Origin of the sequence: Pedobacter suwonensis, from assembly GCF_044762335.1 — a bacterium.
GTDB lineage: Bacteria > Bacteroidota > Bacteroidia > Sphingobacteriales > Sphingobacteriaceae > Pedobacter.
This window is the reverse complement of sequence record NZ_JBIWEB010000001.1, coordinates 486,542-544,212: the sequence shown is the minus strand read 5'-3', so window position 1 is coordinate 544,212 and position 57,671 is coordinate 486,542. Positions and strand designations below refer to the sequence as shown.

Here is a 57,671-nt window from a genome sequence, read left to right as displayed (position 1 = left end):
CCTCCATTCTTCTTTTCTGATCACTTCGTCATCGTATTTTTTGTTGCGTTTTAAATGATGTAACTCATCGCGCTGAATTTGAATTAAGGCCAGCACGATTTCCCGGTAAGCTTTTAAATCTTCTTTATCAATTTCGCCTCTTCTATAAGCGTGGATATTATCTCTTTTTTCTTTTAAAGCGTGTTGTAACTCTGCTTTTAGGTTAACCATTAACTCATTGTGGGTGCATTGGTGCTGATAATCGGCATTTAATTTATCTAAGGAAAGATCAATCAATTTTAGTTTAATCTGATTTGTCTGCTCCTGTTCCGTTAATTTGCTCTTAGGCTCCGGAATTTTGAGCCATTTGATTACCAGGGGAAGGGTAAGTCCCTGCAAAACCAACGTAATGAAAATGACCACAAAAGTGATGAATAAAATCAGGTTCCTTAAAGGAAAAGCCACCGAATCAGAAATCATAACCGGAATAGAAAGTGCCGCGGCTAAAGATACCACACCTCTCATCCCCGCGTAAATGATCACTACATATGAATGCCAGGTCATATCCCGATAACGTATTCGTGTTTTTTTATTAAAGAGCAGTGTAATCTGAGCGGTTGAAATCAACCATACCATGCGGACAAACAGTGCCAGTATGCTAATCCCGAATCCGTAACCGATAGCTTTGGTTATCGGATAATCAGGTCCTAAGCCATTTACTATATCCGGTAGGGCCAGGCCAATTAATATAAATACAACACCGTTGAGCATAAATATTAATGATGACCATACGTTAACCGTTTTTATTCTGGAACTTGAGGTTAAGATGATGTGTGATTGACTGGAGAGTAACAAGCCACCTGATACAACTGCCATTACGCCAGACGCTTCAAAATGCTCGGCAGTGATGTACATAAAGTAAGGTGTAAGTAAGGTAAGTACGGTATCAATATTATCGGTTGTTGGTAACCAACGGTGGATCACATAAAATATGCCGCCAATAGCAAGGCCAATTAAAATACCCAGGCCAGCAACAGTAACGAAGCTTACCGCGGCATCCTGCATTACAAATGTGCCGCTAACTATAGTAGCTAATGCAAATTTAAACACAATTAAACTGGAAGCATCATTTACCAAACTCTCTCCTTCCAGTAAAGTACTTACAACCTTTGGAATCTTCATGCCTTTTAATACCGCTGCTGCGGCAACGGCATCGGGTGGAGAAACAATACCGCCCAGTAAAAAGCCGAGTGCAAGGGTAAAACCAGGTATAAATGCTACAGATGCATAAGCAACAGCCATTGAGGTAATAAAAACCAAACCTACGGCCATTAAAAATATACCACCCTTATATTCCCAAAAGTCTTTCCATGAGGTAAACCAGGCAGCTTCATAAAGTAAGGGTGGTAAAAAAAGTAAAAAAACAATATCCGGATCGATTTTGATATGCGGAATACCAGGGATAAAGCCAATAAGTAAGCCGGCCAATACCAAAAAAATAGGATAGGAGATTTTGATCTTCTGGCCAATCATCACCAACAGGGTTACACCTAAGAGTAAAACCAAAATGAGAATCAGATTATCGTGAAGCATTTAAGATGTTTTTAGGTAATCAACTTACGAATATACCAACGTTTGATTAAGAAAATGAAGAACAAATACAACAGCGTATATTTATGCTTTTATTTTGGGCGTGATTTTACTTGCGTGCCGGAATATCAACAGATAAATTAAAATCTAGGGAGCTGTTGAAGCCATTTTTAAATATTTTTAAAAGTTGAATGAGGGCATTGGCATCCTTGTTTAAAAATAAAAGTTCAGATTCCATTTTAATTTTGTCTTTCCCTGTGCTTTTGGCTTTGATTTTCAGTTGACTAAAAGTGCCAAATTTATCTGCAATCAAGGGTATTGATGTTTGCTTAATCAACTTTCTAAAGTCCAATTTAAAATAAAAAAAATCAGGAGATGAAGTCCTTTTTAAATCAGGTTTAGCATCTCTGACTGTAGTTAATAAAACATTTCCATTATTCCCTTTAAAGTAAGTCTGGTATAATGGAATCATTAAACTGCTAATCTTTCCGGTAGATTGATCTAATGCACCAAGCGATTTAAGATAAGTACTTACTGCCTTATCGTCGGCAGTTAGATTTATGGCAATCGAGGGAATCTTCCGGTCTTGAAGTATTTTTTTCTCTACCTGCTCAAAGTTTTCATTGTATTCGTAACCTACGATGGTATCTACCTGCGTAATGGTTTTTGTCCATTCAAAATCTATATAATCTTTATAAAACCTGAAAAAACTCTCTTTTGAAAGTATAGAAGGACTTATGTTGTTATTTTTTGTTATTAAATCCGGTTTAATTTTTCCGTTCAACCACATACTGATTGTGCTTTCGGGGTTTAACATCCGATGCGTGGGCTTTGCAGCAGGTTCTATCCATTTATTTTCGAATTCACTGGTAAAATCAATTCTTCCATCTCTAAAATTAATCTTGCTTAAATTTCCCGCATTTTGAAAAGAGAGGTGATCGGATAGGTTGGTTATTTGTGCAAACTTGCTGTCCTTAATTTTAACCATATTTTTCTGCTCAAGTAGCTCCTGCAGTATATTTCTTGCCGGCTCCTTTATCGAGGTAAATGCCATGCTTACCGTTTTTTTGTTAAACAGAAGGCAAAATGTTGAGTCTGCAGACTGAAAAAAATGGGCATCCTTTTTTATTAGTGCAAGCTTTTTTAGAATAAAGCTGTTAAATGCCAAGCTATCGGCTATTTCTAAACGGGTGAACAACGCGTTTTTAGCCTTTCCTTTCAAACTGTATATATAAATGTTTGCGGGTATGGTTAAACCTGTATTTAAGTCGGCTATTTTTTCTCTTATACTTTTTTTATCTGTTCCAGCATATTGACTGGGATGTTTCAGATAACTAACGGCCAGGGTTTTGTATAGTTCATCTATATTAATTTTAAACAAAGTCTCGGTGGCAGCCGGGATTACTACTTTGTTCGCCTGGATTTGTCGGTATTTAAAAAAGCCAAAATAAAAAACAAGCAGCAATATCACTATCACTGCTGTTATTTTTAAAAATTTCTTCATGAGAATGGTTAACTGTATAATTGGTTAACTGTGGCGTAGCCAACCGGAAATTATTAACTGCCAATTGCCAATTGAAAAACTACCAAATAGAAACTGCCAACTGTTAATTGTAAACTGCTCTACTTAGCTGCATTTTCGATTAACGAAAATAAATATTTCAACGCATTTTCATGTCCGTCCGGAATTTCTGCACTGATATCTGCTGATACCAGCTTCCCTTTGATCGGGTTAGATTTCATGTATACATTGCCCATTTTTTCCAAGGTACTATTGAATTTCTTAGCAGTTTCTTCGCCACCAATTTCAGAAGCCAGTACTTTACCCGCCAGGTTTTTGGCGTTAAATAAAAAGCTGAAATTATTTTTGCTCAATAATTGCTTGTGCATTTTACTTAATTTATAACTGCCATATTGATTGTTTTGAATGCCCTGCATTTCGGTTAAAGAATTGCCAAAAAACACGATACCATCTTTAATTTGTAAATAAACATCAATCGGACTTTTCTTTTCCATTATTTTGTAAATGGCTCCTTCCGCACTTACGAAGTTTTTATTTACTCCATATTTAATCAGTTTATTAATCAATCTGGTATCATCAGATGAGAACATGAAAAGGAAATCGGGTAAAGTTTCTTTTTTGGTCTTTGTTACTTCTTTCTGTTTGTAATCGTCATCATACTCATAAGTGGTATAGGTAACTTCCTTGGTATTTAATCCATTGATTATAAATAATGCGTCGCCCTTGATGACCTTGCTTACGGCTTCTTCGTCTAGCAATAGCGAAATCAGATCGGCACCCAGGTCCATTTCTTCGTCCATTTTAGCCCCCATAAAAGAACCATAGGTTTGTTTCAATAATTTGGGGAATTCTTCCAGGTATGCTTTGGTATCGATTGAATAGCTCATGAAACCAAGTGCTTTTTCGCTGTTCACATATTTCAGAAATTTTTTGTTTAACTTTCTGTTCAGGATTTTTTTATAGGAATCTGCTTGTTCCTGTGATAGTTCCAAGCCTGTGGAGATGCGAAAGCTCTTGTTGTCCATAAAAAGTTTTGCATTCAGGCTGCCGTAACCTTTCATAAAACCTGCTTTACCATAAGTACCAAAACCCGGCGCGATTATATTGTATGCATCTTGAAGGCTTGAAACCCAAAGTTCTGCAATGGCTTTGTTATCTAAACTTGCTGCGTACGATTTATTGTTTTCGATAGATTGATAATTTCCATTGAAAATTTGATCAGCTTGAGCGGTCATCCAAACTAGAGCGAGCCTTTTTTTCCTAGCATCCTGTTCTGCACGTTCTTGCTGATACGTATCATATTGTGCATCAATATTAGCTTTGGCGGTTGCAGTAGAATCAACAACTTCTTCGCTGGGATCTGCTTCCATTTCAAACTCGACGTTCTGCGTCCATGTTACTTTCTTTGGTTTAACAGCTTTTTTCTTTCCTGTTTTTTTCTTTATGCTTCTTTTTTTTGATGTTTTGCCAGGAGACGCTTTTTTCTGAACTTTTGCTTTTTCAATAATTGGGGGGGCAGATACCTCTACCATCGGTTCGGCTGTGGTGGTGTAAACAGTATCTGACACAACAACACTACTATCTGCAATGGCTACATCATCATAATTGTTCTGAAACCTGATTTCTTTTATTCCATAACGCGCAGATTTAGTAGAATCGGAAAAAAAAGAACTGTTAATGCTTCCTGCTACAAAATAGAGCATGTCGTTATTCCATTTAAGGATGCTCGTGCTATCAGGCAAAACCATTGTACGGATATCACCCTGCTGGATAAATTTTTTCTCTTTGTCTTGAATCAGGTTTTCAAATTTCCCGGCATCCTTTATCGGGATCAGAAAACAGTTGTAGGTAATACTATCGCTTAACTGGTTAAAGTAATACATGTTTTTCTCCACGTTAATTCCAAAATCTTCTATGCTGGTAAAATTTTGATCAAGTGACTTTGATGTTTCGGTCAGCAATTTCCTGCCCAGGAAAGATTCATTAAAGTCCTTAACAAACATGAGCTTAAAAACATTATCGCCTTTAATGGTAGCCACAGTGAAAGCATTTAAAGGGATTTTTTTAACCAGATCTTGTGCCCGGGTCACATTAAACGATAAAAAAAGGAAGATAGCAATTAGAATTTTTTTCATTTAGATAGATTTTAGAGATAAGCCCCATGCATTGCCCGTTCGACAAAATACAGGGGTAAGTTTATTTAGAAAGTTGGATAGTATTGGATACGTTAACTTTTCCATTTATTAAATCGGTAATGCTGCTTTTTAACATTACTGCTTTTTTAGATTTAGATACATTTGATGCCGGATTGCTGCTACTTGTTACAGCCGACTCGAAACGATAGATGCTGGTGTAGGTGGCGCCGTTAAAAACAGATTTGTCTTTTGCTTTTAACTTATTGAATGCTGTTTTAGCATTGCCGATGGCCTGGTATTTACGGCTAAAGGTTTTGCTGGCCTTATTATAGAGGTAAGATGAAGTATTGGTTGCCTTTATTTTTTGCCGCGCCAGAATGTTTTTGGTGATGTTGTTGATATTGGAAACATCTTTGAAAGAGAAACTAACGGTTGCAATGTAATTATTAAAATCGCTTGTGCTTTTTACGTTAGAAATACCTTCCGATTTTTTTAAATAAGCCACAGCCTCGTTTAGTTCCTGCTGTATTTTTTGTTTACTGGGTACTTTGTAACCCTGTACACTGTCTAACAGCATGACCGAAGCCACTTTGGTTTTACTTTGACTTAGGTTGATAGTCAGAATAACATCTCCGGTTCCATCGTTTTTTATCGAAATTTCTTCAATTACTTCAAAGCAAGAGCTTAAAAGCGGTATTAAAACAATAAAGAACAAAAGTTTATAAAACTGTTTCAGGTTCATATTAATCCGGTTAATGTTTTACGGTAAAATGCGCAAAGAAATGGTTATCTGAAAGGCCAAACTTAATAATTTCGATACAAACTTTTAAATGATTCCAAATATTCGTTTAGATTGATTATAAATACCAGACCCGGAAAAAATATTTAGTCTCAAAAATCAGCTGATTGTCAATATAAAGACAAGAAAAATGTAAAAGAATGCTGGCTAAGCCTATTTTTCTATCTTTGTTGCCAGTTTTTACAACCAGTATAACCATGAAAAAAAGTGCCATCATTGGATTGATTACCATTGCAATTTCTGTAGGAATTTTATTTAGCTTAAATGCGAATACTGATACCTATTCTAATTTTAAACAGGCAGCCCTTTCTGAAAAAGAAGAGCACGTGATGGGCTATTGGGTAAAATCGATGGGTACGCATTATGATGCAGTACAAGATGCGAACCGCTTTTCTTTCCATATGAAAGATGAGAAAGGAGAGGTGAGGGAGGTTATTTACGCAGGTACCAAACCGCAGGATTTCGAAAAATCAGAAAAATTGGTGCTTATCGGTAAAATGGATAAGGACAAATTCTACGCTTCAAAAATTTTAATGAAATGCCCTTCTAAGTATAATGATAATCTGGTAGAGATTAATAAAGATGGCAAAGTAGACACTGTTGGTAAGTACGGCGAGAAAAAATATAACTAAATTTAATGGATATTCAATTTGTAGGCGAACACCTGTTACCAGGTAAAATCGGACAGTTTTTTATTGTACTGGCTTTTAGTGCATCATTACTATCAACTATATCGTACTTTTTTGCCAGTCGCGATAAAAACTTAACAGAAAAATCCTGGCGTAACTTAGGCCGGATAGGATATCTGATTAATTTTGCCAGTATTATCTGCATCGGTGCCGTGTTATTCTACCTGGTACTCGGTCATTATTTTGAATACTATTATGTTCAATCCCATTCTTCGAAACAACTTCCGGTTTACTATATCATATCTGCCTTTTGGGAAGGGCAGGAAGGTAGTTTTTGGCTTTGGGCTTTCTGGCAATCCTTTTTAGGTACATTATTGATCTGGAAGGCTAAATCATGGGAAAGCCCTGTGATGACCGTTGTTGCTTTCTCTCAGGTTTTTTTAACCTCTATGCTTTTAGGTGTAGAAATTTTTGGCGAGCGCATTGGAAGTTCTCCATTTATCCTGTTAAGAGATGCATTAGATTTAAAAGCACAGGCACCTGTAGTTTTTGCAAATCCTGAAAATTATAAGAACTACCTGAAGTTCATTACCGATGGAAAGGGGTTAAATCCGTTGCTGCAGAATTATTGGATGGTGATTCACCCGCCAACCTTGTTTTTAGGTTTTGCGAGCATGGTTGTTCCTTTTGCTTACGGGATTGCAGCTTTGTGGCAAAAAAGATATAAAGAATGGATCAAGCCTGCTATGCCATGGACACTTTTTGCGGTGATGGTTTTAGGAACAGGTATTATCATGGGCTCTTTCTGGGCTTATGAAGCGTTAAACTTTGGTGGTTTCTGGGCTTGGGATCCTGTTGAAAATGCTTCATTGATTCCGTGGTTAACCTTAATTGGTGCAGTACACGTGATGATTGCATATAAAAATACCGGGCATGCCTATTTTACTGCAATTGCTTTGGTATTCCTAAGCTTTTTGTTGGTATTGTACGCTTCTTTTTTAACCCGAAGCGGAATTTTAGGAGATACTTCAGTTCACTCATTTACCGATATGGGTATGTTTGGCCATTTGGTCTTATACAATGTGGTTTTTGCGGTTTTAGCTGTTGCTTTGATTATCAAGCGTTGGAAAGAATTGCCGATCACAACCAAGGATGAGGAAACCTATTCGCGCGAATTCTGGTTGTTTATTGGTGCTTTGGTGGTAACCATTGCTTGTATCCAGGTTATTTTTTCTACTTCGGTTCCGGTATTTAACAAGGCTTTCGGTACTAATTTTACCCCGCCTACTGATGCTGTTAAATATTATAATCAGTGGCAGGCACCTTTCGCAATGGTAATTACCCTGATTTCGGGTTTTTCTCAGTATTTAAAATACAAGAGAACCGATCCGCGCAAATTTTATAGCAGTCTGGTATCTGTAATTGTTTTTTCTATCGTATTAACAGCAGGTTTAGTGTATGTGGCTGAAATTTACACCAATACCATGTACATCCTGATTACTTTCAGCTGTTTATTTGCGGTGCTTTCAAATGCTGGCGTATTGTACCAGGCCTTTGGTGGCAAGGCAAAGTTAGCAGGCTCGGCGATTGCGCATATCGGTTTTGCTTTCTTGATTTTGGGTGCTTTAATTTCTGCCGCTACCAATAAACCCTTATCTATTAATGCCAATAATTTTATTCCGGTAAAGGATTTTGAAAAAACAGAGAAGCCTGGCGAAAACATCATGTTGTATAAAAATGAGCCTAAAAAAATGGGCAAGTACACGGTAACTTATGTGAGCGATACCACTCAGGCGCCAAATACTTTTTATACACTTAATTTCAAGGTTGTAGATAAAGACGGTAAGGTTAAAGAAGATTTTAATTTGCACCCTCATACTCAGGATAATGAAAAAATGGGTTTAATTGCTTCTCCTGATACCAAACATTACCTTACATACGATGTGTATACGCACATTACCAGTGCAGCAGTTAAACAAACTGCTCATGATGATCATGAAGGACATTCTGATGATGAGAATTACAAAGCACCACGTATTGTTAAGGTTTCGGTAGGGGATACCATTCATACCTCCAGTGGAGTGGTTACGGTTAAAGATTTGGATAGAAAACCAACAGCCAAAGATTTAGCACTGGCACAAGGCGATTATGCTGTAGGTTTACCTTTAGAGATTAATGCTGCAGGAAAAATTTATAACACAGAGCCAATTTTCTTAATTAAAGGAAACAATACTTTTGATTTTGCACGTAAGATAGATGAATTAGATCTGAAATTCCGTTTCTCAAATGTATTACCTGATGAGAAAAAAGTAGAGCTTCAAATTTTTGAGAAACCACAACAGGCTAAAGACTGGGTAGTTTTCAAAGCCATAGAATTTCCTTTTATCAATTTATACTGGGCAGGAACCATTGTAATGGTGGTAGGTTTCTTGCTTTCAATTTTCAGAAGGAGAAAAGAGGCCAAAACTGTATAACCCATGAAGATCGTTTTATTGGGGTCGGGTAATGTTGCCACAAACCTGGCAAAAGGACTTAAAGCAAATGGTGAAAATGTAATGCAGGTGTACAGCCCGAATTTAGACCATGCAAAATCATTAGCTGATTTAATAGGGACTGTTGGCATCAACGATCTTACGGAACTTGAACAACAGGCCGATTTATATGTCATCTCGGTAAAGGATGATGCGATTGAAAGCGTTGCAAAATCATTGAAACATGTTACGGGCTTGGTGGTGCATACCTCTGGTACTACCGATATCGGTATTTTATCATCACAAGTTCAGCACGCCGGCGTTTTTTATCCGCTGCAAACTTTCTCAAAAGATAGAGAAGTTTTATTTGAAAACGTTCCGCTTTGTATTGAAGCAAACGGCGAAAATCAATTAATGATTTTAAAAAATCTCGCAGCTAAAATGAGTCGGGAGGTGTATGAGTTAAATGGAGAGAAGCGGAAAGTATTGCACCTTGCGGCGGTTTTTGCCTGTAATTTCCCTAATCACCTGTATGCGCTCGCCAATACAATTTTAGGTCAGAATGAGTTGGACTTCGAAATCATCAGACCACTGATTGCAGAAACAGCCAATAAGGTAATGAGCAACCTGCCGGGAGATGTGCAAACCGGGCCAGCAATCAGAGCTGACGAAAGTACATTAAATAGGCATTTGAGCATGTTAACCGATATGCCCGAATTGCAGAACATTTATCAAACATTGAGCAATAGCATAAAATTAACGCTGAAATAGCATAATTACGGCTTTTGCTTATTACTTTTGCAAAATAATTATGAGCATTTTTAAACTGAAAATAAATTTTGAAGAAGCAGATCACGAATCTATTGAATTACCAATAGCCGCAGGAGAATCTGTTTTAGATGTTTGCCTTGATAATGGGATCGAATTACAACACAACTGTGGAGGTGTTTGCGGTTGCAGTACCTGCCATGTGTATGTAACTAAGGGAATGGATAATATCGAAGAGATTTCTGATAAGGAAGAAGACTTTATTGATAGGGCTGTTCGTCCGAAAATTACTTCGCGTTTAGGTTGCCAGTGTGTGGTAATCAACGGCGATATTGAAGTAACCATTCCAGATCAGTCTGGTTTTATGGGACACTAGGCTTAGTCCTGAGTCCAAAGTCCTTAGTCGGGAGTCGATTAGCCAATTTAAACAGTTAACCGATTACCAATTTCAACAATTAACCAACAAAACAACATGAATAACGATAAATTTGCTTTACCTTTTTACTGGAATGACTATGAAGACATTGCCATGTCTTTATATGAGAAATTTGGCGATGATTTTACCGAAGCCAAAATCTACCGTATTCGTTTTACAGAACTTTTAGAATGGGTTTTATCATTGCCTAACTTTAAAGGAACCCGTGAAGAATGCAACGAAGGTCATTTGGAGCAAATTCAATCTGCCTGGGTTTACGAATGGAGAGATAATCAGTAATTTAGTTTGGAGTAAAGAGTTTGGAGTCTAGAGCCCCATTCGACTCTCAACTCCAAACCCCAAACTTCCAGCTAAATATGTTTCTTCAGAAATTAAAAGAAATCACCACTTTCATTTTTGACGTCGATGGGGTGCTTACAGATGGATCAGTTCAGGTAACGGATAGCGGTCAATCTTTACGCACTTTTAACATTAAAGATGGTTATGCCCTGCAGCTGGCCGTTAAAAAGGGCTATAATGTTTGCATTATATCTGGTGGCGATGGTATCGCCATGGGAAAGCGTTTTTTTAATCTGGGTATCACCGATGTTTTCCTGGGGACGGGAAATAAGGTAGCCGTTTTTAATCAATATCTTCAGGATAAGAATATCACTTCAGGGGAAGTGCTTTATATGGGCGACGATATTCCTGATTTAAAAGTAATGAAACTGGTAGGGCTTCCAACATGTCCAGCCGATGCCGTGGAAGAAATAAAAGCAATATCCACATTCATTTCTCCTTACAAAGGCGGCAAAACTGCTGTGCGTGATATTATCGAGAAAGTAATGAAAGTGCAGGGCAGATGGCATGACGAAAATCCAAATGCTGCCGATTCAGGAAAATAGATTGATTAGCCATTGTCAACTTCAATTTGACCATTACTTTTCAATACAATTATAATCTTGAGAAACCTTCTCATTTAATCGTCATTGCGAGAAGGCTTTTTCAGCCGACGAAGCAATCTTTATAGCTAGAATCATTAGCATGAAAAGATTGCTTCCCCGAACGATCGGGGCAAGCTGTCGTTTCTCCTCGCAATGACGAACGAACTATTAGATCTTGTCACAGGTTAGCCTGATCGAAAAATCCTTAATTATGTATTAATGGTAGAATGACGCTACCGTTATAAATCTCTATATCCGAAATTTGCAATAAATCACATTATAAACGAAATTTGTTTAATCATTTTAATCAATCGATTGATTAAAATGAGTTTTAAAAACATAATTTTTATGATATGAGTAATTACCTTGTACCTGTCGATTTTTCCAAAACAGCCGATCATGCTGCGAAATACGCGGCCAGATTAAGTTTCGCAATGGCGAACGCTAAAATTATACTGCTTAATGCTTATTATGTTTCGACATACGAAAGCATCCTGCCGACCCCTGATTTAATTGTCACCACAGACGAACATATTGCTGATGAAACGAAACGCAGGCTTGAAGCGCTTGAAAAACTGAAGTTAAAAATGTTGGAGATTAATCCGGATGCGGAAATTGAGGTTTCCTTAACAAGGGAAACCATATTGAGATCAATCATCAATCGGGTTAATAAAGAAGAAATCGATTTAATTATTATTGGCAGCAATGGTAAAAAAGCCAAAGATGAAAGTGATATTGGTTCAAATGCTATTAAAATCTCCAAATCCAGTCCTGTGCCGGTTTTGGTCGTACCGCCTAAAGTCGATTATCATTCTATCCGTAAAGCCGTTTTAGCCTGCGATTTTAAAAAGGTTAAAGAGGTAGTGCCTATGCAGGCCCTAAAAAATATTCTAAGCAAACACGCCCTAAAACTTTTGGTACTTAATATTAACTCTGGCCAAGCTATTGACTTGCAGGAAGAACATCTTTTACATGATATGTTAAAAGATTTTTCACCGGATTACCATTATGCCGATCATCCGGATACCATTAAAGGAATTGTAAAATTTGCAAAAAGCGAAGAAGCGCAGTTGATCATTGCACTTCCAAAGAAATATAGTTTTTTTGAAAGCCTGTTGCACGAAAGTGTATCACAGAAGTTAACTATTAAATCGCATGTACCCGTGTTATTGTTAAAAGATTAGCTTTTTTTTGCAACAGCTAAGTTACATGGTGTCTTTAAACTTTCATTTTCTTTTCCACTCCAATAAACTCAATTTGAACCAAAAATAACAAAGAACAAAATGAAAAAATTAATGATGATTTGCGGATTAATGCTGGGGATAGCTGGTTTCGCTAATGCGCAACAAGGCGGTGGACCAGGCAGAATGATGATGAAACCTGAAGAAAGGGTAAAACTGTTAGACGAAAAATTAAAGTTATCTGATGATCAGAAAACGAAACTCACCGCTGTTTTTACAGAGCAGGCCGAAACCATGAAAAAAATGCGCGAAGAAATGCAGGGTGGTGGCGATCGGGATGCAATGAGAGAGAAAATGCAAAAAATGCGTGCCGATAATGATGCAAAAGTAAATGCAGTATTAACTGATGATCAGAAAAAAACTTACGAAGCCTGGCAAAAAGAACAACGTGCCGAAATGGAAAAACGTAGGCAAGGTGGTGGAAATAACTAATCCTGATAAAATATCAAATAAGAAAAGCGGCTTTATGTCGCTTTTCTTATTTTAGCAGAAAAATAAAATATGCCAGTTCAGTTTCCTCCAATCATTTTAGCCTCTAAATCGCCCCGCAGGCAAGAACTTTTAACACTTATGGGCTTAAATTTTAAAGTTGAACTGAAAGATGTGGACGAAAGCTATCCTGGTGATTTAAGCCCGGCAGAGATTGCGGTTTATATTGCTGAAAAAAAAGCAAAAGCCTTTACAGCTGATGACGAAATTGTGATCACTGCTGATACCATTGTGGCCTTAAACGGTGAAATTTTGGGTAAACCAGCGGATAGGAAACATGCACAGGCAATGTTAACTAAGCTATCGGGCAGTAAACACGAGGTTTTTACCGGGGTAACGCTTGCCAGGGGAGGTCAGACTCATTCATTTTATGATCGTACCATAGTTTATTGCAGGGCCGTTACAGCCGCAGAAATTGATTTCTATATCGATCATTATAAACCTTTTGATAAGGCGGGTAGCTATGGCGTACAAGATTGGTGGGGTATTGTCGTAGTCGAACGCGTAGAAGGCTCGTATACAAATGTAATGGGCTTGCCAACAGAAAAGCTTTATAATGAACTCCTGAAGTTTATTTAAAAAGCCTTTGTGGGATTTTTTTGAGATTTCATCATATAAGAAAACCACAGCATGAAAACTATAGATTTGATAAAATGATACGTTCATCAATATATAATTGTAAATAAAGTTAAAGGTAGATTCAGAAGTTTTGGAACGAGTTGTCGGAGTATCTCAATTGAATTGAATGTATCATATCAAAGTACTTTCTCCATCATGTTCTGCTCACTATAGATTCAGTTTAAGGCCATATTATGACTTTTGATATTTACATCACGCTGGCAAGAATTCCCATTTTTAAATCATAGGAAGAGAGCATTAGCCGGTTTATTTTAGCTCTGCCCAATACATAATTCGTAATTAAGGCCGCTATAACAATCATATCAACCCGTAAGGGAATTATGCCTGGCATTTCTACGCGCTGCTGGTGTGTAGAGTTGATCAGCTTTAGTGAAACATCAATATAATCATCATAGTTAAACAGGTACGTTTTTAACTGCTCAACGGTGATATTTTGGTGATGCTTTCCGGAAACCAATTCGGTAAATGTTTCGAATGCACCGGCTGAACCGATTAATATTTGCGGTTTATATTGTTTGCAGATTGCGAAAAGATCTGTCAGTTGTTGCTGGATGTGAAAAAGAATGTGCTGTTTATCTGCATCGGAAAGAGGATCAGAATTGAAGAATTTTTGCATTAACCTTGCTGCACCGATGTTATAACTTTTCTTCCAGATTAGTTTTTCGCTGTCGCACAGAATAAACTCCACACTGCCGCCACCAATATCCATAATTAATGATGGCTCCTGTATAGCGCCGCTCAGTTTTACGCCTTGATAAATCAGTTCAGCCTCCTCATCACCGCTAATTATTTCGATCTTTATTCCGGCCTTTTCTTTTACGGCATTAACAAAATCTTTCCCGTTTTCAGCACTCCTGACGGCTGATGTTGCCGTGGCCCTCACCAAATCAACCTGATAGTCAACAATGGTTTTGCTGAAATTTTTAAGACAATCAATTCCCCTTTTAAATGCTACCGGAATGATCATGTTATCGTTAATTCTTCCCTCACCCAATTTAACCGGAATATTGGTTTTGTATAAAATCTCTGGCTGGTTTCCTGCTGTTTCAGCAATGAGTAAGTGGAATGTATTCGTACCTAGATCGATAACAGCAATGCGCATAGTTTTAATTTTTGTTTTTTGGAAAGCAGAAACGGTATTTTTTCGGGAGTTGCAGCCCCACTATCCATTAAATCTGGTTAATGTTTGTGCTAAATTAAATTTAGTTCACCAAAATATCATGGCTATCAGGTTTATTTTTCAATATCAGCGGTTTTGGCAAGATTGAGAAGTGTCTTTAAATTACATTTTTACTGTTTCTCTATAATAACCAAAAAGATGTTTAAATTATAAATACTTAATTGGTTACAGCTTTTTGGTTTAAAAATTGCTTTGATCGGGGATCAGATTTATGAAAACAATTTATACTATGAAAACGATCTTAAAATTAACAGCACTTGCGCTCACCCTTTCTTTTACGGCCTGTAAAAATGATAAGAAAAAAGACGATAATGCTAAAACTGCTTACGCCGAAGCAGATGAAAAAGATGTAAATGCCATTATTGAATATAATAATGTAATGGTAAGTTTTACGGATAAAAACAACGATTACATCAAACGTATCGAAAATAACATCGTTAAAATTGAAAAAGGGCTGCAAAATCCAGGCGATCATTTTGCTTTCATTGGTTTAATCCAACCTTTTTCGATACCAACAATTAGCAGCAACAAGCTAAAGCCTGATACTCCGCCTAATGCGCTAAATAAAGATGATCAGAAATTTTTTAAGGACAATGTAACCGCGATGACCGGTTTATTGGATAAGATCAAAGAAACGTACAAATCTTTAGATGAATACATCAAGGCAGAAGACTGGAAGGATGATAAGGGGACTAAGGGAAAAACTTTGGTAGATTCTATTTACAGCATGGGTAAAAAGTACTATACGCATGATGATTTGGTTTTAGCCAAGCTAAACCTGATCGGAGATGATGCAGAGCGGGTAATTTTAAAAACGCATCCCTTAAAGGAATATATATATGCGCTGAAGGACGACCGTAGTGCGACCGCCGCGTTTACTAAATTAATGGCAGGCACTAAAAATTATAAATCCATAGAGGCCAGGGCTAAAACCGCTTATCAGGCCCTTGAGGAGCAGCATCAAAAACATGCTGCTATGGCTGCACCAGATGCAACAAAATATCCTGGGAAGGATGGCTATTTTAAAAATTTTAACGAAAGATTAAATGACTATTTAATTGCTGCACGAAAAATGATGCGCGATGCTTCCGCTTCTGGTCAGCTAACTGATTACAATATCGAAGAATTGGTTCGCCACCAGGATAATATGCGTTCTGCTTACAACAATTTTGTGGATTAGCTTTTAAAAAAGATTGGATAATAAATCCTGCTTCCTGATAACTTTGTTATCGCTAGATTATACTGAGCTTGAAGAAAAATTTAAAAGTCTTAAAAATGAAGTTAAAGCAAGCTACGAATGATAAACTCAGATAGGATAGTCGTCTTGACCTGGTAACGCGGAGTGGAGAGATCTTTGTACTGAGTTATCCAACGAATTTAAAAGATTTTGCTTCGCAGCGTCTTCCGGCTTACAATAAAACTTTAAACATAATTTAAAAACAAAAAAGCCGATGCTAAAAAACATCGGCTTCTCCATTATATTGGATTAATTACTCAAAGTATTCTTTCATTCTTTCGAAAAAGCTCTTATCATTTTTACCTGGCTGAGGCTTAAAGTTTGGCGATTCGCGTAATTTCTCCAGAACATTCCGTTCATCGCTGCTTAAAGCTTTTGGTGTCCAGATATTGATATGGATAATCTCATCGCCTCTATGGTAAGAATTAACTTCTGGTAAACCCTTGCCTTTTAAACGCAATAATTTTCCGCTTTGGGTACCAGGGTCGATTTTAATTTTGGCTTTACCATCAATGGTTGGGACTTCGATGCTCATACCTAAAGCAGCATCAACAAAACTTAAATGCAAATCGTAAACTACGTTATTACCTTCGCGTTTTAAGGTTTCGTGTGGAATTTCTTCAATTAAGATAATTAAATCTCCCGGAATGCCGCCATTTGGTGCCGCATTTCCTTTGCCGCTCATGCTCAGTTGCATACCTTCACTTACACCTGCAGGGATATTGATGGTAATGGTTTCTTCGCCACGCACAACCCCGTCACCATGGCATACATTGCATTTGGCAGTAATTTGCTGGCCGCTTCCGTTACAGGTAGGGCAGGTAGATGCAGTTTGCATCTGACCTAAAATGGTATTGGTTACCCTGCGTACCTGGCCGCTGCCACCGCAGGTGCCACAGGTACTTACAGACGATTTATCTTTTGCTCCGGAACCGTCGCAGGTTTTACAAACGATCAGCTTATTAACCTTGATTTTCTTTTCTGCACCATGGGCAATTTCTTCAAGCGTTAATTTAACTTTGATGCGCAGGTTAGAACCTTTAGCTACTCTACGTCCGCCACGTTGCTGGCCACCGCCGCCGCCACCAAAAAAGCTCTCGAATGGGTTATGGCCACCAAAAATATCTCCAAAATTACTGAAGATGTCATCCATGTTCATGCTTCCACCGCCGTAACCGCCCGAGGCACTGCTGCCTACACCAGCATGGCCAAACTGATCGTAACGCTGTTTTTTTTCAGGGCTGCTTAACACTTCGTATGCTTCTGCAGCTTCTTTAAATTTATCTTCAGCAGCTTTATCTCCCGGGTTTTTATCCGGGTGATATTTGATCGCCATTTTACGGTAAGCCTTCTTAATCTCGTCAGCACCTGCGCTTTTGGTTACGCCCAATACGTCGTAATAATCTCTTTTACTCATCTTTTTTTATAAAATGATTGAATGATTGAGTGATGGAATGAAAGAATATCAATTCAATCATTCAAATTCGGATCATTCAATAATTATTTTTATGCTCCAACTACTACTTTCGCGAAGCGGATCACATTATCATTTAAGGTATATCCTTTTTCAACTTCGTCTATCACTTTACCCTTTAAATCTTCGGTAGGAGCAGGGATATTGGTAATAGCTTCGTGGAAATCCGTGTTGAAAGGCTGGTTAATGCTTTCTACATCTTTTAAGCCTTTCTGTGCTAAAGTACTTTTCAATTTATTGTTCACCAACAAAATACCCTCTTTAACAGGGGCCACTTCCGTAGCGCTTTCCATTGCCTTTAATGCGCGGTCAAAATCATCTAAAATAGGTAAAAGCGAAACAATTACATCCTTACCGGCAGTTTGTAACAACTCTACACGCTCTTTTTGTGTACGGCGTTTGTAATTGTCGAATTCTGCATATAAACGCAGGTATTTATCGTTAAGCTGTTGAACCTCCGCCTGCAATTTCTCTTCGGCGGTTAATTCCGGTGCTTGCTCAGTCTCATTTGCGGTGGCATCAGTATTTTCTACGTTTTCCGTAGCATTTTCTGATGTGTTTTCAGGATTCATTATATTTTCTTCTTTATCGTTATTTTTCTTCTTATTAAACATAATATAAGGCTGAATTTTTTTGTGTTAATCTCAACTATTTTGCCATAAACGTAAATCAGCCAAGCTGTCAGATTTATGGATGATTATCTGAACAGATTGGCTGATTAGCTGACGGATGTCAGAATTTTTATGCTATTTGTGCATCTTCATGCACTATGCCATTTTCGCATTTGATGATGCGTGAAGGAAAAGTGCGGATGATGTGGTAATCATGTGTGGCCATTAAAACTGCCGTTCCGGCCTGACTGATCTGTTTTAAAAGCGTTACGATTTCTTCGGAAGTTTCTGGATCTAAGTTCCCCGTTGGCTCATCTGCAAGGATAATTTCCGGATCGTTAAGCAAAGCCCTTGCAATTACAATACGCTGCTGTTCGCCACCGGAAATTTCGTGTGGCATTTTTTTGATCTTAGAACGCAGGCCTACTTTGTCCAAAACATCTTTAATACGCTCGCTAATCAACTTTTCGTCTTTCCAGCCGGTTGCTTTAAGCACAAACTCAAGGTTTTTTTCTATAGTCCGGTCAGTGAGTAACTGAAAATCCTGAAAAACGACCCCTAACTTACGACGTAAAAATGGTACCTGGCTTTCTTTAAGGTTTTTAAGATCAAACCCCGCGATATTGCCATCGCCATTACCAATATGCAAATCGCCGTATAATATTTTAAGCAGGCTGCTCTTTCCAGAACCTGTTTGGCCGATCAGGAATACAAATTCATCTTTTTCGATGTGTAAATTTACATTGGAGAGGACTAAATGTTTTTGTTGAAAAACATCAACATTACTTAAATGAATTACTGAGTTGCCTGCCATATTATATTTCTAATTTTGCAATCTGCCCGAAAGGCAAATCTTTAACCATTTCCATAATGTATTCTTGCTTGTCGCCAAGTCCCAGTTTTTCCAGCGATTTATCAGGTCTGTCTACCCTAAAATAAGCTAAAAGTGTAAACTTGTCATCTCTTAACTGTACGTAATCCGGAATTTTGGCTATGCCTTTGACTTTTACGATATACATTGTGCCCAAAAATAGCATTTCCAAATGATAAGCGGAAGTTTGAATCCTTTTTTATCTGACTAACATAAGCCACCCTGTGTAGGTTTCGAATTTTTCATTTAAATAAACCGAATAATAATACACCGCAGGCGGAAGATCTTTTCCGTTCATTTTGCCATCCCAGGGTTTAAAAGGGCCGGTACTTTGGTACACCACGTTGCCGTAGCGGTTAGTAATTTTAATTTTGGGGTTTGGAAATAATGCCGCTGCCGGGATATTCCAGGTATCGTTTACGTTGTCGCCATTTGGAGAAAAAGTATTTGGAATAACTACTTGTGGATAAACGGTTATATTTACCTCGTCGCTACTGCTGCTACAGCCTAATTTGGAAGTGGCCTGTGAGGTATAGGTGATATTGCGTGGTGGCGTGGCAATTGGATTCAGTTTGGTAGGGTCGTCCAGATAGCTGGCAGGTGTCCATGTATAAGTGACATCGCCTGATACTTTCCCGTTTAAGGTTATTTTTTGTCCGCTTACGATTTCTTGGCCAGCACCAGCATCTGTTGTCGCATTTTTATTGACCTTTACCGTGATTTGTGCGGTTTCGGAGCATGCACCTTGACTAACAGTTACTGTATAGGTGGTAGTTTCGGTCGGGGTAGCAATGGGATTGGCGCTTTTGCGATCTGAAAGACTATTTGCCGGCGACCAAAGATACGCCGTTCCACCTGATGCACTTAATTGCACTGATTTACCTTCACAAATGCTAATTTCCTGAACATTTGTGCTAATCGATATCGGGTCATTGACCTGTACATGGGTTAATGCATTTAATGAACAGCCATTTGTAGTGACGGTAACAATGTATTCACCTTCCATGGCTTTAGTTGCATTGCTGATTGTTGGGTTTTGGGCTGTAGAGTGATAACCGTTTGGCCCTCTCCAGTTATAACTTGTTCCTCCAGATGCCTGTAACTGAATATTGTTGCCTACGCAGAATGGGCCAGAATTATTAGCTTCTGCAACGGGTAAGGGGGTTACGGTTACGGTGATGGGGTCTGAAACTGCTCTGCAGTTAACTTTGTCTATATTACCGTTAATGGCCGTAATTAAACGATATAGATAAGTACCTTTAGGCTGGTTTAAAAAGTTGATGGTTGCCTGCTTTGTTGTTGCCCCAACGATATCAACCCAACCGGTACCTTTGTTTTCCTGCCATTGATAAACCGGATTGATATATCCCGGCAAAATATCAGCGTTTACTATAAAGCTTTTGGTGTTTCCCTCGCACATATTTAATGATGTGTTATCCAGGTTAAAAAAAGGTGTGATGCGAGGACCACAGGCCCGTACCGTAATGTCATCCAAAGCAAAATCGTTACCGCTGTCGGTAGAGGTATCATTAACGAGTTGCAGGGTCACAATAGAGTTGTTTCCGTTGCTAAAATCAAGCGTGTATTGGTGCCACATCCCATCTGCTGTTACATTGCCGGTTGATGTATTGCCAAGGAAGTTACCATTGGGGTCAATCACCTTTAAAATTATCTTTGGAGGTGGGGCATTTGCTGCTGGTGAGTTGGTGTTCAGTACCCAGATCGATAAACGTAAAATTGTATTTGGGCAAAGATTGTCCATTTTCTGTTCGAAAAAAACAGTAGGGGTCGAAATGCCATCTATCAAAAGCATTAAGCCATTGCTATCTCCGGTATGATCTGTATGATGCTGCCAGTAAATCGGGTAGGGATTGTCAGGTGTAGAAGGCGTTTTAACTAAGCCTGACTGGTTTGGTGCTAAAGCTCTTGGGTTTTGCCCCGGAGGCCCCTTAAAAATGGTAAAGGTAGTTGCACCCGGAGCATATTGTGCTAAAGGACCATACCAGTTATCCGCATTGTTGCCCTGCCCAAAAGTCTGGTTAATTAACGGTTGTCCAAAAGTGCCGGTACATACCTGTGCCCTAACAAAATTCGCAAAGATCACGATATAAAGAAAGGATAGCGCTTTTATTAAAGGATACATTGGCTGAGTCAAGTCAACAAGCTAATATCCAAATAAAAAAGTGTAATCCAACTGCTTATGGCAATCAATTTAGCGAGTTTAAAAAACTTATGGTATTTACGTTATCCGCATAATCCCAAAGTTTTGGGTGCTGGCTTTGGCCAAAATTAAAACTCATAATGTTTATTGGCGATTTGGTAACCACACACTGAATATATGCTGTTTTATCATTCAGTTTATCTTCTACGTCTTTCAGGTTTTCGTATTCTTGATAGTAAAGTACAGCCAGTGGCGAAGCTAAACTCTCATCTTCTTTTAACAGCAAAAAACCATTATCAAAATGTTTGGCAGCATTTACAAGATAAATGGATTTATTGTAATCGTAATTATTCTGATATTTGAAATGGTTAATAATGGGTTGAAAACTTTCTATGCCCTCGTAGAAATTAGCAATCTCATATCCTTTTGGAAGATACAGCTTGGAAACATTTCTGCAGCCCAGTCCAAAATAATCAAAAATATCGTTTCCCAGGCTTTGGATATCCTCTTTGGTTTCTGCACCATCTAAAACTGCTACACTATTTCTGTTTTTCCGTATGATATTGGGCACTTTACTAAAGTAATAGTCAAAATACCTTGATGAATTATTACTTCCGGTAGCAATTACAGCGTCGAAGTCTTTTAAGCGTTCCACGTATTCAATGTGATCTGCAAAAGCCGCTTCAATATTGATCAATTCAGCAAGAACAGTTTTAATCAATTGATCATCTGAAGAAGAAAGTTTGATTAAGGCTATGTTCCCTGTCGCTAAAACGCATAAAACATCATGTAGACCCACCAAAGGAATGTTTCCTGCCAAGATCAAACCAATCTTTTTTGGAGATGTATTGAATTGAATTGATTTGAACCAAAGAAGCAAATCGGTCTCATTTAACATTTCAGCAAATGATAGGATAGACTTTTTAATATTTTCTTCCGTGAACCATGCATTAGCGTTTCCGGCACTGTAGAGTATATTTCCTAGTATGTTAGCAGGGCTTGTAAGCTCTTGACCGAGTTTACCGAATGCAATTATTGCTTTTTCTTGAGTTAATGCTGACATATTTAGAATTATTATTAATGGATTATATCTTATATTTGCAGGCGCAAAGGTAAACTAAGCAAAAGAATTAGACGAAAACATGGCAATTAAAATAACAGATGAGTGTATAAATTGTGGGGCATGTGAACCAGAATGTCCAAATAACGCGATTTACGATGCCGGAACTGCATGGCGTTTTTCTGATGGTACGAATTTAGAAGGTATCATTGATTTTGGTAATCAAAAAATTGAAGCTGATGCTGCTCAGGAGGCAGTTTCAGATGAGGTATATTATATCGTATCCGATAAGTGTACTGAGTGTAAAGGTTTTCATGATGAGCCACAATGTGCGGCAGTATGCCCGGTTGATTGTTGTGTAGATGATGAAGATATTCGCGAAACAGAAGAAGAATTATTGGCTAAGAAAGCCTGGTTACACCAGGAAGGATAGTCATGACCAGATATTAAGAAGGAAGTCTCGCTTAAGGTGAGACTTTTTTTATTTATGAAGTTTTGGTTTGATGTTACAGACTCCACTGGTTTGCCCGTTGTCTTGACTGTAGCGCAGTCCCGACATTAAGTAGGGAGAGATCTTTGAACCAAATTATTAAACTCTAGTTTAAAAGATTTCTCCATTGCAGTCGAAATGATATTTCGTGAAGATTCTAACTCTTTATACCCCTGTAATTTATTTTTTTGTAAACTAATTTTTCTTAAGGAAGACAATTGTTTAGGTTAAACCAATTAATCAACATCGCTCTTATTAGGAATAATCAAAACCGGGCAGGCAGATTTTCTCGCTACGTGTTCGGCTACGCTTCCCATTAAAAAGTGGTATAAACCAGTTCGGCCATAAGTGCCTATCACGATTAAATCCGATCCCCATTCGTCTGATTGTTGGATGATACCATGTGCAGCGGTATCAATAACACTTAGGTAAGTGGTAGCTATCCCGTTTCCGTATTTAGTCTCCATTTCTTTTAGTAAAATGTGGCTGTTTTCTTCGCTGTTATCATAAGTTTCCAGGAAAACAGGGGCCAGCGTTAGGTCTGCATTCACATTGGCTGGTACAGGCTCAATAATGTTAACCAGTGCCACTTCCGCCCCAAATTTTTCAGCCATATCGTAACCGGCTTTTGCCGCTTTTTCTGAGCAGGTACTATTATCAACAGCAATTAATATTTTTTTAAAATTCATGGCGGGCTTATTTAAAAATGAACACCATAAAAATAACAAATTTGTATGGAAAATGTTAGGTAATAGCGGTAATTTATTAGTTTTACATCGTTTCACGAGCAGATTATATGGAAAATCAATATGGTATTTGTAGAGTAGCAGTAGCCCCCTTAAGAGCAGATGCATCAGATCGAGCAGAAATTGTTTCACAATTGTTATTTGGTGATCATGTTGAAATTATCCAGAAAGAAGAACGTTGGTGGCTGATTCAGAATGGCTATGATGGTTATCAGGGCTGGATGGATTTCAGGCAGCTGGCCGCCATTAACCAGGACCAGTTTGCAGAAATGCAAGATTGTCATTTGTTGGCGCCGTTAAGTTTCAATAATGTGTTAACCGCAAATGATGGAAGTTTATATCATTTAAGTCCGGCAAGTAATCTCCCCTTTGTAAAAGACGGATATTGTTATGCCGGAGAAGAAAGGTTTAAACTGAATTTTGAACCATATGATAACCGTGCTGTGAATTTTACGGATAAAGTAACCGAAACAGCCAAATTTTTTCAGAACATCCCCTACTTATGGGGCGGAAGGCATTTATTTGGCTTAGATTGCTCAGGTTTCACGCAAACCGTTTTTAAAATGTTGGGTGTAAAGTTAAACCGGGATGCTGCTCAACAGGCTGAACAAGGTGAGCTGGTTGGTTTTCTGGCCGAGTGTAAGCCAGGTGATGTTGCGTTTTTCGATAATGAAGAAGGCCGGATTACACATGTGGGTATTATGTTGAGCCCGAATGAAATCATTCATTCTTCCGCGAAGGTGAAAATTGATCCGATTGATGACCAGGGAATTTTTAATAAAGAACTGGGAAAATATTCTCATAAACTGAGAATTATTAAACGTTTTGTGGAATAATGGCCAAAAATGTATCTTATTATAAACAATACATTTCTTTATGCCATCTAAATTTAAAATTCAAATCCCTGATCCTTGCCAAGAACAATGGGAATTGATGCAACCACATGCAAATGGTAAATTTTGTGATTCCTGTCAAAAATCAGTTATTGATTTTACCAATTTCTCTGATCGCGACCTACAAGAGTGGTTTACCAAAAATCAGGGGAATAGCTGTGGAAGGTTAAAACCGGAGCAGCTTGAGCGGTTAATACATGTGAAATCGAATTTTGCAATTAGCCGATTTATGCCAAACCTGATTGCAGCGTCTTTATTTGCTTTTTTGAGTTTTCCGAAATTTGGTAATGCAAATATTTTTTCCTTGTATCCAACCTTCCAAACCGATAATAAAAAATCTTTAACAGATCATGTTTTAGAAGGAAATTCTGAAGATGGATTTGTTACGGTACAAGGCAAGGTTATTGATGGGGATGAGAAACTTCCAATTATAGGTGCAACTGTAATGATTACAGGCTCGAAAATTACAGCCGTTACAGATCGAAATGGAAAATTCGAGTTTAAGTTGAATAGAAAGGAATTTAAGAATAAGATTTTCCTGGATTTAAGATATATTGGCTATGAAACTAAACATGTAAAAGTAAAGCTGGTGAGAGATGAAGTTATTTTTATAAAAATGAAGATGGATAGTTATGTTTTAGGAGGATTGGCCATTATTAAGCAACCTACATTTTTAGAGCGAATAAGTCAGTTGTTAAATGGCTAGTTAAATCTACTCCATCTCCCAAACCATTATCTGTCGGTCATCACCTGTAGAAATTAGGTATTTACCATCCTGGCTCCACATAATTTTATTGGTAGAATGGGTATGGCCTATACCCGCTTTTTCCAGGCTTAATATTTTATAGAGTTTAAAATTCTCTGCATCCCAAAGTTTAATGCTTTTATCCTGGCTGCATGTTGCAAAATAGGGTAGGGAAGGGTGGAAAGCAATATCATAAATGGTAAACATGTGTGCCGGTACGGTTTCCCTTAACTCGTAATTTGGTATATCCCATATCTTTAATTGGGCATCCCGGCTCCCTGAAATCAGGTATTTACCCGTTGGGTGATAGGCCAAAGACGTAACCGGAAGTTTATGTCCTTCGAGATTTTGCTTCAGGCTATAATCTTGCAAGTTATAAATTTTAATCAGGTGGTCTTTACAGCCAAGTGCAATTTCCGTTTCGTCAGGAGACAAGGCAATGGTTCTTACAGTGTCGTAAGCTGCCTGAAAGCGGTAAATTTCCTTGAAATCATTTAACGACCAAACCGCTACGGTTCCATCTTCGCCAGTGGTTAAAAGCTCATTTTTACTTTTTACCGTTTGTATATCGAAAATAGGTTTGATATGTGCATTAACCCTTACAATTACCTTTTGTCCTTTCAGGTCGTAAACACTAAAAGCACCACTTCTTTCGCCAACAAATAATTGATCGTTATGGTAATGCAGACAATAAACAGAGCTTTGTACGGGCATTTTAACCTTAACAAAAGCCATTTCAGCTAACGACCATTCTACAATGCCTTTGTCGTTACCCGCACTAAAAAGTAATTCATCCTGATCCGAGTGGGCAAGGGCATAAACAGGGTTTTGGTGGCCAGGAAGTGTTTTAATGTGTTTGAGCATGTGAAGAAGGTTGGAAGGATTGGAGGTGGAAGGTTGGAAGGTTGGAAGGCCGATGGATATTTAAACCCTCTACCTTTCGGCCTTTTACCTCATTTGTATCTTTTTTCTAAATCAGAATTAGGTCAATTTGCAAAAATCTTTGGGAAATGTATTTCTTCACCAAATTCATCAAATTTTATTTCGTTTAGTCGGTTAAAAATTCTTTCTGAATCTGAAATGGAAATTTCAATGGCTGTACTAAACACTTCAACTGGTAACTTCTCTTCAGTATAATCAATAAAAATCAAACTTATAGTTTCACTTGTTCTACCCTTAGCCTGATTAATGGAATAATATTTTGATGTTTTAAGTTTAGTTTTCCAAAAGCCATAATTATGTTGATATGAAATATGGCTTGTACTAATGACATAAAACTCTTCTCCAAAAGTATTCCAGAGTAAATACCTACCTAAAGTGAAAAAATATGCAATCGGTAATAAAAACGGAAACACATTAGGTTTTTCATCTTGCAAGCTAATGGCAAACCAGAATATGCCAAAGATCGCAACGGTATTAAAAACGAAAAAAAATATCTTTAAATAATAATTTGTAGGAATTATACTCCTTACAAATATATTTAGATCATCGAAATTAATATTTGTTTTCAATATAGATTTTATTTATCTGTTTCTTTTAGTTACAATATTAACTCAATTAATATTTACTACTGAAAATTTCAAATAGAACGTCACCAATTTTAGTCCTGAACAAATATAATATAGAAATTATTACTGCGTTTAATAGATAAGATTTTGCGCTTGGAAAGTTTAACTTCTTTAAATTTATTAATAAGAAAATCGCGCAGAGCGGAATAGTTAAGATTAATGCTACCCATTCTCCTATAAACATATTGAATGGTAAACTAGTAATTCTATCAGATTCTGTACTTTCTTCTAAAGCCATCCAAAATACAATTGGAATAATTAACCATAAATTAAAGCACAAATAAAAAAGCTCCGATAAAGACCAATAAAAAATGCCAGATCAAAATTTTAGACTTTATAATCGCGTTAATTTTATCTAACATTCTTTAACTATTTGTGTCTTATTTTTAAAATTAAAGCGGAAGCTTTGGAATTTATAACCTTAAACCCTCAACCGTCCAGCCTTCTACCTCATTTGTGTCTTTTCTCTAAATTTTTTGCGATGTCTTGAATCGACAGACCTTTTTCTTTCAATAAGAATAAGAGGTGGAAAACAAGATCCGAAGCTTCTCCGATAAGTTCTTCCTCCGATTCGGCCAATGCGGCAATTACGGTTTCTACACCTTCCTCGCCAACTTTTTGCGCAATTTTATTGAGCCCTTTGTTACGCATTTTGTTGATATAAGACCCTTCAACCGGGTTTTCATAACGATCATTAATGATGTTTTCGAGTTCGAAAATGAAATTCTGGTTGAAATCTGTTTTGAAACAGCTGCGACTACCGGTATGGCAGGTTGGACCAACGGCATCAGCTTTGATCAGAATGGTGTCGTTATCACAGTCTACAAAAATTTCTTTAACAAACAAAAAATTGTTGCTGGTTTCTCCTTTGGTCCAAAGGCGGTTTTTAGCGCGTGAAAAGAACGTAACTTTACCTTCAGCCTGGGTTTTTTCCAAAGCCTCAGCATTCATATAACCCAACATTAAAACTTCTAGCGTTTTATAATCCTGGATAATTACAGGTAGTAAGCCTGCAGTTTTATCCCAATCAAGGGAATTAGTATCAATTGTCATTTTATTTTTTTATTTCGGAAAAAGCAGACTCATTGGCATGGACTGCTGACTCCGGACTTATTTATATCCTTACCGGAATATGATTTCTGTTTAATTCTTGTTTCAAATCAGGAATCAGGATTTCACCATAATGAAATACGGAAGCGGCCAATGCGGCATCAACATTTGCTTTCTGGAATACTTCAGTAAAATGATCCATGTTACCGGCACCGCCCGAAGCGATGATCGGGATATTAATCATTTGGTTTACTTTACCCAATAATCCACAATCAAAGCCCGCCTTGGTGCCATCGTGGTCCATTGAGGTTAACAAAATCTCACCAGCGCCTAAATCTTCAGCCTGTTTAATCCAGTTTTCGGTTTCCAGTTCGGTAATTAACCTTCCTCCATTCAAATGAACCATGTTTTTGCCGTCCACGTGTTTGGTATCAACAGCTAGAACCACAAACTGTACACCGAAGGCTTTGGCCAGTTCTTCAATCAGTTTAGGATTGCGTACGGCTGCAGAATTAATACTGATTTTATCGGCACCTGCATTTAAAAGTGCATTAGCATCTGCGATTTCGGTGATCCCACCACCAATGGTAAAAGGGATGTTTAGCTGCCTAGCCACCGATTTAACCATTTCGATCATGGTTTTACGACGCTCGTGTGTGGCGGTAATATCGAGGAAAACCAATTCGTCCGCCCCTTGTTGCGCATACTGCGCAGCCAGTTCAACCGGGTCCCCTGCATCGCGTAAATCAACAAAGTTTACGCCTTTTACCGTACGACCGTCTTTAACGTCTAAACAGGGGATTATTCTTTTACTTAGCATTTGTTTTGGTTTCCGTCATTTTAAGATGCAAGCAATCTTAATGCACAACCAAACTATAGTTGTAGGATTGCTTCGTACCTCGCAATGACGAGTATTATTATCTTTTTACTAATCCGATTATTGTGAGCACCATTCCAATTAAGAAAACAGGGATACAGAATAGAAATGAATATTCTCCAGTTATAGACATTAATTTAGTAAAATCGCCTCTATAAGTGAACATATGCACGCCCCATAAAAACATCCCTACTCCTAGCAAAGTGATAACTACACCGGCAATAAATGTTTTTTTTGATCCCAACTGATTTTAAATTGAACTTAGCGCCTTCAAATTCCACTCTTTGATTTCCTCAATAGTAATCCGGTCTTCGTAAATGGCTTTTCCAACTACTACACTTCTAATTGGATATTTAGCCAGTTCGTAAATATCGTCCATTGAACTTACACCACCAGAAGCAATTAATTTGATCATTGGTGAGTGTTCCAGTAATTTTTGATATAATTCAATCGCTGCGCCACCTAATTTCCCGTCTTTACTGATATCGGTACATAAGAAACGGAAAAATCCCAGCGAAAGGCATTTATCTACGTAATCCATTAGCTTAATAGGTGAGCTTTCCATCCAGCCCGAGTACTTAATCACTTCGTCTAAAACGTCAATTGCAATAACAATGCGGTTGGCATAATCGTCTTTTTTAGCAAAAGCCTCGCTCAACTGTGGCAAGAAATCAGGGTTGGTAATCGCTTGTGTACCGACAATTACCCGATGGATCCCGGCATCAAGCAAGTTAGTCACCTGTTCAATGGTTCTGATACCACCACCATACTGCACCTTCATGTCGGTTTTTTTGATGATCTCAAATAGTGCTTTTTGATTGCTAAAATCACCTTTAGCTCCGTTTAAGTCAATAATATGGATAAAATCTGTACCATTAGAGCGGTATTTTTCTATCATTTCGGGAATGGAAACATCATATTCCGTTTTCTGGTTGTAATCTCCTTCACGCAGACGGACCACTTTTCCATCCAAGATATCAATAGCAGGTATTATGTACATTTTATAAGCTTAAGTTTGAAAAATTTTTTAATATTAGTTCGCCGGCTTTTCCCGATTTTTCGGGATGAAATTGAACGCCGTAAAAATTATCTTTTTGTACCGCTGCCGAAAACTTTAAACCATAATCAGCAGATGCGATATCAAAAGTAGGGTTATATTCAATAAAGTACGAATGCACGAAGTAAAATTGTGTATTATCTTCAACACCTTCAAATAAAGAATTGCTTTTTGGGCTTACCGCATTCCAGCCCATGTGTGGAATTTTGATGTTCAGCGACTTATCGAATTTTTTGGTTTTAACCGGAACGATATTTAAAAGCGTGGCATCGCCCTCTTCAGAATGTTCGGTAATAAGCTGCATGCCCACACAGATGCCCAGTACGGGTTTGGTTAGCTTTTTTATGGCTTCAACCAGGCCGGTACCCTTTAATTTTTCCATGGCCGCACCCGCATGGCCAACACCCGGGATGATGATGTGGCTGTATTTTTCGAGGTCATTTTCCGTATTTACCATGCCGTAGGTCACACTTAAGCGGTCTAATGCTGCGGTAAGAGAGAAAATATTGCCTGCTCCGTAGTTTATAATTCCAATCATAGCGTTGAGTATTTAGTATCGAGTGTCAAGACTTGATGTTTGTTTTCTTATAAATTTGAAAATGATTTTCAGTTTCCTATTTGTACTATCATTTGGATGGGTTTCAAAACCTTCCGCCTTAAGCCCTTCTACCTTACGCCTTTTTTACAACATTCCTTTGGTACTCGGCAATACCATTTTCTCTGCATCACGTTTTATAGCCATTTTGATGGCTTTTGCAAATGCTTTAAAAATGGCTTCAATTTTATGGTGCTCGTTATCGCCTTCAGCTTTTATATTTAGATTGCATTTTGCAGCATCACTAAACGACTTAAAGAAGTGGTAAAACATCTCAGTCGGCATATCACCCACTTTTTCGCGCTTAAATTCAGCATCCCAGACGATCCAGTTTCTTCCACCAAAATCAATGGCTACCTGTGCCAGGCAATCGTCCATTGGTAAGCAAAAACCATACCTCTCAATGCCGAGTTTATTTCCAAGTCCTTTAGCAAAGGCTTCTCCCAGTGCAATACCGGTATCTTCTATCGTATGGTGTTCATCAATATGCAAATCGCCTTTAGCCATTACTTCTAAATCAACACTGCCGTGTCTGGCAATCTGATCAAGCATGTGATCGAAAAAGTTTAAACCAGTTTCGATTTTCGCCTTACCTGTTCCATCCAGGTCAAGGTTAATGGTGATGTCGGTTTCATTGGTCTTACGTTCATGATGAATTTTCCGGCTTCCTGCTTTAAGCAAGTTATAGATGTCTTCCCATTTTTTGGTTTCCAGAATAATTACGTCCAGTAAGGTTTCGTGTTTGTCGAGCGCTTCTGTTGAACCCAATGCATCGTTTTGACGGAGAAAAATTGCTTTTGCACCTAGATTTTTAGCCAATACCACATCATTCAAACGGTCGCCGATAACGAAAGAGTTTTTCAGGTCGTAATCTTCGCTAAAATATTTTGTCAATAAAGCCGTGCCCGGTTTACGGGTAGGGGCATTGTCTTTTGCGAAAGTTCTATCAATCACGATCTCGCTAAAATTTACACCTTCGCCTGCAAAAGTATCCAGCATGAAATTATGGATCGGCCAGAAATTTTCTTCCGGATTTGAAGGTGTACCCAAGCCATCCTGGTTGGTAACCATTACCAGCTCGTAATCCATCTCGGCTGCAATTTTCGATAAATAATACAAAGCGCGCGGATAAAATTTAAGCTTTGCGAAACTATCTACCTGCTCATCATCAGGCTCGATATTTAAGGTTCCATCCCGGTCTATAAATAATACTTTTTTCATCTTAGAAATTTTCCAGCACAGTTAATAGTTTGTCGTTTTCTTCTTTTGTACCTACCGTAATCCTTAAACAACCTTCGCATAAAGTAACCTTAGAACGGTCGCGCACGATGATGCCCTGTTCTACTAAAGTATCATAAATTTTTAATGCGTCGGTAACTTCTGTAAGTATAAAATTCGCATCAGAAGGGTACACTTTTTTCACAATATTTAGGGTACCTAAGGCACTGCTTAACCGGTTTCTTTCGGCCACAGATTCTTTGATCCAATCGTTCACCTGACTAATATTTTTTAAGGCTTCAAAAGCTAAATCCTGAGTGGCCTGGTTGATGTTGTAAGGTGGCTTAATTTTGTTCAAAACATCAATCACTTTTGTGGAAGAAAAGGCCATGCCTAAACGTAACGCCGCGAGTCCCCAGGCCTTTGAAAAAGTTTGCAAAACCACAAGGTTTGCGTACTCAGTTAACTCCTGAATAAAGGTCTTCTGACGGGCATAATTAATGTACGCTTCATCCACTACCACGATGCCGTTAAAGTTGGCTAAAATGGTTTCAATATCTTCCCGGTTTATCGAATTTCCGGTCGGATTATTTGGCGAGCAAATGAATATTAATTTGGTGTTTTTGTCGATCGTTTCTGCGATCTTTTCCATGTCTAACTGGAAGTCCGGAAGCAGGCTTACTTTGCGTATTTCTACATCATTTATGTTGGCCGAAACTTCATACATTCCGTAAGTTGGTGGCAGTACAATTACATTGTCTTTTCCCGGGTTACAGAAAGCGCGAAATAACAAATCTATTGCTTCGTCACTACCGTTTCCTAAAAAAGTATTCTCAATTGGCACGCCCTTTATTTTACTGATGGCATCTTTCAGGTCCAGCTGTAAAGGATCTGGATAGCGGTTATAATTGGCGGGCAGCGGTGAGCCATAACTGTTCTCGTTGGCATCTAAAAAAACAGATGCCTGACCTTTAAATTCGTCCCTTGCGGTAGAGTAGGGGCGAAGGTTTTTTATATTTTCTCTTACTAAATCGTTAATGTCCATTATTTAAGGTAAAAGGTAAAAGGTAAAAGGTAAAAGGGCTTGGCGATTAGCCTAAAGCTTTATACGTTATACTTTTTACAGATTTATTGAAATGACTTAATCTTATTTTCGGTTTCGTATTATACTTATTCATCTTCTGACTGCCGATTTCGTTCTTCCGACCCAAAGCCCAGTCTAATACTTACCGCGTTTTTATGCGCCTCCAGACCCTCTGCTGCCGCAAGTATTTCAACGGTAGCGCCAATACTGTTCAAGCCTTCCTGAGATAAATGCTGGAAAGTGATTTTTTTCAAAAACGCATCTGTTGATACGCCTGAATAAGCCTTTGCAAAGCCACTGGTGGGTAAGGTATGGTTGGTTCCCGAAGCATAATCGCCAACACTTTCTGGTGTAAGGTTGCCTAAAAATACAGATCCTGCATTGACAATCAGGGGGATAATACTTTCAAAGTTTTCCGTAGCCAATATTAAGTGCTCCGGTGCATATTCATTTGAAAATAACATCGCTTCATCCAGGTTTTTAGTTAAAACAGCATAGGAATTGGCAATGGCCTTGGCTGCTATCTCTTTTCTTGGAAGAATAGTAAGCTGACTTTCAATTTCTTTTAATGTTTCAGCTATGATTTGATTGGAGGTAGATACCAAAATAGCCTGGCTATCAGTTCCATGTTCTGCCTGTGCAAGTAGGTCAGCAGCAATAAATGACGGATTGGCAGTCTCATCTGCAATGACCAGTACCTCTGATGGTCCGGCAGGCATGTCAATAGCCACCTTATTTTGGACCATGGTTTTGGCTGTGGTTACATAGCGATTGCCAGGTCCGAAGATTTTATATGCCTGCGGCACACTTTCTGTTCCAAACGCCATAGCTGCTACAGCCTGTGCGCCTCCAATCAGAAATAACTTTTTGATGCCCAATAGCACTGCGCAGTAAGCCAGGTAACAATTTGTTTTACCATCACTTTGTGGCGGAGAGCATACGATGATTTCTTTACAGCCTGCAATAAGAGCTGGTGTTGCCAACATTAAAAAAGTGCTTGGTAATACTGCAGTTCCTCCCGGAATATACAATCCGACCTTTTCAATTGCCCTGCTTTCGCGCCAGCAAACAACGCCTGGCATGGTCTCTATTTTATCTTCTTTTTTTAACTGAGACAAGTGAAAATTTTTAATGTTCTCATACGCCGTATCAATCGCTTTTTTTGCTTCATCAGGGATAGTTGCTGCAATAGCTTTTAACTCCTCTCCATCTAGAAAAAGTTTTTTCAGTTCCACTTTATCAAAGGTTTTGGCAAAATCAAAAAGGGCTTTGTCGCCATCTGTTTTTACTGATTTTACAATGTCGGCAACACGACTTTCCACCAATTTATCATCCTCAATCTGTCTGGAACACAGTTCTTCAATTTTTGATTTAGATAAATCTGTATAATTATAGATTTTCAATGATTTATATTTTTAAATTAACTAATAGTTAATATGAAATTTTAAGAATTTATCTGATTATTTTCTCAATAGGCATCACTAAAATACCTTCGGCTCCGGCAGCTTTTAAACTGTTTATTTTATCCCAGAAATCTTCTTCTGCAATTACCGAATGTACCGCTACCCAGTTAGGTTCGAAGAGTGGAACTACCGTAGGACTTTTTACGCCGGGCAACAGATCAACCACTTTTTGAAGGTTATCTTTCGATACATTCAGTACTACATATTTGTTTGATTTTGCACTAAGTACAGAGCGGATGCGTTGCAATAATTCTGCTACCTCCGGATTGTCGGCGATAGATTTGTTTCCGATTAAAACAGCTTCAGATTGCATGACATCAGCGAAAGGTTTTAAGCCATTACTTTTTAATGTTCCACCTGTTGAAACGATATCGAAAATGGCGTCACTTAATCCTAAACCCGGCCCAATTTCTACCGATCCTGAAATGGTCCTGATATCAGATTGTATCCCTTTTTCCTGAAGAAATTTTTCGAGAATTACCGGATAAGAAGTTGCGATGGCCTTGCCGTTTAACTCTTCCAATTGTTGGATGTTGCTGGTGGCCTGAACGGCGATTTTTAAGGTGCATTTTCCAAAACCTAATTTTTGAAGATAGTCTACCTCGGCTTTGGTTTCTACAATCACATTTTCGCCCACTATACCTAAATCGGCGATGCCGTCCTGTACGTATTCCGGAATATCATCGTCACGCAGGAAAAGAATTTCTAAAGGAAAATTGGTAACAGTTGAGATGAGTGAGCTTTTGTAATTTTCGAAAGATAAACCACAATTTTTAAGTATTTCTACAGATTTTTCGTTTAACCTACCCGATTTTTGGATAGCAATTTTAAGTGTTTTCAAAGTATTGAATATAGAGTGAACAAGAAATTATTTTACGGAAAAAAGTTTTGAAGTACAAAACAAACATATCATATCGCCTATCGGCGATGGTGTAAATGTAAGTGATGGTTCAAAGTTAAGTTCATAAATTATTTCTGCCAGTATCAATACGTTAGCTGATAAGCGCTGGCAAATATAGTGTTTGATTTGTGAAAACAAAAAATAATGGCACTTAATTTGCCATTATGCTGTTTTTATTATCATTAACCGTTAGTTTATATTAAATTTTACGCTTTTGAAAAAGTTTCACCTTCTTATTCTGCCATTTATTTTATTGATATCTGCTTGTGGATGGTTTAAAAGCCCGCCTGAGATTGGGCAAGTGCTATCTGAACACTTCAAGAATAAAATCTATAAAGATTTTGATACTGTAGCTTACGATAGTGTTTTTGTGAAAACAATGGACAGTCTTTCAGGTAAATTCGTAAATCCCAAAGCCATAAAAGCGTTTTATGCGAATAATAATACTCAGCCTAAACTGGTTACACAATTCTACATTAATGGCCAGTTAGACTCACTGGTGAGTTATTTAGATCAAAGCACGGTACATGGCTTTAATCCAAAAATCTTTAAGGGAGATGAAATTAAGGGTTTATTGAATGTGTTAACGGCCAATAAGTTTAAGAAGGTAGATGAAAGTTATCCTATAATTGCTAAACTGGAACTTCTGTCTGCAAATGCTTATCTAAATTATAACAATTATCTAAAATATGGAGTCGTAAATCCGCGGACCATTTTTTCGCGTTATTACATTAAAGTGAAGCGTCCGGATAGCTTGGGTATGATAAATCTTTTAAAGGGCAAAAGCCTTATAGATACCCTAAGATCCGTTCAGCCAAAGTCGGCTCAATACAAGGCTTTACAAGCTGCTTATTTGAATACAGATTCGGAGATTGAAAAGCGAATTTTATTATTGAATATGGAACGTTTCCGCTGGAAAATGCCGGAGACAGGAGATAACTATGTACAGGTAAATATTCCTGATTTTAGGTTGACCTGGTTTGATAAAAACGATACTTTAATTACGATGAAAGTATGTGTGGGTGGCAAGCGTGAAAATGGTTACGAAGAGAAACTTAAAGCCTTTTCGAAATCACGCAATTTAGACGACAAACCGAAGAATCATGAGACACCATTATTGTTCAGTAAAATTAACTCTATTCAGGCCAATCCGGTGTGGAATATTCCGGTAAGTATTGCTCAGAGTGAGATCTATTGGATGGCCAGAAAAGACCCTTATTATTTATCGAATAGTAACATCAAAGTTTACTATAAAGATAGGCTGATTGGTGAGCCTGATACCATCAACTGGAGCAGGTATTCACGAGATAAATTACCTTTTAAATTTAAGCAGGGATCTGGTGGTGGAAACGCCTTGGGAAAGTTTAAATTTATCTTCGATAATAGCTCGAGTATTTACCTGCACGATACCAATAACAAGAACGGATTTAACTTAACCAACAGGGCCATCAGTCATGGTTGTGTACGCATCGAAAAGCCACTTGAATTTGCTGAACTTTTGGTTAGAGATCCATATACTTATGATAAACTTAGGGCAGAGGTTGATCTGCCACCAGTAGATAGTACGCATATAAAATGGTATAAAAAACGTATGGCCCAAAAGGCAGATACCACCAAGGCTTTTCAATTAAAACCTGCCTGGTTCGGACCAAAGAAACCAGTTCCTTTATTGATTACTTATATTACCGCCTGGTCTCAGAATGATCAGATTGAATACCGTCCTGATGTTTATGGTATGGACGATAAACTTTGGGCGGCAATGAAAAAGTTTAGGTAAGAAATTAAGTATAGCATTCGGTCTTTTGCCTGAAAAGCATTAATTTTGTGTTGTTTTTACACAAATTAAGGGATGATCGATCAAAACATTAAAATTGCCGTTGATGCCATTGTATTTGGCTATGAAAAGGGAACGCTTTATGTATTGGCCGTTCAACAGCGTTTTGGTAAACTGGCCGATCGGTGGGTGTTGCCCGGCGGATTTATTTTGGATGATGAGCCTTTAATCACTGCAGTAGAACGTGAGCTTAAGGAAGAAACGGGGATAACCGTAAATTACCTGGAACAATTGGCAACATTTGGCGACAACGTTAAGCGCGACGAACGTTTCAGGGTGATTTCTGTGGCTTATTTTGCCTTGGTAAATCCTAAGAATTTTGTACTCAAGGCCGATACCGATGCCAAAGATGCCAAGTGGTTTGATGTAGCGCAGTTGCCAGTATTGGGATATGATCATAACGAAATGGTTAAACTTGCCCATCAACGTTTAAAAAGTAAATTGACCTATCAGCCGATTGGTTTCGACTTGTTAGATCACGAATTTCTCTTCTCCGACCTCGAAAATTTATACTGTTCCATTTTGGAAAGGGATATTGACCGGAGAAATTTCAGAAAAAAAATCCTGAGTTTTGGAATTGTTACAGAAACTGATAAAGTGGTAAAAATAGGGGCTAGTGGTCGGCCAGGCAGACTTTTTACTTTCGATAAGCTAAAATATAACCAGCTTTTAAAAGAAAACTTCCAATTTGACATTAGGTTTGCGTAAAATAAACACAAATTATTTTCTTCATTCTAAAAATCATTTTTATATTTGTGTAAATAATACGCAAATATATGTTGAATCTTAATCCAAGTTTTACTCCGCTAGGCGAAAATAACTTAATCTGGCATAAATCTTTCTTATTTGCAGGTGGTGAGCCGCATATAAAAATTTCAGATCATTTTGATGTGACCAAACCCGTTACCATTACACACCGAATAAATTCCTTTAATGATTTGGGGCTGATCTGCATCACCGTTGATGCTTTGAAAAGAATGGGGGTAAAGGAAATTAATCTTTTTATTCCGTATTTTCCTGCAGCGAGGCAAGACCGGGTGATGGTTCCAGGCGAACCCTTATCCGTAAAAGTTTATGCTGATATCATCAATGCCATGGCTTTGGCAAGTGTTACCATTTTCGATCCGCATAGCGAAGTAACCCCGGCATTGCTGAATAACTGTGTAGCCATTTCTAATCATGAATTTATAAAACAGGTGATCGCAAAAATTGGAGATGGGGTAAAGCTGATTTCTCCGGATGGTGGGGCTTTAAAGAAAATTTATAAAGTTTCTGAATTTTTAGGCGGCGCTGAAGTGGTAGAATGTTCAAAAAGCCGCGATGTAAAAACGGGAAAACTTTCCGGGTTTAAAGTATATAGCGAAGATCTGGCTGGTGGCGATTGTTTAATTGTAGATGATATCTGCGATGGTGGTGGAACATTTATCGGTTTGGCCGAGGCACTTAAAGCTCAAAATGCAGGAAAATTATATCTGGCGATCAGTCATGGCATATTCAGCAAAGGTTTTGAGGTGTTCGATCAATATTTTGAGCAGATTTTTACAACAGATTCGATCAAAGAAGTTGATCATGACGGTGTAACGCAGATAAAATTGATGAACATATTATAAAATAATATGAGAACGGTACTTCCTCCAGAGATTATTCTACCATATGATGTATCGGTATTTTTGGCAGGAACCATCGATATGGGGCATTCGGTTGATTGGCAACAAAAATTTATCGATCAGGCAAATGAAGAAGAAGTGTTAGATGATGTAGTCGTTTTCAATCCACGAAGAAAATCCTGGGATCACAGCTGGACACAGTCGATTGAAAATATATGGTTCAGCGGGCAGGTAAACTGGGAACTTGATTCGATGGAAAGTGCTGATGTGATTTTGTTATTCCTGGAAGCAAATTCCAAATCACCCATTTCGATGATGGAGTTGGGCTTATTTGCCGATTCAGGAAAGCTGATGGTTTGCTGTAAGGAAGGGTTTTGGAGAAAGGGTAATATCGATATTGTTTGTAAGCGGAAAGGAATCGATCAGTACGATACCTTCGATAAACTTAGTGTTGCTGTAGTGGCAAAGCTTAAAGATTTGGTAGAAAGTAAATAAAGAGAAAAAGATGAAAGATGTGATTATTCATAGCGCAATGTTCGGACTGGTAGTTGGAGATGCTTTAGGTGTGCCGGTGGAATTTAAAACCAGGGCATATTTAAAACGGAACCCAGTTTTGGATATGATGGGCTACGGTACGCATCATCAGCCCGCAGGCACCTGGAGCGATGATAGCTCGCTTGCGCTTTGCCTTGCCGAAAGTCTGTGCGGTGGTTATAACCTGGACGATATTTCACAAAAATTTCTCCAATGGTTTAATGCTGAAATCTGGACGCCTCATGGAAAAGTTTTTGATATCGGAATTGCTACAAGTGAGGCTATTAATATGATAAAACATGGAGCAGATCCCGTTTTATGTGGCGGGGCATCAGAAATGGACAACGGAAATGGATCGTTAATGAGGATTTTGCCTTTGTTGTTTTACCTGCAGGATGAAAAGGACCTGAAGGTCATTTTTAAATGCGTAAAAGAAGTTTCATCTATCACTCATGCACATTTCCGTTCAATTTTCGCCTGCTTGATTTACATCGTTTACGGTTTAGAGCTGTTAAAAGGGACTGATAAAAAAGAAGCTTATGTTAATATGCAGCTGAAGCTTAAATATTTTATCACAAATCAAGATTTTGAACAAAAGGAAATTGATTTATTCAAAAGGGTTTTGGTAGGTGATATTTCAACTGTCAGGGAAAATGATATTTATTCTTCCGGTTATGTTCTGCATAGCTTGGAAGCGAGCTTATGGTGCATTCTCACTACCGGAACTTACGAGGATGCTGTGCTGAAAGCGGTTAACCTAGGTGACGATACAGATACAACAGCTGCAATTACTGGTGGTTTGGCCGGTTTAATCTACGGCTTCGAATCTATTCCTGAAAATTGGGTCAATTCAATTGTAAAGAAAACTGAAATTGATGATCTCTGTGAAGAAATGAATTCCGCACTGATGGATTAAGGGATGGAGATATCAAAAAAAGATCTTTAAATATCTAGAGTCGTCGAGGCTGTATCATAAATACGGAATTGTCATCCTGAGCTTGTCGAAGGACCTTTATTTAAGTGCTTTAAAGGCATTTCTACCGGCTCAACTTGACAAAGTTAAAGCAAATTATGATTTATGATACAACCTGCTATTTACAGAAAAGATGCTGACCACGTAGTAGCTACAAGGCAATTGAAAATACTAGTGCTACTTGTAAAATAAATTCAGCATGGCGTTTGCATTGAAATAATCTATAAATAAAATTCAAAAAAATGATTTTAGAACTAATCAAAGCGGATATAACAACAATCAAAGCCGATGCCATTGTTAATGCAGCGAACAGTTCGTTATTAGGTGGTGGTGGAGTTGATGGCGCTATCCACAGAAAAGGCGGCAAAGCGATTTTAGATGCATGTATGGCGATCAGAAATAAACAAGGGAAGTGCGACACTGGCAATGCGGTAATCACAACCGCAGGTAATTTACCCACCAAACATGTGATCCATACCGTGGGGCCGGTTTGGAATGGTGAAAGTGAAAGAAATAATGAACTGCTTGCAGCATGTTACCGAAACAGTTTGATGCTTGCAGTGGAAAATGACATAAAGGTTATCGCTTTCCCGAACATCAGCACCGGGATTTATCATTTCCCAAAAGATAAAGCAGCAGAAATTGCCATTAGAACGGTAAATAATTTTGCTCAAAAAGAAAAGATAGAAAAGGTAATCTTCGTTTGTTTCGACGATGAAAATTACCAGCTCTACGAAGAAAAACTCAATCTTACTAATAAATGAGATGAGTTTATAACAGTATTATAAAATGAAAATAACAGTAAAAAAATATATAGAGCAATTATCAGAATGGCCAAAATCAGGATGCCATATTATGGCCCAGTATGATAATGAAAAAGTAATCGTTTATCAGGCTTACCTGAAAGAAATCGGTGAATTTGCCATAAATAACCAATATTTTGGAGGTGAATTTAGTTTAACAAGAATGACCTGGATAAAACCCAATTTTTTATGGATGATGTACAGGAGCGGTTGGGGAACAAAAGAAGGTCAGGAAGTTACCTTGGCCATCCATCTTAAAATTACAGCTTTCCATAATTATCTTCAGCATGCAACTTATACCTCTTTCGATCAAACCGAAGGTATGTCTCATGAAGAGTGGAGAAATGATCTCGAAAATTCCAATATCAGGCTGCAATGGGATCCGGATCACGATCCTTATGGCTCAAAACAAGAAAGAAGGGCCATCCAGATCGGATTAAGGGATAATTTTATCAGATCTTTCGCTCAAGATGATATTTTGCTGATTGAGGATATCAGCTCTTTTGTAAAAGAACAATACGAATTTGTTCAGAATCACCAACTCGAAAATTTAACAGTACCTGCCGAAAAACCTTTTTTGTTTAAGGATGAAACATTGAACAAAAAATTGAAAATCATAAATGCATATGCTCATGGACATTAAAATAGCGAAAGGCATCAGCAAATTGCTCAGCTACATTTTGAGGCATTCACCAGAAACCATAAAGCTCAAGCTAGATGAAAATGGCTGGGCAGAGGTGGATGAACTGATTGCCAGATTTGACCTATATGATTTAAAATTAGATTTTGAACTGCTTGAATATGTTGTTGAGCATAACGATAAAAAAAGGTTTGCATTTAACGCAGATAAAACCAAAATAAGGGCAAATCAAGGGTATTCCGTTTCAATAGAGCTGGACCTTGATGAGGGTGAACCGCCAACATACCTATATCATGGCACAGTTGAAAAATTCCTGCCTGATATTAAAGCGCAGGGATTGCAGAAAATGAGCAGACAGCACGTGCATTTAAGTGCCGATAAAGAAACCGCCATTAAAGTAGGAGGCAGGAGAGGAAAGCCGATTATCCTCATTATTAACAGTGGAGCAATGAACAAAGCAGGATATAAATTTTATTTATCAGCCAACAACGTATGGCTTACAGCTGTTGTACCTGCTGAATATATCACATTTTAACATGGGCAGGACATTGGTAATAGGGGATATCCATGGCGGATTAAAAGGCCTGATCCAGTTATTCGAACGTGCAGGCGTTTCAAAGGAAGATAAGCTCATCTTTCTGGGAGACTATGTGGATGGCTGGAGTGAATCCGCGCAGGTAATTGATCATTTGATCCGCCTGGATGAAAGTCATCAATGCATCTTTATCAAAGGCAACCATGATGCCTGGTGTATAGACTGGCTCAAAAAAGGCATTGTAGATGAGGTTTGGTTTGCGCATGGAGGTAAACTAACCATGGAGAGCTATCGCAATTTATCTGATGACGCGAAGAAAGAACACTTAAATTTCTTTAAGCGAATGAAAGATTATCATGTTGACGGGCAGAACAACCTTTTTATCCATGCAGGTTTTTCTTCCATGCACGGACCAGAAAAAGAGCGCTATTCTTCCAATTATTCGTGGGACAGAACGCTTTGGGAAATGGCCCTGACCATGGATAACCGGATTAAAAAAGATGATGCAATTTATCCGAAACGTTTATTGTTGTATCACGAAATCTACATTGGCCATGCGCCAACGCTCTATTATAACACAGATTTGCCCATGCAGGGCTGTAATGTCTGGAATATCGATACCGGTTCTGCATTTACCGGGAAATTAAGCTGTTTGGATGTTGAAACTAAACAATTTTGGCAAAGTGATACCTTGCAAAGCTTGTATCCAAACGAAAAGGGAAGAAATAAATAAGATCAAAATACATCAAACCATGAATCCATTATTATTAACAGATGGTTATAAAGTTGACCACCGAAGACAATACCCTGAAAATACCACATTGGTTTATTCTAACTGGACGCCTAGAAAAAGCAGGATCGAAAATGTAAATCATGTTGTACTTTTTGGCTTGCAATATTTTATTAAAAAATACATTATCGAAGATTTTGACCGAAATTTCTTCAAACGGCCAAAAGACGAAATTTTAGGTAAGTATGCGCGTAGAATCAATAATTACCTGGGCGAAAACCTGGTAGGCACACAACACATTGCCGATTTGCACGATCTGGGTTATATCCCCATGGTTTTTAAATCACTTCCTGAAGGCGCCGAAGTGCCTTTGCGGGTACCCATGTTTACGATGTACAATACCAAACCCGAATTTTTCTGGCTGACTAACTATTTTGAAACTTTACTATCAGCTGTAGTATGGTTACCATGTAATTCGGCCACCATTGCCAAACAGTACCGTACCATTTTAGATCAATATGCAGCAGAAACTTCATCCGTTCCTGAATTTGTAGACTGGCAGGGTCACGATTTTTCTATGCGCGGCATGGGTGGGATAGAAGCTGCGGTAACTTCAGCAGCTGGCCACTTATTGAGTTTTACAGGAACGGATACCATCCCGGCGATCGATTTTTTGGAAGAATATTATAACGCAGATTCCGACAAAGAACTGATTGGTGGCTCGGTTGCCGCTACTGAACATTCGGTTATGTGCATGGGAACCAATACCGGAGAGCTCGAAACTTTTAAAAGATTGATTTTAGAAGTTTATCCAAAAGGAATAGTTTCCATCGTTTCTGATACCTGGGATTTGTGGAAAGTGTTAACAGAATACCTGCCTGTGTTGAAAGATGATATTGTTGCCCGACCTGGTAAGGTGGTTATCAGGCCTGATTCCGGTGATCCTGTTGATATTATCTGTGGAAATCCGAACGGCAAAAATGAAAACGAAAAAAAAGGTGTAATCGAACTGCTTTGGGATGTTTTTGGCGGAAAAACTAACGATAAGGGTTTTAAAGAACTCGTGCCTCAAATTGGTGCTATTTATGGCGATAGCATTACCACTGAGCGGGCTACACAGATCTGTGAGCGTTTAAAAGCCAAAGGTTTTGCGTCTACAAATGTAGTGTTTGGCATCGGATCTTTTACTTACCAATATAATACGCGCGATACTTTTGGTTTCGCTATGAAAGCAACCTACGGCGAAGTAGATGGTGTTGGTCGTGAAATATTTAAAGATCCCATTACCGATGATGGTACCAAAAAATCAGCCAAAGGTTTATTACAGATTTTTAAAAATGCCCGGGGAGAGTATGAACTAAAGGATCAGTGTACCTGGGAAGAAGAAGCGCAGGGTGAATTAAAAGAAGTTTTCAGAGATGGCAAACTGTTAATTGATTATTCTCTTGCCGAAATTAGAGAAAGGCTAAAGAATAGTTAACTTCGCCAAGTTTTTGACGCTGTATCATTATTGAACCTCATCCAGAATAAACTGTCATCCTGAGCTTGTCGAAGGATTTATCAGGAAGTTAAACGAGATAGAGTTTAGTTTAATGATACAGCTTCATTTAGATTGATACATCAAAGAAATGCAGGAAACACCTATTTTTAACCATCAGGCTGATATCGTAAATAGTGCCATCAGGTTTATGAACGCATGGTTTAAACAATCAAAGGCGATTACAATGGAACTGAACGATTTTTTTATCCTGCCTGGAAGTAAAATTATTGGCAAAGATGTGATCATTGGGCGTTTGAAAGGTATTTTCGGACAATCAGACGAATACGTTGGGGGGCGTTATGATATTATTGATGTTAATTTCGAATTATTTGATGAGGTTAAAGGTATGGGCATTGTAGAAGGCGTTGCGGGTTACCGGGATGTGATTCAAAAACAATCTAAAATTATAAGCGGACCTTTTAAATTGTATTTTGCATTAAGCAATGGCCAATGGAAAATTGTAAATATCGAATTTCCCGGGTTTAGTTATTAAAATGAAATTAAGTAGATAGTTATCACAAATTAATGTCATCTCGAGCGGAGTGTAACGTAGCCGAGAGATCTATCTACGCAGATCTCGACCGGAACGCAGTGGAGTAGAGAGATGATGCTACTTTTTTTCTATCGGTTGATGTCATTGCCAACCGATAATGAGAAACATTGATAATAATTAAGGAGGAATATTATCCCCAATTCCATATTTTTTCTATCTTTGGTTTTTAATGAATTTCCTTTATCCGGGCTTTCTTTTTGCACTACTATCGGTTGCCATTCCGGTTATCATTCATTTATTCAATTTCAGAAAATTTAAAAAGATTTATTTTTCTAATGTTCAGCTTTTAAAAGAAGTAGAGCAGCAAAATTCATCAAAAGAAAAACTTAAAAACCTGCTTATTCTTGCATCGCGGATTTTAGCGATCATCTTTTTAGTACTCGCATTTGCCCAGCCTTACATTCCTGCTCACAACCAAAAAGCTACGGCATTAAACAATATCGTTAGTATTTACATCGATAACTCTTACAGTATGGAAGCCGTTAATAAAGACGGCAGTTTATTGGACGAGTCAAAACGTAGGGCAAAAGAACTGGTTAAAGGTTTCGGAATCAACGACCGGTTTCAGTTATTAACAAATGATTTCGAAGGGAAACACCAGCGTTTGTTAAATGAAGAAGCATTTTTAAAAGCACTGGATGAGGTAAAAATATCGGCAGCGAGCCGCAATCTCCAGCAGATTTTAAACCGTCAGGAAAATGTTTTATCAGGCGCTGAAAATAAATACAGCTTCTTAATCTCCGATTTTCAAAAAAATATCCTATCCACCAAAAAACTCGAAACCAAAACGGATATTCAATATTCATTTTTAAAATTGAATGCGAATACCTTAGCCAATGTTGCGGTAGATAGCGTTTGGACACTTTCACCAAATCATCAGCCAGGTGCAAATGAACGTTTAGTAGTACAGCTAAAAAATTATTCGGAAGAAGATGCAAAAAATATTCCCTTAAAACTAAGCATTAACAACCAGCAAAAAGGATTGGGTTCTGTAACCATTCCTGCGGGTAAAACAGTGAAAGATACCCTGAATTTCTCGGGACTTAACGCTGGGTGGCAAAAAGGTATAGTGAGTATTAAAGATTTTCCCGTGACCTTTGATGATACCCTTTCATTCAGCTTTAAAGTGGATAAAAGTTTCCCGGTTTTAAGCATTAACGGGCCTGATGCAGGAAATTATATCAAAGCCTTATTTGCGGCTGATGCATACTACAAATTAACTGAAAATGCAGAAAGTAACATCAACTATAGCAATTTTACCAATTATGGCTTGATTGTATTAAATGGATTGAAAAATCCTTCCAGCGGACTGGCGCAACAGCTAAGAACCTATCTCAAAGCAGCGGGTACAGTTGTGCTTTTTCCAGATTTGGATGCCGATATCCAAACTTATAATTCATTTTTAAGTGGATTGTCGCTTCCCACCATTCAGGGGCTAAATACTACCACAAGTAGAGTTGATCAAATTGATCTTCAAAATCCAATTTTCAAGACTGTTTTTGAAGAAATTCCTGAAAATCTGGATCTGCCAATGGTTTCGCGTTATTATTCTTTTGTGGAGAAAAACACATCCAATAAAGAAGATATCATGTCATTGGCGGGTAGAAGAACTTTTTTTGCTAAATATGGGGTAGAGAATGGGCAGATTTATTTGTCGGCCACCGGTTTGAATGCCAATGATGGAAATCTGGCACGCCATCCGGTTTTTGTACCGTTACTTTATCGCTTAGCCCTAAGCGGGGGGAATGAAATACCACTCTATTATTATATTGGTAATGATAATACATTAACCAGAAAAAAAATAGCGACAGGCAAAAACCAGAGTTTAAAAATTACTGCCGATCATTTCGAAGCCATACCTGAGATACGCCAGGTAGATGGAAAAACATTGATCTATATCGCCGATCAGGTTAAAAATGCAGGCTTTTATAACTTGAAACTTGCTGATTCGCTGCTTGCTGTTTATAGTTTTAACAATGGCCGGACCGAATCTGATTTACATTATTTAAGCAAAACAGAATTGGAGCAATTAGCCCGTAAAAGTAACCTGAAAATATTCGATACCGATAAGGATGCTGTTAACTTAATTGCCGGTGGCCATAAAATCGGACAAACTTTATGGAAACTTTGTCTAATTTTGTCGCTGATTTTTATTGCAGCAGAAATTTTGCTCATCCGATTTTTTAATAACACAAAGAAAACAATATGAATCTCCTGGTTAAAAATGTAACCATTGCCGATCCGCAAAGTAAATTCAATAGTCAACAATGCGATGTAAGAGTAGAAAATGGTAAGATCACGAACATAGGTAAATTAGCTGCCGATAAAAATGAAACCGTTTTTGATGGTCAGGGTGCTTTTTTAACACCAGGTTTTTTCGATTTAAATTGTGCCGCAGGAGATCCGGGTTTTGAAACGAAGGAAGATCTTGATACGTTAACACAAACGGCGAAAGCCGGTGGATTTACAGGATTGGCCTTGTTACCGCAAACCAATCCGGTTGTACAGTCGAAATCTCAGGTCGAATATATTGTTAATAAGGCCAAAAATAATCTGGTTGACGTTCTTCCTGTGGGGGCCATCAGCCAAAACCGGGAGGCAAAAGAACTGGCTGAACTTTTCGATATGCAACGGGCAGGTGCCGTGGCTTTCTCTGATGGCGATAAAGCACTGGAAGACGACGGCTTTATGAGCAGAGCCTTACAATATGCCAAAGGTTTTGATGCCTTGTTAATGGTTTATCCCGAAAATAAATCAATTGCAGGTAAATCGCAGATCAACGAAAGTAAAAATTCAGTGCTTCTGGGGATGAAAGGTTTGCCTGCATTGGCCGAGGAAATGCACATTGCACGCGATATTTTTTTAGCAGGCTATAACGAGACCAAAATCCATATCAGCAATATTTCAACCGCAGGTGCAGTTGCTTTAATCCGTAAGGCAAAAAAAGATGGTGTTCAGGTTTCCTGCGATGTAACGGCGCATCATCTCGTATTTACAGAAGAACTTTTAAGCGATTTTGATAGCAATTATAAGGTTAAACCACCCTTGCGTGGAAAAGCTGATGTAAAGGCATTAATTGCAGGTTTAAAAGACGGAACCATTGATGCAATTACTTCCCAGCACCGCCCGGAGGAAATAGAATTTAAAAATGTAGAGTTCGAAATTGCCCATTACGGTATTGTTGCCTTACAAACGGTGTTGCCGTTGTTGTTAAAAGCTGGATTGGATATCGCTTTAATTTCCGAAAAATTAGCCATTAATCCGCGCAAATTGTTAAATTTAACAGTTCCGGTAATTGAAGAAGGGGCGTCGGCTAACTTCACGGTTTTCAACGCGAGCGAAAAATGGCTGTATAATGCAGCCAGTAATTATTCCAAATCGGCAAATAGTCCGCTGTTGGGTAGCGAGCTTACGGGTAAGGTAAAGCTGGTTTGCAACAATGATCAATACTGGGAGAGTTAAGGTTGAAGTTTAGGGCAGAAGGTTTTTAATGATCTCTCAAAAGATATAGTTAAAAAAATATTGATAAATTAACAGGTTATAAGGGCTTAGACTGAAGCAAGAAATGATAATTTTGTTGTTCAGTTCATACAATCTTATCATCCTAAAATCTTAATCATGGATAATAGAGTAAAAAAAGCATTAGGTGCTTCAATTAATAAATATGCTGAGGTTTCGGCAATCAATGTTGAAGGTTTTGAAACAGAATTATTGTCTGCTTTTGAACTGGATGTTAACTTTTTAGATAAGGCTAACGCTTTTGATGCTGTTTTTGATTCGCATCCAAAATTTGAAGAGCTGAGAGAGGTATTTTTCGATTTACTGATGGTAAATTTCTTCAGCAGCGACGTGCAAAAGCTGGAAGATGATTATTTGGAAAGCGATGAATGGGCCAATATTGAAGAGGAAACCATTGACAGGGGAACCGAACTTTTAAATCTCTTGTTATATATTAAAGAGTGCAAGGATGAAGATTTGGATCCTGAACTGGGTGATTTCCTGAAAGAATTTTTGTTGGTAGAAGACGATGAATTTCAGGATGAGTTTGAGATTTACGAAGAGCTGATCAGCAACCAGCAACTGGCCGAGAGCAGTGTAGAAGAGATCTGTAAAACGGCTGTAAAATTAAATATCAGCGAAGAAATGCAGGAATTATTCGTGCCTTTTATGGTCTTCTTCCTGGATGTTGAAGGCAGTAAGGAAACTGAAAAAGAATTAATTCAGTTTAGCCGTAACAAAGCTTTCGACGCTGCATCTTATACATTGATCACAACAATCAATAACTAAAAAATTAAGAAAATGGACAAGAGTGCTCTTATTTCCAAATTAGCTTTAAAAAATGGATTAATGTTGGCTGCGGTTTCAATCGTATTATCATTAACCCTGCATTTTATCGATCCCGTTTTAATTTACACCAGTTTTATTGCGCAAATTTTAATATTTGTTTTATTTATCGTCTTATTGGTAGTAGTAGGGATTAACATTCGTAAAGAAATTGGTGGTTTTTGGACATTTGGAGAAGCTTTCAAAGCTTTTTTGATTGTTTCGTTAATTTTGGCATTAACGGCTACACTTTACAACGTAGTACTCATGAAATTTATTGATCCAGATCTTCCGGCGAAGGCTGCAGATGCGATTGAAACTGCGCAAAGAGCGATGATGGAAAAATTTGGAATGGCCAGTGAACAAATTGATGAAGCGATGGCCAAAGCCGGCAATATGCAGGAAAAACTTGAGCCTACCTTTAAAAATATATTTACCAGTTTTGGCGTTTCACTTGCCTTATATGGCGTGCTTTCGCTCATACTTGCTGCTATTTTGAAAAGAAAAGAACCAGTTACCTTTAACTCGTTTCCTAAAGAAGACTAATTTTTGTACAAATTTTCAACGTGCAGGTTTTATCATTTAAGTTGATGAAATCTGCACTTTTTAGTTTAAACAGCTATATGTAATGCATCATCTATATATTATTTCTGGTTGTAATGGCGCAGGTAAAACAACGGCATCATTTACTATTTTGCCTGAAATCCTTAATTGTAGAGAATTTGTTAATGCCGATGAGATCGCACGTGGAATTTCGCCGTTTAAGCCTGAAAGTGTAGCCATTCAAGCAGGAAAAATTATGCTGAACCGGATTGATGAGCTGCTATTGCAAAATGCGGATTTTGCTATTGAAACTACGCTCACTACTAAATCTTACTTAAATACTATTAAAAAAGCAAAAGCTTCAGGTTATCAGGTAACGCTTTTGTTTTTTTGGCTAAATGATGTAGAGCTTGCTATCGAAAGGGTTAAAATGAGGGTATCTGAAGGTGGGCACGATATCCCTGAAGATGTAATCAGAAGAAGGTATAAAAAAGGCATGCAAAATTTACAGCAGTTTATCAAAAGTGTTGATTTTTGGTTTGTGCTAAATAATTCACAAAAAACGCTTCAGTTTATAGCGGAGGGTAATAAATTTGAAATCACTATCTTTGAAAAAGAAAGTTGGATAAAATTAAGTTAAATATCATGGATGACAAGCAGATTACTCTTCTACTACATAGAAAAATAAGTGAAGGCATGAAATTAACTTTCAAAAAAATGATTGCTTACAAAGCAAAAAACAATGGTGTTTTGGTTTTCTCCGATCACGGGGAAATTATAAAAGTAAAAGCTAAAGACATTAAGTTATAGTTAAATCAAAAATTTTCAACGTGCAGGTTTTGTCAATTAATTTGATGAAATTTGCACGTTTTAATTTAACAAACCTCGCAGGTTTCTAAACGGCGTAGCCCTCAATGAGACTGTTGAAAACAACATACAAAACGAATTAAACCTGTGAGGTTTATGCTTAAAAATGGATATATCAGTTGTAGTACCCTTGTTTAATGAAGATGAGTCCTTGCCGGAATTAACGGCCTGGATTGATAAAGTGATGATCGCCAATAATTTTAGCTATGAAATTATACTTGTTGATGATGGTAGCACCGATAGATCCTGGGCTGTAATTGAAGATTTAAGACTTCAAAACCCAGCTATAAAAGGCATTAAATTTAGGCGCAATTATGGTAAATCTGCCGCTTTGAATGTAGGTTTCGAAGCCACACAGGGTGATGTGGTTATTACCATGGATGCCGATTTACAGGATAGTCCGGATGAAGTTCCGGAGCTTTACCGTCGTATTAAAGAGGAAAAGCTTGATATCATTTCGGGCTGGAAAAAGAAACGGTATGATCCGATTACCAAAACAATACCGACTAAACTCTTTAACGCGGCTACCCGCAAAATGAGTGGTATCGAACTGAACGATTTTAACTGCGGCCTAAAAGCTTACCGGAGCGATGTAATCAAAACCATCGAAGTATATGGCGAAATGCACCGTTACATTCCGGTAATTGCCAAATGGGCCGGCTTTGGTAAAATAGCCGAGCAGGTGGTAGAGCACCGGGCACGTAAATATGGCACCACAAAATTTGGTTTCAGCAGGTTTATAAACGGCTTCTTAGATTTACTTTCTATTTTCTTTGTCGGCAAATTTGGTAAACGCCCAATGCACTTTTTTGGCTCGTTGGGCGTTTTAAGTTTTCTTATTGGTACTTTTATGGCACTATGGATGATCGGTGAAAAACTCTATCACCTTGCCGCACATATCCCTTACAAACGAGAAATTACTGATCAACCGTTATTTTATATTGCATTGGTTGCTATTATTGTAGGCTCGCAAATGTTCTTGACAGGTTTTGTGGCCGAACTGGTAACCCGTAATGCACCAGAAAGAAACCAGTATTTGATAGAAAAGAGGGTGTAAGGCAAAAGGTTTATGGCATAAGGTTTATACGCCTAAACCTCATTACCTAGCATAAGTATTAACGTTTTGAGCGTATGAGGTTAAAGTTAAGGCGTAATGTAATTGTACGCCAAAGCCCTAAACCTTAAACCTTCTATCTTTAACCTTAAAAAAAATGTTTTTCTCCATCATCATCCCTCTTTACAATCGTCCGCAGGAAATAGACGAATTATTGAATACGCTTACTAAACAGACTTATTTACAGTTTGAGGTTTTGGTAATTGAGGATGGCTCTAAAAACGATTCGAAGGAAATCGTTGCTTCTTATGCAGATCGACTGGATATTAAATACTATTTCAAGGAGAATGCCGGACAGGGTTTTGCCCGTAATTTTGGCTTTGAAAGAGCTAGAGGCGATTACTTTGTTATTTTCGATTCTGACATTCTGGTTCCGGCCAATTATTTAGAGATTGTTAAAAACTATCTTTACGAGCATCATTTAGATGCCTATGGTGGTCCTGATGCAGCGCATGACAGTTTTACACCTGTACAGAAAGCAATCAGTTACGCCATGACATCGCCTTTCACCACCGGTGGCATCCGTGGAAATAAACAGCACGTAGGGCAGTTTCATCCACGTAGTTTTAATATGGGCGTTTCCCGTCAGGCCTGGGAAAAAGTAGGTGGCTTCATTTTGACCCGTTTAGGCGAAGATATCGAATACAGTATCCGCATCCATGAAAACGGTTTTAAAATTGGACTAATTCCCGATGCAAAGGTTTACCATAAACGCCGCACCAGCTTTAGCCAGTTTTATAAACAACTGCACTTTTTCGGCAGGGCGAGGATCAATATTTATAAACATTTTCCAAAAGAATTAAAGCCTGTCCATTTTTTTCCTGCCTTGTTTACCTTGGGTTTTGGTTTCACTATTTTGTGTAACTTTATCTATCCTCCATTGGCATATGTTTGTAACTTCTTCTTATTGATTTACTTTATGTTGATATTTTTTCATTCGTGGTCTGTAAATAAATCGTTAAAAGTTGCATTTTTGAGCATGATATCTTCATTTATCCAATTAACTGCTTATGGTTTAGGATTTATACAGGATTTATTTAAACGTGTGGTATTCAAATAACAATGATCAATTATCTAAAAGAAAGTACTTTTGCCGTTAATGATGTAATACAGAAAGCATGGGGCATTACCAGAAAACACTATTTCTCAATTGCTACATTATGTTTTTTGATGTTTATTACCGCCAGTGCATCAAGTTTAATGGCCTTTTTTATTAAGGATGTGAGCAAAGCCTTGAGCGTAATCATGGTGATTATTTTTGTTTTGCTTTATTTTACCATTAACCTTTCGCTGTTTAAGTATATCTTCCATTTAATGGACGATGAAGAAAACGATGTGAAGATTGTGGATACACTCCCAACCCGACAGCAGATTATCAGGTTTCTGATTGCTACCCTTTATTTTGTAGGCTGTATCCTTGGTGTTTATCTGGTTGTCATTCTGGTCGCTTTTCCATTTATTTATACCGGGATTAATTTATCGATCGTTAAAAATGTGGCCATCTCGGTAGGGATTATTGCCATTTTCATCACCTGGTTAAGGATTTCATTTTTTCCGTTTTTTATTATCGATAAAGGTGCAACACCATTTGATTCTATTAAATTAAGTTTGGCTACCACCAAAGGAAATTTCACTAAGATATTATTGCTACTGGTTGTTTTGGGTGGTGGATATTTAATTTACCTGTTATTAAATTACCTGCAATGGCCTTTAATTGCCTTTATTGTAAATATTTTAAGTTCATTCATTATTGTTCCACTATCAAGTGTGGCCTTAACCGTTGCATACCGTAAAATTTCAAGCGAGTATAAAGGTGATCAGCATCCTGATATTTTACATAATATAGTTTAACCCCCAGCCCCTGAAGGGGAGTTAAAATCAGATTAAATTTATGGAAAAAGAAAATAATGGTAGAAGGGAAAAGTCCCCTTCAGGGGGCTGGGGGCTTAAAGCAGCGTTAAGTAAACCCTTTGCGGCATTTGCAGTCTGGCAGATCAACAAATGGAAATATAATGCCGTTAATGCTCAAAATGATATATTAAAGCGGCTGGTTAAAGCCGCTGAAAATACAGCTTTCGGGAAAGATCATCATTTTAATGATATTAAAACCTATGCTGACTTTAAAAAACATGTGCCGATTCATGATTATGAAGGTTTAAAGCCTTATGTAGACCGTGTTGTGGCGGGAGAGGCTGATGTGCTTTGGAAAGGTAAACCACTTTATTTTGCTAAAACATCAGGTACCACATCAGGTGTCAAATATATTCCGCTTTCTAAAGAATCGATGCCTGAGCATATCAAAGCTGCGCGAAATGCCATTTTAACTTATATCAACGAAACGGGAAAGGCTGATTTTGTAAACGGAAAGATGATCTTTTTACAAGGGAGTCCGGTGTTGAGTGTAAAAAATGGAATTAATGTAGGTCGTTTATCCGGCATTGTGGCCCACCACGTACCAGCTTATCTGCAAAAGAACCGGTTGCCTTCTTATGAAACCAATATCATTGAAGATTGGGAGCAAAAAGTAGAAGCCATAGTGGAGGAAACCATTCATGAAGATATGACCTTGATTTCTGGTATTCCACCCTGGGTACAGATGTATTTCGATAAGCTTTCAGAAAAATCAGGAGGAAAGAAAATTGCTGAAATATTCAGGAATTTCAGTCTCTTTATCTACGGTGGTGTAAATTTTGAACCTTACCGGGCAAAAATTGAACAGAGTATCGGTAGGAAAATTGATGCCATCGAAACCTATCCGGCTTCAGAAGGATTCATCGCTTATCAGGATTCGCAGAAAGACAAAGGTTTATTGTTATTGGCTAATGCTGGTATTTTTTACGAATTTGTACCAACTGATGAATATTATCATGATCATCCAACACGGTTATCGCTTGGTGAAGTTGAACTGGATACCAATTATGCATTAATTTTAAATACCAATGCAGGATTATGGGGCTACAGTATTGGTGACACCGTTAAGTTTGTTTCTAAAAAACCTTACAAAATTGTGGTAACAGGGCGGATTAAACATTTTATTTCTGCTTTTGGCGAACATGTAATAGGTGAAGAGGTAGAACAGGCCATTTTAAGCGTAGCGAATGAAGAGCAGGTAGAAATTACAGAATTTACAGTAGCGCCACAGGTTAATCCGGAAGCAGGGCAATTGCCTTATCACGAATGGTTTGTGGAATTTGCATCTGCACCAAAAGATCTGGCTTCCTTTAGCAAAAAGGTGGATGAGGCTTTGCAAAAGAAAAATATTTATTACTTTGACCTCATTGAAGGAAATATATTGCAGCCGTTGATTATACGTACTTTGCAAAAAGATGCCTTTGTAAACTATATGAAAAGTGAGGGAAAATTAGGCGGACAAAATAAAGTACCGCGGTTGAGTAATGATAGGAAATTGGCAGATGGGTTGGAGAGATATATTGGTTAATTTATCTTCCACGGTTCGTTATATATTTTTTAACGACGAGTCGTCATTTCGAGCGAAGTGTAACGCAGTCGAGAAATCTGTCTAGATAGATCTCTACATTCCGCTGCGCTACAGTCGATATGACGATTGCTCAACAGATGCTTTTCAGAATGACAAAAATGGTCGTGTGATGGCATGAATAAATAAAGCTTAATTGATTTGAGCAAACTGTATTAAAGAATAGTTAGCGCTTCAGTTCATGCTTTAATGAAACTAAATGCGAGAATGGTTCGTGAGGACACGTACCAGGGCGGTTATAACAATGTAAAAACGATTTGAAAAGAATAACCATATTAGGCTCTACAGGGAGCATAGGTACACAAGCTTTGGAAGTTGTCAGGGATCATCCCGGAGTTTTTAAAGTAGCGGTGTTATCAGCACTGAAGAATTCTTTATTACTCATTCAGCAAGCAAAGGAATTTAAGCCTGCAGTTGTTGTAATTTGTGATGAAAGCAAATACAACGAAGTTAAAGAGGCTTTGCATGGCCTTGATATAAAAGTTTTAGCGGGCGAAGCCGCCTTGTCCGAAGTTGCGGCTTATCCGGATAGCGATGTTGTGCTTACGGCTTTAATGGGGTCGGTAGGGCTTAAACCTACTATTGCAGCTATAACAGCGGGAAAAAATATCGCGCTTGCAAATAAGGAAACCCTGGTGGTTGCAGGCGAACTGATTACCCAACTCGCAGCTGAACACCAGGTTAAAATTTTACCGGTTGATTCGGAACATTCGGCCATATTTCAATGTTTGGTGGGGGAAGAACAAAATGAAATCGAGAAGATTTATTTAACCGCATCTGGAGGGCCATTTTTAGGTAAAACAAAGGGTTTTTTATCAGCTGTAAAAAAAGAGCAGGCCTTAAAACATCCCAACTGGGTAATGGGTGCAAAAATTACCATTGATTCTGCATCGTTAATGAACAAAGGTTTGGAGGTAATTGAAGCTAAATGGCTGTTTAATCTCGAGGTAGATCAAGTTGATGTAATTGTTCATCCTCAATCAATCATTCACTCCATCGTTCAGTTTACCGATGGTTCGATGAAAGCCCAGATGGGCGTCCCTGATATGAAACTGCCGATCCAGTATGCATTAAATTATCCCGATAGGCTAAAAAACAATTTTAAGCGTTTTAATTTCTTAGATTATCCGACTTTCAGCTTTGAAAAGGCAGATATGGAAACATTCAGGAATCTGAACCTCGCATTTGCTTCCTTGAGAAAGGGAGGGAACATGCCCTGTATTTTAAATGCGGCGAACGAAATTGTGGTCGCGGCATTTTTGGAAGATAAAATAGGTTTCCTCCAGATGAGTGATGTAATTGAACAGTGTATGGAAGAAATTGATTTTATAGAGAAACCACAATTGAACGATTTTTTAGAAACTGACAAACATAGCCGTATCTTAGCCGGCAGATTAGTAACAAAAAGTAAAGTTTAACATCTAACATAAAAATTTTATAAGCGAATATGAACGGATTGATTATGGCGGGGCAACTGCTGCTTGGATTGTCTTTATTGGTAATATTACACGAATTAGGACATTTCTTGGCAGCCAGAGCATTTGGTATTAAAGTAGAAAAGTTTTATTTATTTTTTGATGCATGGGGTTTCAAACTTTTCAGTTTCAAAAAAGGTGATGTTGAATATGGGGTGGGGTGGTTGCCACTTGGAGGATATGTGAAGATTGCCGGGATGATTGATGAGAGTATGGATACCGAACAGATGGCGCAGCCTGCACAACCTTGGGAGTTTCGTTCTAAACCAGCCTGGCAGCGTTTAATCGTAATGCTTGGGGGAATTATCGTAAACGTAATTGTAGGTATTTTCATCTTTTGGATGTTAACCTTCAACATCGGGCAAAATTATACGGTCAACAGTAAACTCAATGATGGTATTTCTGTAGGCACAATTGGTAAGGAAATCGGTCTGAAAAACGGAGATAAGATTTTAGCCATCAATGGCAATAAACTTATCCGCTTTGAAGACGCGATATCGAGCAAAGTATTATTTGATGGTGCACAATTAACTATTTTAAGAGATAATAAAACACTTTATATCTCCGTGCCGGATACCATTCTAAATAAAATATCTAAAAATGATAAAGAAAATTTTATCTCTCCAAGGTATACCATGGAGCGTGTGGAAAAGGTAAGTGCACCTGATGAGAAAGCAGATAAGCCATCATTTTTTGATAATTTATTTGGAAAAAAATTCGAGAAACCTGTATATCCGGCATATACTGCTGGTATTAAACCGGGCGACAGTATTTTGGCCGTGAATGGAAAACCAATCACTTTTTTCGATCAGTTTAAAGAAGAAGTTTCTGCGAATAAGTTAAAACCCATTACGGTTAAGGCCTTGCGCAAAGGAAAAGAAATCACTTTCAATCTTAAAGTAAGTAAAGAGGGTACAATCGGAATTATTCCTAACCTGAAAATGCCTGAAACTGCACATGTAGATTTTGGATTTATAGAATCGCTTCCGGTAGGCGCTAATATGGCCTGGAGTACATTTGTAGACAATGCTAAAGGTATCGGAAAAATGATTACCGGTAAATTGAGTGCACGTAACATCAGCAGTCCGATCGGTATTGCAAAGGTGTATGGCAGCACTTTCGACTGGGTTAAATTCTGGACGCTAACAGGGTTGATCTCTATGGCTTTGGCATTCATGAATTTACTGCCTATCCCAGGCTTA

57 protein-coding genes (2 of these 57 running past the window's edge) are annotated in these 57,671 nt (G+C 38.0%); 35 read left to right on the top strand and 22 right to left on the bottom strand.

Going from position 1 to position 57,671, the window contains the following annotated elements; all coding sequences use genetic code 11:
• The 4 genes from ACIQXP_RS02260 to ACIQXP_RS02245 form a co-directional block, all read right to left on the bottom strand.
• Window positions 1-1,572, bottom strand: the 5' portion of a protein-coding gene (locus ACIQXP_RS02260) for a Na+/H+ antiporter (protein ID WP_387504190.1). It extends 33 nt beyond the left edge of the window; only the first 1,572 of its 1,605 coding nucleotides appear in the window; its start codon is at window positions 1,570-1,572; the stop codon falls past the left edge of the window.
• A 106-nt stretch (window positions 1,573-1,678) separates the two neighbouring features.
• Window positions 1,679-3,073: a hypothetical protein gene (locus ACIQXP_RS02255; protein WP_387504191.1), complete on the bottom strand. Its 1,395-nt coding sequence runs from the start codon at window positions 3,071-3,073 to the stop codon at window positions 1,679-1,681.
• 119 nt (window positions 3,074-3,192) lie between these two features.
• Entirely contained in the window at window positions 3,193-5,226 is a 2,034-nt protein-coding gene (locus tag ACIQXP_RS02250; RefSeq protein WP_387504192.1) for a hypothetical protein, read from the bottom strand.
• A 61-nt stretch (window positions 5,227-5,287) separates the two neighbouring features.
• On the bottom strand, window positions 5,288-5,968 hold the full coding sequence (locus ACIQXP_RS02245; RefSeq protein WP_293744476.1) for a hypothetical protein: 681 nt from the start codon (window positions 5,966-5,968) through the stop codon (window positions 5,288-5,290).
• A 254-nt stretch (window positions 5,969-6,222) separates the two neighbouring features.
• On the opposite strand from ACIQXP_RS02245, the gene ACIQXP_RS02240 reads away from it, so the two are divergent.
• The 9 genes from ACIQXP_RS02240 to ACIQXP_RS02200 all read left to right on the top strand — a co-directional run bounded on the left by ACIQXP_RS02240 (window position 6,223) and on the right by ACIQXP_RS02200 (window position 13,561).
• The gene (locus tag ACIQXP_RS02240) at window positions 6,223-6,657 is read left to right on the top strand and encodes a cytochrome c maturation protein CcmE domain-containing protein (RefSeq protein ID WP_145855931.1); all 435 of its coding nucleotides are present in this window, start codon (window positions 6,223-6,225) and stop codon (window positions 6,655-6,657) included.
• A gap of 5 nt (window positions 6,658-6,662) precedes the next feature.
• Window positions 6,663-9,128 (top strand): heme lyase CcmF/NrfE family subunit, encoded by a 2,466-nt coding sequence (locus ACIQXP_RS02235; protein ID WP_387504193.1) that lies wholly within the window; start codon window positions 6,663-6,665, stop codon window positions 9,126-9,128.
• A gap of 3 nt (window positions 9,129-9,131) precedes the next feature.
• Complete coding sequence (locus ACIQXP_RS02230; protein ID WP_387504194.1) at window positions 9,132-9,896, top strand: Rossmann-like and DUF2520 domain-containing protein; 765 nt, start codon at window positions 9,132-9,134, stop codon at window positions 9,894-9,896.
• A gap of 40 nt (window positions 9,897-9,936) precedes the next feature.
• Window positions 9,937-10,269 carry a 2Fe-2S iron-sulfur cluster-binding protein gene (locus ACIQXP_RS02225; RefSeq protein ID WP_025143142.1) on the top strand — a complete coding sequence of 111 codons (333 nt, stop codon included), beginning with the start codon at window positions 9,937-9,939 and terminating at the stop codon, window positions 10,267-10,269.
• Between the two features lie 96 nt (window positions 10,270-10,365).
• The gene (iscX, locus tag ACIQXP_RS02220; protein ID WP_387504196.1) at window positions 10,366-10,608 is read left to right on the top strand and encodes a Fe-S cluster assembly protein IscX; all 243 of its coding nucleotides are present in this window, start codon (window positions 10,366-10,368) and stop codon (window positions 10,606-10,608) included.
• Between the two features lie 77 nt (window positions 10,609-10,685).
• Window positions 10,686-11,213, top strand: a complete 528-nt coding sequence (locus ACIQXP_RS02215; RefSeq protein ID WP_293744472.1) for a KdsC family phosphatase — start codon at window positions 10,686-10,688, stop codon at window positions 11,211-11,213.
• Window positions 11,214-11,605: 392 nt separating this feature from the next.
• Window positions 11,606-12,436: a universal stress protein gene (locus tag ACIQXP_RS02210; protein WP_387504197.1), complete on the top strand. Its 831-nt coding sequence runs from the start codon at window positions 11,606-11,608 to the stop codon at window positions 12,434-12,436.
• Window positions 12,437-12,535: 99 nt separating this feature from the next.
• Window positions 12,536-12,925: a Spy/CpxP family protein refolding chaperone gene (locus tag ACIQXP_RS02205; protein ID WP_293744470.1), complete on the top strand. Its 390-nt coding sequence runs from the start codon at window positions 12,536-12,538 to the stop codon at window positions 12,923-12,925.
• 69 nt (window positions 12,926-12,994) lie between these two features.
• Window positions 12,995-13,561: a Maf family protein gene (locus tag ACIQXP_RS02200; RefSeq protein ID WP_293744469.1), complete on the top strand. Its 567-nt coding sequence runs from the start codon at window positions 12,995-12,997 to the stop codon at window positions 13,559-13,561.
• 247 nt (window positions 13,562-13,808) lie between these two features.
• On the opposite strand, the gene ACIQXP_RS02195 is transcribed toward ACIQXP_RS02200, so the two are convergent.
• Window positions 13,809-14,723 carry a Ppx/GppA phosphatase family protein gene (locus ACIQXP_RS02195; RefSeq protein WP_387504198.1) on the bottom strand — a complete coding sequence of 305 codons (915 nt, stop codon included), beginning with the start codon at window positions 14,721-14,723 and terminating at the stop codon, window positions 13,809-13,811.
• A gap of 307 nt (window positions 14,724-15,030) precedes the next feature.
• Here ACIQXP_RS02195 and ACIQXP_RS02190 point away from each other — a divergent pair, with 307 nt between their 5' ends.
• A complete protein-coding gene (locus ACIQXP_RS02190) occupies window positions 15,031-15,981 on the top strand; it encodes a hypothetical protein (RefSeq protein WP_387504199.1) in 951 nt (316 codons plus the stop codon).
• A gap of 310 nt (window positions 15,982-16,291) precedes the next feature.
• Here the strand turns inward: ACIQXP_RS02190 and dnaJ are convergent, their stop codons facing one another.
• The 6 genes from dnaJ to ACIQXP_RS02160 form a co-directional block, all read right to left on the bottom strand.
• Window positions 16,292-17,455 carry a molecular chaperone DnaJ gene (dnaJ, locus tag ACIQXP_RS02185; protein WP_293744466.1) on the bottom strand — a complete coding sequence of 388 codons (1,164 nt, stop codon included), beginning with the start codon at window positions 17,453-17,455 and terminating at the stop codon, window positions 16,292-16,294.
• Between the two features lie 89 nt (window positions 17,456-17,544).
• Window positions 17,545-18,126 carry a nucleotide exchange factor GrpE gene (locus ACIQXP_RS02180; RefSeq protein ID WP_090981921.1) on the bottom strand — a complete coding sequence of 194 codons (582 nt, stop codon included), beginning with the start codon at window positions 18,124-18,126 and terminating at the stop codon, window positions 17,545-17,547.
• Window positions 18,127-18,253: 127 nt separating this feature from the next.
• Complete coding sequence (locus tag ACIQXP_RS02175) at window positions 18,254-18,937, bottom strand: cell division ATP-binding protein FtsE (RefSeq protein ID WP_090981923.1); 684 nt, start codon at window positions 18,935-18,937, stop codon at window positions 18,254-18,256.
• A 1-nt stretch (window position 18,938) separates the two neighbouring features.
• Window positions 18,939-19,142: a hypothetical protein gene (locus tag ACIQXP_RS02170; RefSeq protein ID WP_057932355.1), complete on the bottom strand. Its 204-nt coding sequence runs from the start codon at window positions 19,140-19,142 to the stop codon at window positions 18,939-18,941.
• A 51-nt stretch (window positions 19,143-19,193) separates the two neighbouring features.
• A complete protein-coding gene (locus ACIQXP_RS02165; protein ID WP_387504201.1) occupies window positions 19,194-21,137 on the bottom strand; it encodes a T9SS type B sorting domain-containing protein in 1,944 nt (647 codons plus the stop codon).
• Between the two features lie 64 nt (window positions 21,138-21,201).
• A complete protein-coding gene (locus ACIQXP_RS02160; protein ID WP_387504202.1) occupies window positions 21,202-22,218 on the bottom strand; it encodes an acyl-CoA reductase in 1,017 nt (338 codons plus the stop codon).
• Window positions 22,219-22,297: 79 nt separating this feature from the next.
• On the opposite strand from ACIQXP_RS02160, the gene ACIQXP_RS02155 reads away from it, so the two are divergent.
• Complete coding sequence (locus ACIQXP_RS02155) at window positions 22,298-22,648, top strand: 4Fe-4S dicluster domain-containing protein (RefSeq protein ID WP_090981929.1); 351 nt, start codon at window positions 22,298-22,300, stop codon at window positions 22,646-22,648.
• Window positions 22,649-22,941: 293 nt separating this feature from the next.
• On the opposite strand, the gene ACIQXP_RS02150 is transcribed toward ACIQXP_RS02155, so the two are convergent.
• A complete protein-coding gene (locus tag ACIQXP_RS02150; RefSeq protein ID WP_090981931.1) occupies window positions 22,942-23,394 on the bottom strand; it encodes a universal stress protein in 453 nt (150 codons plus the stop codon).
• Window positions 23,395-23,501: 107 nt separating this feature from the next.
• On the opposite strand from ACIQXP_RS02150, the gene ACIQXP_RS02145 reads away from it, so the two are divergent.
• Both ACIQXP_RS02145 and ACIQXP_RS02140 read left to right on the top strand, forming a co-directional pair.
• Window positions 23,502-24,287 (top strand): C40 family peptidase, encoded by a 786-nt coding sequence (locus ACIQXP_RS02145; protein WP_293744461.1) that lies wholly within the window; start codon window positions 23,502-23,504, stop codon window positions 24,285-24,287.
• A gap of 40 nt (window positions 24,288-24,327) precedes the next feature.
• Complete coding sequence (locus ACIQXP_RS02140; RefSeq protein ID WP_293744460.1) at window positions 24,328-25,050, top strand: carboxypeptidase-like regulatory domain-containing protein; 723 nt, start codon at window positions 24,328-24,330, stop codon at window positions 25,048-25,050.
• A 6-nt stretch (window positions 25,051-25,056) separates the two neighbouring features.
• Here ACIQXP_RS02140 and ACIQXP_RS02135 read toward each other — a convergent pair whose 3' ends face one another.
• The 10 genes from ACIQXP_RS02135 to hisG form a co-directional block, all read right to left on the bottom strand.
• The gene (locus tag ACIQXP_RS02135; RefSeq protein ID WP_293744459.1) at window positions 25,057-25,953 is read right to left on the bottom strand and encodes a WD40 repeat domain-containing protein; all 897 of its coding nucleotides are present in this window, start codon (window positions 25,951-25,953) and stop codon (window positions 25,057-25,059) included.
• A gap of 122 nt (window positions 25,954-26,075) precedes the next feature.
• Window positions 26,076-26,600: a hypothetical protein gene (locus ACIQXP_RS02130; protein WP_293744458.1), complete on the bottom strand. Its 525-nt coding sequence runs from the start codon at window positions 26,598-26,600 to the stop codon at window positions 26,076-26,078.
• Window positions 26,601-27,107: 507 nt separating this feature from the next.
• Window positions 27,108-27,710, bottom strand: a complete 603-nt coding sequence (gene hisIE / locus ACIQXP_RS02125) for a bifunctional phosphoribosyl-AMP cyclohydrolase/phosphoribosyl-ATP diphosphatase HisIE (protein ID WP_293744457.1) — start codon at window positions 27,708-27,710, stop codon at window positions 27,108-27,110.
• 61 nt (window positions 27,711-27,771) lie between these two features.
• A complete protein-coding gene (gene hisF / locus ACIQXP_RS02120) occupies window positions 27,772-28,527 on the bottom strand; it encodes an imidazole glycerol phosphate synthase subunit HisF (RefSeq protein ID WP_387504203.1) in 756 nt (251 codons plus the stop codon).
• Window positions 28,528-28,834: 307 nt separating this feature from the next.
• On the bottom strand, window positions 28,835-29,584 hold the full coding sequence (gene hisA / locus ACIQXP_RS02115; RefSeq protein ID WP_134203919.1) for a 1-(5-phosphoribosyl)-5-[(5-phosphoribosylamino)methylideneamino]imidazole-4-carboxamide isomerase: 750 nt from the start codon (window positions 29,582-29,584) through the stop codon (window positions 28,835-28,837).
• Window position 29,585: 1 nt separating this feature from the next.
• Complete coding sequence (gene hisH, locus ACIQXP_RS02110; protein ID WP_293744454.1) at window positions 29,586-30,179, bottom strand: imidazole glycerol phosphate synthase subunit HisH; 594 nt, start codon at window positions 30,177-30,179, stop codon at window positions 29,586-29,588.
• Between the two features lie 144 nt (window positions 30,180-30,323).
• Window positions 30,324-31,457 carry a bifunctional histidinol-phosphatase/imidazoleglycerol-phosphate dehydratase HisB gene (gene hisB, locus ACIQXP_RS02105; RefSeq protein WP_293744453.1) on the bottom strand — a complete coding sequence of 378 codons (1,134 nt, stop codon included), beginning with the start codon at window positions 31,455-31,457 and terminating at the stop codon, window positions 30,324-30,326.
• 1 nt (window position 31,458) lies between these two features.
• A complete protein-coding gene (gene hisC, locus ACIQXP_RS02100; RefSeq protein ID WP_293744452.1) occupies window positions 31,459-32,499 on the bottom strand; it encodes a histidinol-phosphate transaminase in 1,041 nt (346 codons plus the stop codon).
• Between the two features lie 125 nt (window positions 32,500-32,624).
• Window positions 32,625-33,941, bottom strand: coding sequence for a histidinol dehydrogenase (gene hisD / locus ACIQXP_RS02095; protein WP_293744451.1), 1,317 nt, complete (start codon window positions 33,939-33,941; stop codon window positions 32,625-32,627).
• 49 nt (window positions 33,942-33,990) lie between these two features.
• Window positions 33,991-34,842: an ATP phosphoribosyltransferase gene (gene hisG / locus ACIQXP_RS02090; protein ID WP_090981954.1), complete on the bottom strand. Its 852-nt coding sequence runs from the start codon at window positions 34,840-34,842 to the stop codon at window positions 33,991-33,993.
• 274 nt (window positions 34,843-35,116) lie between these two features.
• On the opposite strand from hisG, the gene ACIQXP_RS02085 reads away from it, so the two are divergent.
• The 22 genes from ACIQXP_RS02085 to rseP form a co-directional block, all read left to right on the top strand.
• Window positions 35,117-36,679, top strand: a complete 1,563-nt coding sequence (locus ACIQXP_RS02085) for a L,D-transpeptidase family protein (RefSeq protein WP_387504204.1) — start codon at window positions 35,117-35,119, stop codon at window positions 36,677-36,679.
• A gap of 72 nt (window positions 36,680-36,751) precedes the next feature.
• The gene (locus ACIQXP_RS02080) at window positions 36,752-37,444 is read left to right on the top strand and encodes an NUDIX hydrolase (RefSeq protein ID WP_387504205.1); all 693 of its coding nucleotides are present in this window, start codon (window positions 36,752-36,754) and stop codon (window positions 37,442-37,444) included.
• A gap of 68 nt (window positions 37,445-37,512) precedes the next feature.
• Window positions 37,513-38,346, top strand: a complete 834-nt coding sequence (gene prs / locus ACIQXP_RS02075; protein WP_387504206.1) for a ribose-phosphate diphosphokinase — start codon at window positions 37,513-37,515, stop codon at window positions 38,344-38,346.
• 6 nt (window positions 38,347-38,352) lie between these two features.
• Window positions 38,353-38,838, top strand: coding sequence for a nucleoside 2-deoxyribosyltransferase domain-containing protein (locus tag ACIQXP_RS02070; protein ID WP_387504207.1), 486 nt, complete (start codon window positions 38,353-38,355; stop codon window positions 38,836-38,838).
• Window positions 38,839-38,848: 10 nt separating this feature from the next.
• Complete coding sequence (locus ACIQXP_RS02065) at window positions 38,849-39,793, top strand: ADP-ribosylglycohydrolase family protein (RefSeq protein WP_387504208.1); 945 nt, start codon at window positions 38,849-38,851, stop codon at window positions 39,791-39,793.
• Between the two features lie 299 nt (window positions 39,794-40,092).
• The gene (locus ACIQXP_RS02060; RefSeq protein ID WP_293744445.1) at window positions 40,093-40,614 is read left to right on the top strand and encodes an O-acetyl-ADP-ribose deacetylase; all 522 of its coding nucleotides are present in this window, start codon (window positions 40,093-40,095) and stop codon (window positions 40,612-40,614) included.
• 25 nt (window positions 40,615-40,639) lie between these two features.
• Entirely contained in the window at window positions 40,640-41,296 is a 657-nt protein-coding gene (locus ACIQXP_RS02055; RefSeq protein WP_387504209.1) for a DUF4291 domain-containing protein, read from the top strand.
• On the top strand, window positions 41,286-41,828 hold the full coding sequence (locus ACIQXP_RS02050; RefSeq protein ID WP_387504210.1) for an RNA 2'-phosphotransferase: 543 nt from the start codon (window positions 41,286-41,288) through the stop codon (window positions 41,826-41,828). The genes ACIQXP_RS02055 and ACIQXP_RS02050 overlap by 11 nt, the downstream gene beginning before the upstream one ends.
• A 1-nt stretch (window position 41,829) precedes the next feature.
• Window positions 41,830-42,561 (top strand): metallophosphoesterase family protein, encoded by a 732-nt coding sequence (locus ACIQXP_RS02045; RefSeq protein ID WP_387504212.1) that lies wholly within the window; start codon window positions 41,830-41,832, stop codon window positions 42,559-42,561.
• A 19-nt stretch (window positions 42,562-42,580) separates the two neighbouring features.
• Window positions 42,581-44,038, top strand: a complete 1,458-nt coding sequence (locus ACIQXP_RS02040) for a nicotinate phosphoribosyltransferase (protein WP_387504213.1) — start codon at window positions 42,581-42,583, stop codon at window positions 44,036-44,038.
• Between the two features lie 148 nt (window positions 44,039-44,186).
• Entirely contained in the window at window positions 44,187-44,591 is a 405-nt protein-coding gene (locus ACIQXP_RS02035; protein WP_387504214.1) for a hypothetical protein, read from the top strand.
• A 229-nt stretch (window positions 44,592-44,820) separates the two neighbouring features.
• Window positions 44,821-46,860: a BatA domain-containing protein gene (locus ACIQXP_RS02030; protein WP_387504215.1), complete on the top strand. Its 2,040-nt coding sequence runs from the start codon at window positions 44,821-44,823 to the stop codon at window positions 46,858-46,860.
• Window positions 46,857-48,113, top strand: a complete 1,257-nt coding sequence (locus tag ACIQXP_RS02025) for a dihydroorotase (RefSeq protein ID WP_293744437.1) — start codon at window positions 46,857-46,859, stop codon at window positions 48,111-48,113. Before ACIQXP_RS02030 ends, ACIQXP_RS02025 begins: the two co-directional genes overlap by 4 nt.
• A 156-nt stretch (window positions 48,114-48,269) precedes the next feature.
• Window positions 48,270-48,938, top strand: a complete 669-nt coding sequence (locus ACIQXP_RS02020; protein ID WP_293744436.1) for a hypothetical protein — start codon at window positions 48,270-48,272, stop codon at window positions 48,936-48,938.
• Between the two features lie 12 nt (window positions 48,939-48,950).
• Window positions 48,951-49,520, top strand: coding sequence for a DUF4199 domain-containing protein (locus ACIQXP_RS02015; protein ID WP_293744435.1), 570 nt, complete (start codon window positions 48,951-48,953; stop codon window positions 49,518-49,520).
• Between the two features lie 82 nt (window positions 49,521-49,602).
• Window positions 49,603-50,157: an ATPase gene (locus ACIQXP_RS02010; RefSeq protein WP_293744434.1), complete on the top strand. Its 555-nt coding sequence runs from the start codon at window positions 49,603-49,605 to the stop codon at window positions 50,155-50,157.
• Between the two features lie 333 nt (window positions 50,158-50,490).
• Window positions 50,491-51,441, top strand: coding sequence for a glycosyltransferase family 2 protein (locus ACIQXP_RS02005; protein WP_293744433.1), 951 nt, complete (start codon window positions 50,491-50,493; stop codon window positions 51,439-51,441).
• A 154-nt stretch (window positions 51,442-51,595) separates the two neighbouring features.
• A complete protein-coding gene (locus ACIQXP_RS02000) occupies window positions 51,596-52,558 on the top strand; it encodes a glycosyltransferase family 2 protein (RefSeq protein ID WP_387504217.1) in 963 nt (320 codons plus the stop codon).
• Window positions 52,559-52,560: 2 nt separating this feature from the next.
• Entirely contained in the window at window positions 52,561-53,349 is a 789-nt protein-coding gene (locus ACIQXP_RS01995; protein ID WP_387504218.1) for a hypothetical protein, read from the top strand.
• Window positions 53,350-53,389: 40 nt separating this feature from the next.
• A complete protein-coding gene (locus ACIQXP_RS01990) occupies window positions 53,390-54,937 on the top strand; it encodes a GH3 auxin-responsive promoter family protein (RefSeq protein WP_387504219.1) in 1,548 nt (515 codons plus the stop codon).
• 314 nt (window positions 54,938-55,251) lie between these two features.
• Window positions 55,252-56,412: a 1-deoxy-D-xylulose-5-phosphate reductoisomerase gene (locus ACIQXP_RS01985; protein ID WP_293744430.1), complete on the top strand. Its 1,161-nt coding sequence runs from the start codon at window positions 55,252-55,254 to the stop codon at window positions 56,410-56,412.
• 29 nt (window positions 56,413-56,441) lie between these two features.
• On the top strand, window positions 56,442-57,671 hold the 5' portion of the coding sequence (rseP, locus tag ACIQXP_RS01980; RefSeq protein WP_090981990.1) for an RIP metalloprotease RseP. 159 nt of this gene lie beyond the right edge of the window; 1,230 of the gene's 1,389 nt are visible here — the first part of the coding sequence; the start codon lies at window positions 56,442-56,444; its stop codon lies off the right edge, out of view.

Excerpts from the sequence above, each read along its gene's own strand:
- ACIQXP_RS02060 (WP_293744445.1), top strand. The coding sequence starts at position 40,093 with ATGATTTTAGAACTAATCAAAGCGGATATAACAACAATCAAAGCCGAT.
- ACIQXP_RS02225 (WP_025143142.1), top strand. The coding sequence starts at position 9,937 with ATGAGCATTTTTAAACTGAAAATAAATTTTGAAGAAGCAGATCACGAA.
- ACIQXP_RS02065 (WP_387504208.1), top strand. The coding sequence starts at position 38,849 with ATGAAAGATGTGATTATTCATAGCGCAATGTTCGGACTGGTAGTTGGA.
- ACIQXP_RS02250 (WP_387504192.1), bottom strand. The coding sequence starts at position 5,226 with ATGAAAAAAATTCTAATTGCTATCTTCCTTTTTTTATCGTTTAATGTG.
- ACIQXP_RS01990 (WP_387504219.1), top strand. The coding sequence starts at position 53,390 with ATGGAAAAAGAAAATAATGGTAGAAGGGAAAAGTCCCCTTCAGGGGGC.
- hisIE (WP_293744457.1), bottom strand. The coding sequence starts at position 27,710 with ATGACAATTGATACTAATTCCCTTGATTGGGATAAAACTGCAGGCTTA.
- ACIQXP_RS02155 (WP_090981929.1), top strand. The coding sequence starts at position 22,298 with ATGGCAATTAAAATAACAGATGAGTGTATAAATTGTGGGGCATGTGAA.
- ACIQXP_RS02240 (WP_145855931.1), top strand. The coding sequence starts at position 6,223 with ATGAAAAAAAGTGCCATCATTGGATTGATTACCATTGCAATTTCTGTA.
- ACIQXP_RS02175 (WP_090981923.1), bottom strand. The coding sequence starts at position 18,937 with ATGGCAGGCAACTCAGTAATTCATTTAAGTAATGTTGATGTTTTTCAA.
- ACIQXP_RS02000 (WP_387504217.1), top strand. The coding sequence starts at position 51,596 with ATGTTTTTCTCCATCATCATCCCTCTTTACAATCGTCCGCAGGAAATA.
- hisF (WP_387504203.1), bottom strand. The coding sequence starts at position 28,527 with ATGCTAAGTAAAAGAATAATCCCCTGTTTAGACGTTAAAGACGGTCGT.
- ACIQXP_RS02080 (WP_387504205.1), top strand. The coding sequence starts at position 36,752 with ATGATCGATCAAAACATTAAAATTGCCGTTGATGCCATTGTATTTGGC.
- ACIQXP_RS02015 (WP_293744435.1), top strand. The coding sequence starts at position 48,951 with ATGGACAAGAGTGCTCTTATTTCCAAATTAGCTTTAAAAAATGGATTA.
- dnaJ (WP_293744466.1), bottom strand. The coding sequence starts at position 17,455 with ATGAGTAAAAGAGATTATTACGACGTATTGGGCGTAACCAAAAGCGCA.
- ACIQXP_RS02255 (WP_387504191.1), bottom strand. The coding sequence starts at position 3,073 with ATGAAGAAATTTTTAAAAATAACAGCAGTGATAGTGATATTGCTGCTT.
- ACIQXP_RS02005 (WP_293744433.1), top strand. The coding sequence starts at position 50,491 with ATGGATATATCAGTTGTAGTACCCTTGTTTAATGAAGATGAGTCCTTG.
- ACIQXP_RS02055 (WP_387504209.1), top strand. The coding sequence starts at position 40,640 with ATGAAAATAACAGTAAAAAAATATATAGAGCAATTATCAGAATGGCCA.
- hisH (WP_293744454.1), bottom strand. The coding sequence starts at position 30,179 with ATGATTGGAATTATAAACTACGGAGCAGGCAATATTTTCTCTCTTACC.
- ACIQXP_RS02200 (WP_293744469.1), top strand. The coding sequence starts at position 12,995 with ATGCCAGTTCAGTTTCCTCCAATCATTTTAGCCTCTAAATCGCCCCGC.
- ACIQXP_RS02180 (WP_090981921.1), bottom strand. The coding sequence starts at position 18,126 with ATGTTTAATAAGAAGAAAAATAACGATAAAGAAGAAAATATAATGAAT.
- ACIQXP_RS02205 (WP_293744470.1), top strand. The coding sequence starts at position 12,536 with ATGAAAAAATTAATGATGATTTGCGGATTAATGCTGGGGATAGCTGGT.
- ACIQXP_RS02025 (WP_293744437.1), top strand. The coding sequence starts at position 46,857 with ATGAATCTCCTGGTTAAAAATGTAACCATTGCCGATCCGCAAAGTAAA.
- ACIQXP_RS02135 (WP_293744459.1), bottom strand. The coding sequence starts at position 25,953 with ATGCTCAAACACATTAAAACACTTCCTGGCCACCAAAACCCTGTTTAT.
- ACIQXP_RS02160 (WP_387504202.1), bottom strand. The coding sequence starts at position 22,218 with ATGTCAGCATTAACTCAAGAAAAAGCAATAATTGCATTCGGTAAACTC.
- ACIQXP_RS02070 (WP_387504207.1), top strand. The coding sequence starts at position 38,353 with ATGAGAACGGTACTTCCTCCAGAGATTATTCTACCATATGATGTATCG.
- ACIQXP_RS02165 (WP_387504201.1), bottom strand. The coding sequence starts at position 21,137 with ATGTATCCTTTAATAAAAGCGCTATCCTTTCTTTATATCGTGATCTTT.
- iscX (WP_387504196.1), top strand. The coding sequence starts at position 10,366 with ATGAATAACGATAAATTTGCTTTACCTTTTTACTGGAATGACTATGAA.
- ACIQXP_RS02230 (WP_387504194.1), top strand. The coding sequence starts at position 9,132 with ATGAAGATCGTTTTATTGGGGTCGGGTAATGTTGCCACAAACCTGGCA.
- hisC (WP_293744452.1), bottom strand. The coding sequence starts at position 32,499 with ATGGACATTAACGATTTAGTAAGAGAAAATATAAAAAACCTTCGCCCC.
- ACIQXP_RS02045 (WP_387504212.1), top strand. The coding sequence starts at position 41,830 with ATGGGCAGGACATTGGTAATAGGGGATATCCATGGCGGATTAAAAGGC.
- ACIQXP_RS02010 (WP_293744434.1), top strand. The coding sequence starts at position 49,603 with ATGCATCATCTATATATTATTTCTGGTTGTAATGGCGCAGGTAAAACA.
- ACIQXP_RS02030 (WP_387504215.1), top strand. The coding sequence starts at position 44,821 with ATGAATTTCCTTTATCCGGGCTTTCTTTTTGCACTACTATCGGTTGCC.
- ACIQXP_RS02145 (WP_293744461.1), top strand. The coding sequence starts at position 23,502 with ATGGAAAATCAATATGGTATTTGTAGAGTAGCAGTAGCCCCCTTAAGA.
- hisB (WP_293744453.1), bottom strand. The coding sequence starts at position 31,457 with ATGAAAAAAGTATTATTTATAGACCGGGATGGAACCTTAAATATCGAG.
- ACIQXP_RS02235 (WP_387504193.1), top strand. The coding sequence starts at position 6,663 with ATGGATATTCAATTTGTAGGCGAACACCTGTTACCAGGTAAAATCGGA.
- ACIQXP_RS02035 (WP_387504214.1), top strand. The coding sequence starts at position 44,187 with ATGCAGGAAACACCTATTTTTAACCATCAGGCTGATATCGTAAATAGT.
- ACIQXP_RS02140 (WP_293744460.1), top strand. The coding sequence starts at position 24,328 with ATGCCATCTAAATTTAAAATTCAAATCCCTGATCCTTGCCAAGAACAA.
- ACIQXP_RS02020 (WP_293744436.1), top strand. The coding sequence starts at position 48,270 with ATGGATAATAGAGTAAAAAAAGCATTAGGTGCTTCAATTAATAAATAT.
- ACIQXP_RS02170 (WP_057932355.1), bottom strand. The coding sequence starts at position 19,142 with ATGTATATCGTAAAAGTCAAAGGCATAGCCAAAATTCCGGATTACGTA.
- ACIQXP_RS02190 (WP_387504199.1), top strand. The coding sequence starts at position 15,031 with ATGAAAACGATCTTAAAATTAACAGCACTTGCGCTCACCCTTTCTTTT.
- ACIQXP_RS02245 (WP_293744476.1), bottom strand. The coding sequence starts at position 5,968 with ATGAACCTGAAACAGTTTTATAAACTTTTGTTCTTTATTGTTTTAATA.
- ACIQXP_RS02210 (WP_387504197.1), top strand. The coding sequence starts at position 11,606 with ATGAGTAATTACCTTGTACCTGTCGATTTTTCCAAAACAGCCGATCAT.
- hisA (WP_134203919.1), bottom strand. The coding sequence starts at position 29,584 with ATGTACATAATACCTGCTATTGATATCTTGGATGGAAAAGTGGTCCGT.
- ACIQXP_RS02215 (WP_293744472.1), top strand. The coding sequence starts at position 10,686 with ATGTTTCTTCAGAAATTAAAAGAAATCACCACTTTCATTTTTGACGTC.
- ACIQXP_RS02195 (WP_387504198.1), bottom strand. The coding sequence starts at position 14,723 with ATGCGCATTGCTGTTATCGATCTAGGTACGAATACATTCCACTTACTC.
- ACIQXP_RS02040 (WP_387504213.1), top strand. The coding sequence starts at position 42,581 with ATGAATCCATTATTATTAACAGATGGTTATAAAGTTGACCACCGAAGA.
- ACIQXP_RS02150 (WP_090981931.1), bottom strand. The coding sequence starts at position 23,394 with ATGAATTTTAAAAAAATATTAATTGCTGTTGATAATAGTACCTGCTCA.
- prs (WP_387504206.1), top strand. The coding sequence starts at position 37,513 with ATGTTGAATCTTAATCCAAGTTTTACTCCGCTAGGCGAAAATAACTTA.
- ACIQXP_RS02050 (WP_387504210.1), top strand. The coding sequence starts at position 41,286 with ATGGACATTAAAATAGCGAAAGGCATCAGCAAATTGCTCAGCTACATT.
- ACIQXP_RS01995 (WP_387504218.1), top strand. The coding sequence starts at position 52,561 with ATGATCAATTATCTAAAAGAAAGTACTTTTGCCGTTAATGATGTAATA.